The sequence below is a fragment of the Rhodococcus sp. NPDC059968 genome (assembly GCF_042738615.1).
In the GTDB taxonomy this organism is placed as follows: Bacteria; Actinomycetota; Actinomycetes; order Mycobacteriales; family Mycobacteriaceae; genus Rhodococcus_F.
The window spans coordinates 1-56,906 of the sequence record NZ_JBHWUE010000045.1; the positions used below are offsets into that span (position 1 = coordinate 1).

At 63.8% G+C, this 56,906-nt stretch carries 54 protein-coding genes and 3 pseudogenes (1 of these 57 running past the window's edge); 34 read left to right on the top strand and 23 right to left on the bottom strand.

What is annotated here, in order from left to right; all coding sequences use genetic code 11:
• Positions 1-194: pseudogene (locus ACFWAY_RS29970) on the bottom strand (NAD(P)(+) transhydrogenase (Re/Si-specific) subunit alpha); the annotation flags it as partial.
• Between the two features lie 254 nt (positions 195-448).
• Between ACFWAY_RS29970 and ACFWAY_RS29975 the strand changes: the two are divergent.
• From ACFWAY_RS29975 to ACFWAY_RS29990, 4 genes are all read left to right on the top strand, one after another.
• Positions 449-1,663, top strand: a complete 1,215-nt coding sequence (locus ACFWAY_RS29975; RefSeq protein ID WP_378513105.1) for a GAF domain-containing sensor histidine kinase — start codon at positions 449-451, stop codon at positions 1,661-1,663.
• Between the two features lie 87 nt (positions 1,664-1,750).
• The gene (locus tag ACFWAY_RS29980; RefSeq protein ID WP_378513106.1) at positions 1,751-2,062 is read left to right on the top strand and encodes an indolepyruvate ferredoxin oxidoreductase subunit alpha; all 312 of its coding nucleotides are present in this window, start codon (positions 1,751-1,753) and stop codon (positions 2,060-2,062) included.
• A 19-nt stretch (positions 2,063-2,081) separates the two neighbouring features.
• A complete protein-coding gene (locus ACFWAY_RS29985; protein ID WP_378513107.1) occupies positions 2,082-2,729 on the top strand; it encodes a response regulator transcription factor in 648 nt (215 codons plus the stop codon).
• A 108-nt stretch (positions 2,730-2,837) separates the two neighbouring features.
• Positions 2,838-3,308, top strand: a complete 471-nt coding sequence (locus ACFWAY_RS29990) for a hypothetical protein (RefSeq protein WP_378513108.1) — start codon at positions 2,838-2,840, stop codon at positions 3,306-3,308.
• 67 nt (positions 3,309-3,375) lie between these two features.
• On the opposite strand, the gene ACFWAY_RS29995 is transcribed toward ACFWAY_RS29990, so the two are convergent.
• Complete coding sequence (locus ACFWAY_RS29995; protein ID WP_378513109.1) at positions 3,376-5,046, bottom strand: 4Fe-4S binding protein; 1,671 nt, start codon at positions 5,044-5,046, stop codon at positions 3,376-3,378.
• 210 nt (positions 5,047-5,256) lie between these two features.
• Between ACFWAY_RS29995 and ACFWAY_RS30000 the strand changes: the two genes are divergently transcribed.
• Positions 5,257-5,559 (top strand): hypothetical protein, encoded by a 303-nt coding sequence (locus ACFWAY_RS30000; protein ID WP_378513110.1) that lies wholly within the window; start codon positions 5,257-5,259, stop codon positions 5,557-5,559.
• Between the two features lie 400 nt (positions 5,560-5,959).
• Here ACFWAY_RS30000 and ACFWAY_RS30005 read toward each other — a convergent pair whose 3' ends face one another.
• Positions 5,960-7,249: an IS110 family transposase gene (locus ACFWAY_RS30005; RefSeq protein WP_378513111.1), complete on the bottom strand. Its 1,290-nt coding sequence runs from the start codon at positions 7,247-7,249 to the stop codon at positions 5,960-5,962.
• 297 nt (positions 7,250-7,546) lie between these two features.
• Here ACFWAY_RS30005 and ACFWAY_RS30010 point away from each other — a divergent pair, with 297 nt between their 5' ends.
• The gene (locus ACFWAY_RS30010) at positions 7,547-8,347 is read left to right on the top strand and encodes a hypothetical protein (protein ID WP_378513181.1); all 801 of its coding nucleotides are present in this window, start codon (positions 7,547-7,549) and stop codon (positions 8,345-8,347) included.
• Positions 8,348-8,474: 127 nt separating this feature from the next.
• On the opposite strand, the gene ACFWAY_RS30015 is transcribed toward ACFWAY_RS30010, so the two are convergent.
• Positions 8,475-8,870 carry a hypothetical protein gene (locus tag ACFWAY_RS30015; protein ID WP_378513112.1) on the bottom strand — a complete coding sequence of 132 codons (396 nt, stop codon included), beginning with the start codon at positions 8,868-8,870 and terminating at the stop codon, positions 8,475-8,477.
• Positions 8,871-9,316: 446 nt separating this feature from the next.
• Between ACFWAY_RS30015 and ACFWAY_RS30020 the strand changes: the two genes are divergently transcribed.
• Positions 9,317-9,916, top strand: a complete 600-nt coding sequence (locus ACFWAY_RS30020) for a DNA-binding protein (RefSeq protein WP_378513113.1) — start codon at positions 9,317-9,319, stop codon at positions 9,914-9,916.
• Positions 9,917-9,925: 9 nt separating this feature from the next.
• Positions 9,926-10,561, top strand: a complete 636-nt coding sequence (locus ACFWAY_RS30025; protein ID WP_378513114.1) for an RES family NAD+ phosphorylase — start codon at positions 9,926-9,928, stop codon at positions 10,559-10,561.
• A gap of 74 nt (positions 10,562-10,635) precedes the next feature.
• On the opposite strand, the gene ACFWAY_RS30030 is transcribed toward ACFWAY_RS30025, so the two are convergent.
• Entirely contained in the window at positions 10,636-11,130 is a 495-nt protein-coding gene (locus ACFWAY_RS30030; protein ID WP_378513115.1) for an N-formylglutamate amidohydrolase, read from the bottom strand.
• Positions 11,131-11,258: 128 nt separating this feature from the next.
• Between ACFWAY_RS30030 and ACFWAY_RS30035 the strand changes: the two genes are divergently transcribed.
• Positions 11,259-11,423 carry a hypothetical protein gene (locus ACFWAY_RS30035; protein ID WP_378513116.1) on the top strand — a complete coding sequence of 55 codons (165 nt, stop codon included), beginning with the start codon at positions 11,259-11,261 and terminating at the stop codon, positions 11,421-11,423.
• A gap of 336 nt (positions 11,424-11,759) precedes the next feature.
• On the opposite strand, the gene ACFWAY_RS30040 is transcribed toward ACFWAY_RS30035, so the two are convergent.
• Entirely contained in the window at positions 11,760-12,293 is a 534-nt protein-coding gene (locus tag ACFWAY_RS30040; RefSeq protein ID WP_378513117.1) for a TetR/AcrR family transcriptional regulator, read from the bottom strand.
• 76 nt (positions 12,294-12,369) lie between these two features.
• On the opposite strand from ACFWAY_RS30040, the gene ACFWAY_RS30045 reads away from it, so the two are divergent.
• The 3 genes and pseudogenes from ACFWAY_RS30045 to ACFWAY_RS30055 all read left to right on the top strand — a co-directional run bounded on the left by ACFWAY_RS30045 (position 12,370) and on the right by ACFWAY_RS30055 (position 17,219).
• Positions 12,370-13,419, top strand: coding sequence for an aldo/keto reductase (locus ACFWAY_RS30045; RefSeq protein ID WP_378513118.1), 1,050 nt, complete (start codon positions 12,370-12,372; stop codon positions 13,417-13,419).
• A gap of 476 nt (positions 13,420-13,895) precedes the next feature.
• Positions 13,896-14,654, top strand: a pseudogene (locus ACFWAY_RS30050) (serine/threonine-protein kinase); the annotation flags it as partial.
• A gap of 483 nt (positions 14,655-15,137) precedes the next feature.
• The gene (locus tag ACFWAY_RS30055) at positions 15,138-17,219 is read left to right on the top strand and encodes an ATP-binding protein (protein WP_378513182.1); all 2,082 of its coding nucleotides are present in this window, start codon (positions 15,138-15,140) and stop codon (positions 17,217-17,219) included.
• A gap of 65 nt (positions 17,220-17,284) precedes the next feature.
• Here ACFWAY_RS30055 and ACFWAY_RS30060 read toward each other — a convergent pair whose 3' ends face one another.
• From ACFWAY_RS30060 to ACFWAY_RS30080, 5 genes are all read right to left on the bottom strand, one after another.
• Positions 17,285-17,518, bottom strand: coding sequence for a DUF3263 domain-containing protein (locus tag ACFWAY_RS30060; RefSeq protein WP_378513119.1), 234 nt, complete (start codon positions 17,516-17,518; stop codon positions 17,285-17,287).
• Positions 17,519-17,718: 200 nt separating this feature from the next.
• Entirely contained in the window at positions 17,719-18,477 is a 759-nt protein-coding gene (locus tag ACFWAY_RS30065; RefSeq protein ID WP_378513120.1) for a 3-hydroxyacyl-CoA dehydrogenase, read from the bottom strand.
• 2 nt (positions 18,478-18,479) lie between these two features.
• Entirely contained in the window at positions 18,480-19,583 is a 1,104-nt protein-coding gene (locus tag ACFWAY_RS30070; protein ID WP_378513121.1) for an acyl-CoA dehydrogenase family protein, read from the bottom strand.
• Positions 19,580-20,752 (bottom strand): acyl-CoA dehydrogenase family protein, encoded by a 1,173-nt coding sequence (locus ACFWAY_RS30075; protein WP_378513122.1) that lies wholly within the window; start codon positions 20,750-20,752, stop codon positions 19,580-19,582. Before ACFWAY_RS30075 ends, ACFWAY_RS30070 begins: the two co-directional genes overlap by 4 nt.
• Positions 20,749-21,483, bottom strand: coding sequence for an enoyl-CoA hydratase-related protein (locus ACFWAY_RS30080; RefSeq protein WP_378513123.1), 735 nt, complete (start codon positions 21,481-21,483; stop codon positions 20,749-20,751). Before ACFWAY_RS30080 ends, ACFWAY_RS30075 begins: the two co-directional genes overlap by 4 nt.
• A gap of 147 nt (positions 21,484-21,630) precedes the next feature.
• Between ACFWAY_RS30080 and ACFWAY_RS30085 the strand changes: the two genes are divergently transcribed.
• From ACFWAY_RS30085 to ACFWAY_RS30125, 9 genes are all read left to right on the top strand, one after another.
• Positions 21,631-22,533, top strand: a complete 903-nt coding sequence (locus tag ACFWAY_RS30085) for an SDR family NAD(P)-dependent oxidoreductase (RefSeq protein ID WP_378513124.1) — start codon at positions 21,631-21,633, stop codon at positions 22,531-22,533.
• Positions 22,534-22,547: 14 nt separating this feature from the next.
• Positions 22,548-23,423, top strand: a complete 876-nt coding sequence (locus ACFWAY_RS30090; RefSeq protein WP_378513125.1) for a MaoC/PaaZ C-terminal domain-containing protein — start codon at positions 22,548-22,550, stop codon at positions 23,421-23,423.
• Positions 23,420-24,229 (top strand): enoyl-CoA hydratase/isomerase family protein, encoded by an 810-nt coding sequence (locus ACFWAY_RS30095; RefSeq protein WP_378513126.1) that lies wholly within the window; start codon positions 23,420-23,422, stop codon positions 24,227-24,229. The genes ACFWAY_RS30090 and ACFWAY_RS30095 overlap by 4 nt, the downstream gene beginning before the upstream one ends.
• Before the next feature lie 2 nt (positions 24,230-24,231).
• Positions 24,232-25,020 (top strand): enoyl-CoA hydratase-related protein, encoded by a 789-nt coding sequence (locus ACFWAY_RS30100; protein WP_378513127.1) that lies wholly within the window; start codon positions 24,232-24,234, stop codon positions 25,018-25,020.
• Positions 25,020-26,243, top strand: coding sequence for a CaiB/BaiF CoA transferase family protein (locus ACFWAY_RS30105; RefSeq protein WP_378513128.1), 1,224 nt, complete (start codon positions 25,020-25,022; stop codon positions 26,241-26,243). Before ACFWAY_RS30100 ends, ACFWAY_RS30105 begins: the two co-directional genes overlap by 1 nt.
• Before the next feature lies 1 nt (position 26,244).
• On the top strand, positions 26,245-27,612 hold the full coding sequence (locus ACFWAY_RS30110; RefSeq protein ID WP_378513129.1) for an OB-fold domain-containing protein: 1,368 nt from the start codon (positions 26,245-26,247) through the stop codon (positions 27,610-27,612).
• Complete coding sequence (locus ACFWAY_RS30115; protein WP_378513130.1) at positions 27,609-28,799, top strand: acetyl-CoA acetyltransferase; 1,191 nt, start codon at positions 27,609-27,611, stop codon at positions 28,797-28,799. The genes ACFWAY_RS30110 and ACFWAY_RS30115 overlap by 4 nt, the downstream gene beginning before the upstream one ends.
• Positions 28,800-28,852: 53 nt before the next feature.
• Positions 28,853-29,821, top strand: coding sequence for a hypothetical protein (locus tag ACFWAY_RS30120; protein WP_172651819.1), 969 nt, complete (start codon positions 28,853-28,855; stop codon positions 29,819-29,821).
• Between the two features lie 331 nt (positions 29,822-30,152).
• Positions 30,153-30,878 carry a FadR/GntR family transcriptional regulator gene (locus ACFWAY_RS30125; protein ID WP_378513131.1) on the top strand — a complete coding sequence of 242 codons (726 nt, stop codon included), beginning with the start codon at positions 30,153-30,155 and terminating at the stop codon, positions 30,876-30,878.
• A gap of 134 nt (positions 30,879-31,012) precedes the next feature.
• Here the strand turns inward: ACFWAY_RS30125 and ACFWAY_RS30130 are convergent, their stop codons facing one another.
• The 6 genes and pseudogenes from ACFWAY_RS30130 to ACFWAY_RS30155 form a co-directional block, all read right to left on the bottom strand.
• The gene (locus ACFWAY_RS30130; protein WP_378513132.1) at positions 31,013-31,780 is read right to left on the bottom strand and encodes an MFS transporter; all 768 of its coding nucleotides are present in this window, start codon (positions 31,778-31,780) and stop codon (positions 31,013-31,015) included.
• Positions 31,720-32,109: pseudogene (locus ACFWAY_RS30135) on the bottom strand (MFS transporter); the annotation flags it as partial. The pseudogene ACFWAY_RS30135 and the gene ACFWAY_RS30130, both read right to left, overlap by 61 nt.
• Positions 32,110-32,252: 143 nt before the next feature.
• On the bottom strand, positions 32,253-33,590 hold the full coding sequence (locus ACFWAY_RS30140; protein ID WP_378513133.1) for a CapA family protein: 1,338 nt from the start codon (positions 33,588-33,590) through the stop codon (positions 32,253-32,255).
• Between the two features lie 58 nt (positions 33,591-33,648).
• Entirely contained in the window at positions 33,649-34,674 is a 1,026-nt protein-coding gene (locus ACFWAY_RS30145; protein WP_378513134.1) for an ABC transporter substrate-binding protein, read from the bottom strand.
• 95 nt (positions 34,675-34,769) lie between these two features.
• Positions 34,770-35,543 (bottom strand): ABC transporter permease, encoded by a 774-nt coding sequence (locus tag ACFWAY_RS30150; RefSeq protein WP_378513135.1) that lies wholly within the window; start codon positions 35,541-35,543, stop codon positions 34,770-34,772.
• A gap of 79 nt (positions 35,544-35,622) precedes the next feature.
• Positions 35,623-36,369, bottom strand: a complete 747-nt coding sequence (locus ACFWAY_RS30155) for an ABC transporter ATP-binding protein (protein ID WP_378513136.1) — start codon at positions 36,367-36,369, stop codon at positions 35,623-35,625.
• A gap of 504 nt (positions 36,370-36,873) precedes the next feature.
• Between ACFWAY_RS30155 and ACFWAY_RS30160 the strand changes: the two genes are divergently transcribed.
• From ACFWAY_RS30160 to ACFWAY_RS30170, 3 genes are all read left to right on the top strand, one after another.
• On the top strand, positions 36,874-38,415 hold the full coding sequence (locus tag ACFWAY_RS30160; protein WP_378513137.1) for an MFS transporter: 1,542 nt from the start codon (positions 36,874-36,876) through the stop codon (positions 38,413-38,415).
• A gap of 211 nt (positions 38,416-38,626) precedes the next feature.
• A complete protein-coding gene (locus ACFWAY_RS30165; RefSeq protein WP_378513138.1) occupies positions 38,627-38,905 on the top strand; it encodes a hypothetical protein in 279 nt (92 codons plus the stop codon).
• The gene (locus tag ACFWAY_RS30170; RefSeq protein ID WP_378513139.1) at positions 38,905-39,795 is read left to right on the top strand and encodes an alpha/beta fold hydrolase; all 891 of its coding nucleotides are present in this window, start codon (positions 38,905-38,907) and stop codon (positions 39,793-39,795) included. The genes ACFWAY_RS30165 and ACFWAY_RS30170 overlap by 1 nt, the downstream gene beginning before the upstream one ends.
• Positions 39,796-39,820: 25 nt before the next feature.
• Here ACFWAY_RS30170 and ACFWAY_RS30175 read toward each other — a convergent pair whose 3' ends face one another.
• Entirely contained in the window at positions 39,821-41,017 is a 1,197-nt protein-coding gene (locus ACFWAY_RS30175) for an acetyl-CoA C-acetyltransferase (RefSeq protein WP_378513140.1), read from the bottom strand.
• Between the two features lie 398 nt (positions 41,018-41,415).
• Between ACFWAY_RS30175 and ACFWAY_RS30180 the strand changes: the two genes are divergently transcribed.
• From ACFWAY_RS30180 to ACFWAY_RS30225, 10 genes are all read left to right on the top strand, one after another.
• Positions 41,416-42,639, top strand: a complete 1,224-nt coding sequence (locus tag ACFWAY_RS30180) for a cytochrome P450 (protein WP_378513141.1) — start codon at positions 41,416-41,418, stop codon at positions 42,637-42,639.
• The gene (locus ACFWAY_RS30185; protein WP_378513142.1) at positions 42,636-42,863 is read left to right on the top strand and encodes a ferredoxin; all 228 of its coding nucleotides are present in this window, start codon (positions 42,636-42,638) and stop codon (positions 42,861-42,863) included. Before ACFWAY_RS30180 ends, ACFWAY_RS30185 begins: the two co-directional genes overlap by 4 nt.
• Positions 42,864-42,943: 80 nt before the next feature.
• A complete protein-coding gene (locus ACFWAY_RS30190) occupies positions 42,944-43,702 on the top strand; it encodes an SDR family NAD(P)-dependent oxidoreductase (RefSeq protein WP_378513143.1) in 759 nt (252 codons plus the stop codon).
• A gap of 63 nt (positions 43,703-43,765) precedes the next feature.
• Positions 43,766-44,083 carry a ferredoxin gene (gene fdxA / locus ACFWAY_RS30195; RefSeq protein WP_378513144.1) on the top strand — a complete coding sequence of 106 codons (318 nt, stop codon included), beginning with the start codon at positions 43,766-43,768 and terminating at the stop codon, positions 44,081-44,083.
• A 29-nt stretch (positions 44,084-44,112) separates the two neighbouring features.
• Entirely contained in the window at positions 44,113-45,447 is a 1,335-nt protein-coding gene (locus ACFWAY_RS30200; RefSeq protein WP_378513145.1) for a hypothetical protein, read from the top strand.
• A gap of 105 nt (positions 45,448-45,552) precedes the next feature.
• Positions 45,553-46,140 (top strand): cysteine hydrolase family protein, encoded by a 588-nt coding sequence (locus ACFWAY_RS30205; RefSeq protein WP_378513146.1) that lies wholly within the window; start codon positions 45,553-45,555, stop codon positions 46,138-46,140.
• A gap of 51 nt (positions 46,141-46,191) precedes the next feature.
• Positions 46,192-47,502, top strand: coding sequence for a cytochrome P450 (locus ACFWAY_RS30210; RefSeq protein WP_378513147.1), 1,311 nt, complete (start codon positions 46,192-46,194; stop codon positions 47,500-47,502).
• Positions 47,503-47,646: 144 nt separating this feature from the next.
• Complete coding sequence (locus ACFWAY_RS30215; RefSeq protein ID WP_378513148.1) at positions 47,647-48,414, top strand: SDR family NAD(P)-dependent oxidoreductase; 768 nt, start codon at positions 47,647-47,649, stop codon at positions 48,412-48,414.
• A gap of 505 nt (positions 48,415-48,919) precedes the next feature.
• The gene (locus ACFWAY_RS30220) at positions 48,920-50,263 is read left to right on the top strand and encodes an MFS transporter (RefSeq protein WP_378513149.1); all 1,344 of its coding nucleotides are present in this window, start codon (positions 48,920-48,922) and stop codon (positions 50,261-50,263) included.
• Between the two features lie 584 nt (positions 50,264-50,847).
• Entirely contained in the window at positions 50,848-51,444 is a 597-nt protein-coding gene (locus tag ACFWAY_RS30225) for a hypothetical protein (protein WP_378513150.1), read from the top strand.
• A 299-nt stretch (positions 51,445-51,743) separates the two neighbouring features.
• Here the strand turns inward: ACFWAY_RS30225 and ACFWAY_RS30230 are convergent, their stop codons facing one another.
• The 5 genes from ACFWAY_RS30230 to ACFWAY_RS30250 form a co-directional block, all read right to left on the bottom strand.
• Positions 51,744-52,106: a hypothetical protein gene (locus ACFWAY_RS30230; RefSeq protein ID WP_378513151.1), complete on the bottom strand. Its 363-nt coding sequence runs from the start codon at positions 52,104-52,106 to the stop codon at positions 51,744-51,746.
• A 215-nt stretch (positions 52,107-52,321) separates the two neighbouring features.
• Positions 52,322-53,224, bottom strand: coding sequence for an HpcH/HpaI aldolase/citrate lyase family protein (locus ACFWAY_RS30235; protein ID WP_378513152.1), 903 nt, complete (start codon positions 53,222-53,224; stop codon positions 52,322-52,324).
• A gap of 776 nt (positions 53,225-54,000) precedes the next feature.
• Positions 54,001-54,825 carry an enoyl-CoA hydratase/isomerase family protein gene (locus ACFWAY_RS30240; RefSeq protein ID WP_378513153.1) on the bottom strand — a complete coding sequence of 275 codons (825 nt, stop codon included), beginning with the start codon at positions 54,823-54,825 and terminating at the stop codon, positions 54,001-54,003.
• A gap of 18 nt (positions 54,826-54,843) precedes the next feature.
• Positions 54,844-55,722 (bottom strand): SDR family oxidoreductase, encoded by an 879-nt coding sequence (locus ACFWAY_RS30245; protein ID WP_378513154.1) that lies wholly within the window; start codon positions 55,720-55,722, stop codon positions 54,844-54,846.
• Positions 55,723-55,736: 14 nt separating this feature from the next.
• A protein-coding gene (locus tag ACFWAY_RS30250; protein ID WP_378513155.1) for an AMP-binding protein crosses the window boundary here: on the bottom strand, positions 55,737-56,906 show its 3' portion. The gene runs 456 nt beyond the window's last position; 1,170 of the gene's 1,626 nt are visible here — the last part of the coding sequence; the start codon falls outside the window, past its right edge; the stop codon is at positions 55,737-55,739.

A 56,906-nucleotide genomic window follows, 5' to 3' on the forward strand; every position in this document is an offset into this window, starting at 1 on the left:
CCTGCCAATTTGTACAACTCGTCCGGAATCAGCGCGCCCAATCCGGCACCCGACTCGACCACCACGTCGACGCCCTTGGCGATCAACGACGCCACGACCTTCGGCACCAACGCCACCCGACGCTCACCGTCGTCCGACTCCCCAACGACGCCGACCGTCGGGGGCGGCTGTGCCGCGCTCTGCGATGAACCCACTGTGTTAATCCGTTTCCATCGATTCGTTTCTTGCGGCAAGAAACATGTGTTGACCAGGCCGTTCTGCCGATCAGTTCGTTCGTGTTTGCCTTGCTCGCCGGTATGATGATCCGGTAGACAGCAACCTACGGCCCGCCATGGGGTTGCTGACACCTGCAAATAGGGGTGGCGCAAACAAGGCGACTTCGCGTGGGTGTATGTCGTTGTCACAGTAGTGATCTCGACGCGCGGCACTCTTGTGGAGGTTCGACAAAATGTGTTACAGCATCAACGAGGTTCAAGGTCTTCACGCCCTGGGCGCCGCAGTCCGTGACATATCCGGACTATCGGATCCGCGCTTCCTGTTTGCGCGTGTCTGCAGCGCCGCGGCAGAACTGCTGGGTGTCGATGCGACAGCCATCGGACTCGTCGAAGACGGAACTTTCATCCGGATCGCCGATTGTTATGGACTTCCGAGCCGAATCCGCGAGACTATTGTCGAATCATCAAGCACTGAAATGGCGAGCCTTTTGCTGTCCGGTGAGCCGCATCTCATCACCGACGGATCGGTTCGGCCGGTGGTGTCCGAGTTTCAAACGCAGCGAACGTCCGAACGCCCTGACACTGAGCCCGCAAAGTTCTGCACCGGCGGTTTTCTGGACCCCGCACTGCACACCGTCATCTCCCAGCCCGTTCAGTACGGTGGGATGGTGATCGCCGTCCTCTACGCCGGCAATCGCACACCTGATCCGCTTGAGCCTCAGGTGTTTTCCATGCTTGAAGAGTTCACTGCCTTTGCGGCCCCGCTCATCATGACGGCCATTCGAGCAACAAAGCTCGAGCAACTGGCGCGGGACGAGGAACGCCAGCGGATCACCCAGCACCTGCACGATACGTCGCTGCAACTACTCTTCAGCATCTCGATGTCCGCGCGCGCGCTCGGTGAGTCCGGAGCACTGCCGCCCGATGTCTTGGAAACAGTGCAGGCGATCGCGGCGCACGCCATGCAGGCTTCGTTGTGCATGCGCGATACATTCAAGTCCACCCTTCCTCAGGACGGGGATTTGCTTGTTGCCCTGCGCCAGCTCATCGACGCATTCTCGGCTCGGTCGTCCATACCGACGCAGATCACCTATTTCGGCCAGCCACGCAGGGTACCGCCAGAGGTGGATAACGGACTCGTCTGCACACTCCGAGAAGCGCTCCACAATGTGGAGAAACACGCACACGCAAGCAACGTCTCTGTGGGACTGACTTTCACTCCGGAGCTTCTCATCCTTGTCATACAGGATGATGGGATCGGCATCGACGAAGGCATGGCTGTATCGCCGCAGCCCGGCCGTCATCACGGACTCGGTCTGTCCAGCCTTTCGCGGCGCGCAATGAGCCTCGGGGGCGAGTTCAACTGCTCGAGGAACGAAGACGGCGGGACGACCATCCGTGTAATCATTCCGACGTCAAGCTCCCCGGCGGAACTGAGTACCACCTAACCTTCATCTGCAGGTGCTGCAGGGCACAAGATCACGGCACGGTAGTTCGTACAGCTTCGGTCAACCGTTCACTTGGAGATCACGAACATGACGTACGTAATTACTGAAGGTTGTGTCGACATCATGGACCGCCAGTGCATGGACCAATGCCCGGTCGATGCGATCCATGCTGGCACGCGAATGGCTTACATCAATCCTGACGAGTGCATCGATTGCGGGGCATGTTTACCGGTCTGCCCACAAGCGGCAATCTTCCTCGACAACGTTGTTCCAGCAGACGCGGACGACTACATTGCCGTCAATGTCGAGTTCTTCGAACAAGACTGCGACTTCGATGATGAGGGTCCCCACCCCGACCACCCACACGTGGCTCAGCTCCCGCCTCGCGTCGATGCCTGACGATTGAGGATCCCCGGCCGTGACCACCGCAAGAACGAGCGTCCTGATCGTCGACGATCATTCGATCGTCCTCGCCGGCCTGCGAGCGCTCGTCGAATCGAGCACGGACTTCGAAGTCGTCGGAGACTGCACCTCGGCAGCGGACGCCCGTGCACTCGCTCCTCAGTTGGTGCCTGATCTCGCAGTCCTCGATCTACGACTCGGGGATGCCCTCGGCCCGGAGCTTTGCCGCGACGTCATTCAGTCAAGTCCTCGCACCAAGGTGCTCATCCTCACCGGATTCAGTGACATTCGAATACTGCGAGCCTGCATGCAGGAGGGAGCATCGGGCATCCTGCTCAAGGGCGCCGCCGATCTCGATCTCCTCGGCGCAATGCGGGACGTCATCGAAGGAACCATCGTCCTGGATCCCGTTATCCGACAAGAGCTCAACGCCGACGAGGAACTACTCCATGGCGGCGAGGGACGGCTCTACGCGACGCTGCGGCCACGCGAATACAAGGTTCTGCGGTTGATGGCCCAAGGGATGACAACGAAGGAGATCGGAGAGGAACTCGGACTGACTATCAACACGGTCCGAAGCTACGCTCAGGCCCTGATGCAGAAGCTCGATGCGCACAGCCGAGTACAACTAATCGTCAAAGCGAGACAGATGAATCTGATCTAGCACGCAGGCAGGCAGTTGTCCGAAGTTGGGACAGTTCGAATCGGTGCGCTCCAAACGACCATGAGAACTGTCCAAGCGAATCGAGAAGATTGGAGGAGAACGAGCGCCATGAACACGGTGGAACATTCGTTCTTCGGTTGGAACTCACGGCGAGTCGTTCTGGAACGACCCTGCCATGCCACGCCAGAACCGCAGGGGGCAGCGGACGCTCCTGACCTCGGCATCGGCTTGGATGTATCCCTGACGATCGGGGCAAGAAGAGCCCGCTTGATCACCCTCGTGGATCACGATGCCGACGATTACGTGGCGTTAGTCATCGGTGACGTGCCAGGCGGGCATGACGTGCCCGTTCGACCTGTCGAGGAAGAAATGCTGCTGATCGAAGGAAGTCGCAGCGACCTACCTGCAGAGATCCTCATCGCGGTTCCGGCGGCGACCATCGGGCGTGCAGTCAGTGGGCGACGCACCATGGACAGTCAACTGTGCATGGGCGGGCCGGTTCGGGACATCGTGTTATTGACCGGGGCTATTTCCGTGACCTTCGAATGGTGCGACGCCACAACTACTGGCGCCGCGTAGCACGCTTGATCCGGCACGAGATTTCGTGTCGTCGATCGGAAAAGCCGAACGGAATCGAAGGGGCCACCTACCGCGCGGCCGCCAGCATGCTCTCAATACTGGTGAGCTTGGTCCGCGGCCGACCACTCGCTGCCCCAGCAGATCGCTCCGCTTTGTCGATCCGCTGCCAACCCTGAAAGTCGACTGCATTCGGCTGGCGTTCCGCAATCAAATTGTCCAGCTGGTCGCGCTCACGGGGCATCGCAAGGCGTCCACTGATGAAGTCGTCGACCAGCAAGGCCACGGTCTCCGCGGAGCAGTACTTGTTGGTGCCGATCACTCCGGACGGGCCACGCTTGATCCAGCCCGCCACGTACACGCCCCTCAGGGGCATCCCAGTCTCCGGATCCAGGACACGCCCATTCTCGTTAGGAATGACCCCGCGCCGAGCATCAAAGGGAACATCGGCGACCGGGGTCCCGCGGTAACCGATCGACCGCAGAACGAGGCCCGTCTGCAGCATCTCCGTCTCGCCCGACGGCTTGGCGCGAATCGCGCCGGACTCGTCCGTGACCATCGTGTTCCTCGCGAGACGCATGGATTCGACACGGTCGTCACCGAACAGTTCTACCGGCGATACGAGGAATCGCAGCACGATCCGCTTACGTCCAGACTCGAGTGTCCGCGCCGCGAACCTCTCGACCTGCCTGACCTTCAGTCGCGTCGACGGCTCAGCCTCATCACCATCCACGAATGCCCGGCTGGCCGGGTCGAGCGTCGCCTCCCGGGCGTCGACCACGATGTCGACGTCGGCCATCTGACCGAGCGCGAGCAGCTCCGGGTTTGAGTAGGCGGCCTGTGCTGGTCCACGTCGGCCCAGGATCACGACCTCCCGGACCTTGCTCCGCCGCAGCGCGTCGAGAGCGTGCTCGGCCATGTCTGTCTTCGCGAGAATGGCCGGATCCGTCACCAGGATCCGGGCGACATCGAGGGCGACGTTGCCGTTCCCGACGATGACGGCGCGCTCACCGGAGAGATCGAACGTGCGGTCCGCATGGCCGGGATGGCCGTTGTACCAGGCGACGAACTCAGTGGCGGCGTGGCTGCCCCTCAGATCTTCGCCCGGCACGCCCAGCCTGCGGTCGCCCGCAGCGCCGACGGCATAGAGGACGGCGTGATGGTACTCGAGCAGCTCGGCGTGGCTGATATCCCTGCCTACCTCCACGTTGAAATGGCAGTGCACCGAACGCGCACCGATCGCGGCACGGAACAGCTCGGTGACGCGCTTCGTTCCAGGATGATCCGGGGCGACACCGGCACGAACCAGGCCATAAGGCGTGGGCAACCGATCGAAGAGGTCCACCTCGATGCCCGACACGGCCGTCAACTCCCTGGTCGCGTAGCAGGCGGCGGGACCCGACCCGACGATCGCGACGCGCAAGGTACCCAGTTCGGGGCTCAGTGGTGGAAGCTTGACCAACTCCGGCCATCCGCGTCCGATCGGATGTTTGGTGTAGAAGTCGGCATTGATGGCAAGGTACGGCTCGTCGGACTCGCTGATCACGATATCCGGGTAGATCGCGTCAACCGGGCATTCATCGACGCACGCCCCGCAATCTATGCACGTGTCCGGATCGATGTACAGCATCTCCGTAGTGGCGAACGGCTTCTCGTCCGGCGTGGGATGAATGCAATTCACCGGGCAGACAGTCACGCACGACGCATCGTTGCAGCAGGGCTGAGTAATCACATAAGTCACGGTTCACCCCTACCTACCCTGAACAGCGCATAAGTCATCCTAACGCGAGGTCAGACTATAACGCGTTCCAGTTCTACGGGAAAAGGGCTGCGGTCCGCGGGGATTACATCTGGCCGACTGGCTCTCGTCGATCACTCCGGATCCGGCCTTCGCCGGGTCGAGTCGCCACGCGGCGGGGTCGTCGCGGCCGGCGAAATGGTCGTGGAGGAAATGGCCGCGGTATCCGTGGATCCGGCCGAGGCGGCAGGCGTCGACGAATTGCCTTCGCCCAAGGGGGACCGTGGCTCGCTGAAATTCAGCTGGAACCGGCCCGGCGACCTCCGCCTCTACGGCGCCAGTGGACTTCCAGGCACTGGCGGGTACAAGGCAATTCCGCTCGGCCCCAGCCACCCGGCCGCGGCCCCCTACCTGCCCGTCGCCGACCTCGGAATGGGCTACGGACAGGAATCCGAGATCCATGGGTTGCCGGTGGTGTGTTCCTCCGCCGAGGGGCGATCGGTCGGCTTACCGTGATCGCATGGGGTCCGCGAACGCCGTGGTGAGCACCCTCGGCACGGTCATCGCGGGCTGACCGGACAGCACGGCCGGCGGCCCGCGCCCGCCCCGGGGTGCGGGTGCCTGTTCGTGCGGGGTCGGCGCCGGAGGGTCCGGGGCCAGGGCGCGGGCGCCGGAGGTCCTGGCCCGTGCCAATCAACGTCGCTTCCGATGTGCGGCAACGGGACTGGGGTTGATCGACCGCACATCACAGCGGTGGTATCACGGGAGGTTCGACGAGGTTCGGGTCGAGCATCGTTTGCTCCCGGACGGGGACCCGATCAGTCCTTGTCTGACCCGAAAATAGGATGATGAGTGGGCAGACCGAAGGCACCCGGGCGGAGCCGGGTTATGTTGTTCTGCCGCTTTAAGTTTGGGGTCAGGCGGCGGTGTCGGTGATGACGGCTTTGCCGTCGCGGATGGCGATGTGCTGGCCGGTGAGTGCCTGGAGCTGGGTGGCGAGGTCGCGGGCGCGGCGGTGTTTGTTGATCCGGGATTCGTAGTATCCGGGCCCGAGGTCGCAGAATTCGGCGTCTGGGTCCGAGAGCAGGTGGTAGACGACGGTGAGTACCGAGTTGCCGGTGGCGACGATCGCCTTCTGCTTGCCGCGGCGTCGCGCGAGGCGCCGATAGCGGGTGCCCAGGAAGGTGTCGGCGCGGGAGTTGGCGAACGCGATGCGGCCGAGAGTGCCAGCCAGCCATGGGTTGCCCTTGCCGCGGCCCTTGCTCATGGACTTGCCGGCGGACTGGTGGGTCTGCGGGCAGAACTTCGCCCACGACACCAGATGCGCGGCGGATGGGAATCGGGTCATGTCGACCCCGGTCTCGGCGATCAACTCGGCGGCGGCAACGGTGTTCACGCCGACGATGTCAGCGAGGCGGGTCGCCTGTCGGGAGAAAGGGCTGATCGCGTCCTCGATCAGCGCGTCGAGTGCGGTGATCTGGGCGCCGATCCGGTCGCTGTTGTCGAGCATCATCTTCAGAATCGTCGCGTGGTGGTCGGTGAAGAATCCGCGCAGCGCCTCTTCGAGCTGGTCGGTCTTCTTCCGTGCACCGCTCTTGGCCAGCCGGGCCAGGGTCCGCGGATCGCGTTCTCCGGCGATGAGGGCGTGCATCATCGCCCGTCCGGATACGCCGTGCAGGTCCGAGAGCACCGACGAGATCTTGATCTGGGCATCCTCGAGCAGTTTCTCGACCCGTTGCTGCTCGCGGGTGCGGTCCTGCACCAGGGCGCGGCGGTAGCGGGTGAGGTCGCGCAGCCGGCGGATCTCCGGCGGCTGCACCAGCGACGGCCGGCACATGCCACGCTCGACCACCTTCGCCAGCCAGACCGCGTCGGCCCGATCGGTCTTTGCCCTGCCGGGCACGTTCTTCACCTCGCGGGCGTTGACCAGCCAGCAGTCGAAGCCCTCGGCTTCGAGAAGGTAGTACACGCCCTTCCAGTAGGTGCTGGTGGATTCCATCACCACCCGCTGCACGTGCCAGTGCCGCAACCAGGCCGCCATCGCCAGCAGCTGTGCGGTGGTCGTGCCGTAATCGCGCAGCTCCTGCATTCGCCTACCGGGCCGCTGTGGGTGCGGCACCCGCACACACGCCTCGAGAACGGCTTTGCCGAGATCCAGCGCCGCGACCCGCTCCACTAACAGTTCGACATCGTCGACCTCATCCATGACGAAATTCCTTCCCACCGAACCGATTGCATGAACGCGGTCGCCCGCAGGAACCGAACAGGGAAAGGTAAGAGTCGGACCCTCGTGCTCGTGGCAACAATGCGCAGCCCCACTATCGGCTCCCCGGATCAAACTGTTATTCGGGCTCACCGGCGCCAAGAAAAGATCGACCTCGGCGAGCGACCGCACCCGATTTTCCCGCATGCGCGGGCGTCCCCGGAAGGGACCACACAACTGTTATGTGGGGTGGCTACCGTGGGGTTTGTGGCAACAGGTAGTGCGGGGCGTGCGCACAAGATGACGCCCAGCCCGGAGGTGGGGCTCGACTTCGCTCGGGAATGGGTCGAGTTCCTCGATCCCGACAACTCCGAGCACCTCATCGCCGCGGACATGACGTCTCTTCTCTCGCACTGGACCTGCGTGTTCGGCACCCCGGCCTGCCAGGGCATCATCGCGGGCCGACCCGACGACGGCTGCTGCTCGCACGGCGCGTTCTTCTCCGACGAGGAGGATGTCGAGAGGTTGCACGAGTCGGTGAAGCTGCTCAGACCTGAGGACTGGCAGTTCATGAAGCAGGGTCTCGGGAAGAGGGGGTACATCGAGGAGGACGAGCTCGAGGACGAGCCGGCGCTGCGTACCCGCCGCTACCAGGGCGCGTGCATCTTCCTCAACCGTCCCGGATTCGAGGGTGGCATCGGGTGTGCGCTGCATTCGATGGCGCTCGAGCGCGGCATCGAGCCGCTCGAGGTGAAGCCGGACGTGTGCTGGCAGCTGCCGATCCGGCGCACCCAGGAATGGGTGGAGCGACCCGACGGTGAGCAGGTCCTGAAGACGACGATCACCGAGTACGACCGCCGCGGGTGGGGTGAGGGCGGATCGGACCTGGACTGGTACTGCTCCGGCTCGCCGGACGCGCACGTCGGCGCCAAGGCGGTGTGGCAGTCGTATGCGCCGGAGCTCACCGAGTTGCTCGGTGAGGCCGCTTATCGCGAGCTGGCGCGGCTGTGCAAGCGACGCCAAGGCCTCGGCCTGATTGCCGTGCACCCGGCGACCGCGGTCGCCGAGGAGAATTCCCGGTTACGGAGCGGCGGTCCCTGAGGATGTCGATCCCGGTCACATCGTTATGCGCGTCTACGACAGGGTCGACGTACCGGCGGAAACTGTCGGCGTCGCATCACCGGTGTGCTCCGGCGGCGCGGGGACTCGGTGCCGGGGCCGGCGGTGGTCACATCCAGGGCATGTCGGGGTCGAGGGGATGGGAGATCACGCCGTCGTCGGGTTCGAGGGGGTAGTTCGCGGCGTGGTACGGGGCGCTGGAGGACCCGAAGAGGTCGACGCCTCCCGGTTGGGTGAGTGTGGTGCCCGGCTCGGTGAGGGTGGTGCCCGGCTCGTAGAGTTCGACCTGCTCGGGCACGTCCTCGTCGGGGGCATCGCAGGCGACCATGGGCCACGCGTTGGCGCATCCGATGCGGTCGCGCACCTGGACGGTGTACGGGACCTGCGGGGCGGCGCCGTCGGTGGGTGCTGCTGCGGCGGTGGCACTCTGGGCGAGCACGGCACCGAAGCCGAGGGCGACGCCGACGGCTGCTGCGGCTGCGGTGCGGGTGGTGATCGAGGACATTCTGTGGCTCCTGAAGTTCGGGGTTGGTGTTCTCGGACGACCACTAGTTTTCGCCGGAAGCGGGCGTTCGATAACACCCCGGAGGGGGTGATCGGTGACCCGCAAGGGGGGCGGGAAAGTACCCCTGGGTGGCGGCTCCGCGGATACCGCACGACCTCATTTTCCGCTAGACAGGCGGAGAGGCCGCTCAGGCCGTCGAGCTCGGTGATCACTGACAGCGGGTGCGACGCACGATCGCCGGCACCCCGCTGACCTGGGACGATGGCACGAGTCGGCGCTCCGTGTGTGCTGCCGCGCACCCGGGCTGTGCAGGTGCAGGTGCGTCTCCGATCCGGAGCCGCAGTGACGCGCTCGTTTCAGGGTGGGCCGAATGCGCGCGGTTGGTGCTGCTCGCCGGTGGGTTAACAGTGAGGTAGTCTGTTAGTAACTGTTAGGAGGTGTTGGTGGTGGGCACGATCGATGACCGTTACCTCGCCGGCGATGTCGATTTCGAGGCCGCGGTGGGGGAGGCCCTCGGTACCCCGGTCTCGCGGGAGGCGATGCTGCCGTTGCTGCATGCGCTGCGCCGCGGAGCGCACCCGAGCGCCCAGCTCAGCGACCACGATGCCGCCTTGTACGACGCGGCGGGGTTCACCGAGGACCCTCTCGCTCCGGCTGCTGCTGCCGCCGAGCGGGAGCAACGCATGCGTGAGCTCACCGCCACCGCCAGGACGGTCGAGGAGGCGGCCCGCCTGCTCGGGGTGTCGACCTCCCGGATCCGCCAGCGCGCCGGGGCGGGCAGTGTGTGGGCGATCAAGGTCGGCAACAAACTGCTGCTGCCGGCGGTGCAGTTCACCGGTGAGGCGATGGTGCCGAACCTCGACCGCCTCCTGACGATGCTGCCGGATGGTTTGCATCCCCTTGCGCTCGAGCGGGCCCTGACCGACCCGAGGGCCGATCTGATGCTGGACGGAGGCCCGGTGTCGGTCATCGGCTGGCTCACCAGTGGCGGCGACGTCGAGTCCGCACAGGAGATCATCACCCAAATCGAATGGGAGGCAGCGTAAGTGGCGCGGATGCTCCCGCACCCTCCGACCGTCGACGAACTTTCCCACCACGGCATCCGCGACAACGAATACGCCCCGATCCCCACCACCGGGATGCTCTGGCGGGTGCACCGCACCACCAGCAGCCACGCGCTCGCCTGGAACGAGCTCCGCACGTATGGGCCGGTGCTGCGGTTCGACCCGCACCCACACCCGAGCGGTGACCACCCGCGGCACGGGGTCTGGTACGGGGCCACCGATGTGCACGGCGCACTCGCGGAAGCATTCCAGGCCACCCGCACGATCGACCGGGTGGAGGAGGCGCCGTATCTGACCGGGCTGCATCCGGCCCGGGATCTGCGGCTGCTCGACGTCGGCGGGTTCGGGGCCGGCCGCTGGCCGACCCGGGTCGGTGGCACCTTCGCCCTCGATTCCGCCGGACACGGCATCACCCAGCGGTGGGCCCGCACCATTGCGGCCGCGCATCCCGGGCTCGATGGGCTGCTGTACCGGGGTCGGTTTTCCGGCGGCCGGTGTGCCGCGCTGTTCCCCCCGGCCGCCGACTCGTTCCCGGTCCGGCCGGCGACGTCGAACCCGCTCGCGCATCCCGGTCTGCAACGCCGTCTCGCCGCGGCCGCGGAGGCGCTCGGCTACAGCCTCGTCTGAGGTGGGCTGCACGGATTGCTCGACCTCGACACCGTGATCGCGCCGTACGCGAGCGGCCCGGCCTGCCGGCTGGGTCAGGCCGTCGTGGGAATGGTGATCTCGGCTCTGCCGTCGATGGCCGATAGTAGGTAATGCGGGCAGGTGAGCACCTGCCGAGGCAGGGGAATCGCCCGGCGGTCGGTGTCGAGGTAGAGGCCGTATGCGAGCTGCCCGCTTCGATGGCTGCCGGTGCCTGGGTCGACGGCGCCGAGGAAATACCCGTGCACGGAGTCGACGGTCGAGAAGATCGCCCGCGCCCACTCGGCGGGCTCCGCCGGCCGCAGATACCGCGGCACGCCCGTCTGGACGGGGTGCACGATGACCGTGACGGCGAACCCGGCTGCCGCGGGGAACCACTCCTCGGCCGCAACGTCGAACGGTGCGATGGAGGTGTGGATCTGCAGCTCGATGTCCGTTCCGGTGCGCGCCGCCGCTGTGATGATGTGGGGATCCGTCGAGACTTCACCAGCGGCCAAGTTTGGCAGCGCCTTGTCGGCGTCGGCGCGGATGCTGCCGGGATCAGCGGACATGGGGCAAGCGTACGGGCCGCCGATACGCGGCCGGCGGGGTGACGGCGATAGTCCGACCGACGACCGATCCGGCAATGGGGTTTTGACATGCAGTGATGACAGGTCCCCTAACGTGAAGGGCTGGGCCGGTGAATGTGGGTGCCAGCGTCAAGGTGCATGCCGGCGCCGCCGCGGAGTTCGTCATCGTGAGCATCGACGGCGAGGACGCGATGATTGAGTCGGTGTGCGACGACGTCCCCGGTCGGTTCCCCTTCCATGCTCGCCTTGAGCGGTTGGTTGCGATCGAGTCCTGACCCGGAAAGAAAGCCGTCTGAACAGCGGGGATGACACGTCCCCCTTCCAATGGATGAGCGCGCCGCCCCCGGCGGATGGGCGGACGCGGCTAATCCGGCTACCGCGAGCGGTGCGGTGAACGGAAATCGGTGTGGGCGGCCGGGGTGTCCCGCTGACAGAACGAGGTGTCGACGGTGACGACTCGGCAGTGCTCGACCAGGGCTTGTGGGAGGTCCGCCGCCTTCGCGGGTCATCTCGCAGATCTTGAACAGGTTGTACGGCGGGGCGGTGGCCGGGGCGACGAGCAATGTTGTTCCGCAGCCTGCCGGGCTTCGGTGCTGCGTCTCGGGACTTGCCTAGCGCTGCTGTTCGGTGCTGAGACCGTCGAGTATGAGTCCGAGCATGGGTTGGGACCGGTCGGATGCGGCGCGCCATAAGGCGCCAGTGAGCTGGAGGAAGTCGCCGGGGTCGGCATCCGCGCGGATGGTGCCGTCGCGTTTGCCGGCATCGAGGAGCTGTGTGATGGCGGCGATGACAGGGCCGTAGGTCTGTTCGGTGATCGTTTGATGCGCGCTGGGACTGAGGGCATCGCCGAGGCCGTGCTTCTTTCGCATGGCGGCAACCAAGTCGGTGGTCCAGCACCGGAGTGCCTCCAGTGGCGGAAGTGTGGCCAGTAGTCCCGCCACGGTGTCGATGATCTGTTCGACCTCCCGCTGGTAGACGGATAGCACGAGCGCCTCGCGGGTGGGGAAGTTGCGATACAGGGTGCCGGCGCCCACGCCAGAACGTTGAGCGACTTGGTTCATCGAGGTCTCGCCGTCCTCGGCGAAGGCTTGGCGGGCAGCCTCCAGGATGCGAGCCCGATTTTCGCGGGCGTCTGAACGAACCATGGTCCCCATCCTTGCTATCCGGAGAGCTCTCCACTACCTTATGTGGAGAGCTCTCCACTTACCCTATAGGAGCACCATGCAGTACATCAAACTCGGCACTACCGGCCTGGAAGTATCCCCTATCGCAATCGGCGCGATGACCTACGGCGAACCAGACCGCGGCCACCCGGTCTGGTCGCTCGGCGAGGAGGACGCTCGGCCGCTCATCAAGCACGCACTGGAAGCCGGCATCAACTTCTTCGACACCGCCAACATGTACTCGAACGGATCCAGCGAGGAGATCCTGGGTAGCGCACTTCGCGACTTCACGAACCGCGACGACGTAGTGATCGCCACGAAGTTGCGCCACCCGATGCGCTCGGGTCCGAACGGCCGAGGCCTGTCGCGCAAGGCGATCATGACCGAGGTCAACCACTCGCTCGAACGGCTCGGAACCGACTACATCGACCTCTACCAGGTGCACCGCAACGACCACTCGACCCCGCTCGAGGAGACTCTGGAAGCCCTCAGCGACCTCGTGAAGGCAGGCAAGGTGCGCTACCTCGGTGCCTCGTCGATGTTCGCCTGGGAGTTCGCGAAGGCTCTGCATCTGCAGAAGCAGCATGGCTGGGCGCGATTCGTCTCGATGCAGGACCACTACAACCTGCTCGCCCGCGAGGAGGAGCGGGAGATGATCCCTCTGTGCCTGGACGAGGGCGTGGGCACCATTATCTGGAGCCCTCTCGCCCGCGGCCGCCTCGCCCGCGGCTGGGACGACGCGAAGGCGACCACCCGCTCGGAGACGGACGGCGCGTACGCCGACATGCTCTACTCTCCTGCGCAGGAGGCATCGAACCACGCGATCATCGACGCGGTCGGACAGGTCGCCGCCGACCACGGTGTGAGCCGCGCGGCAATCGCCCTGGCGTGGCTGCACCGTCAGCCTGTCGTGACGGCTCCGTTGGTCGGGGCCGGCTCGATCAAGCAGATCGACGACGCCATCGCATCGCTGGACGTCGAGCTCGCCGACGACGAGGTGCGCGCCCTCACGGCGCCATACACGCCGCGGTACGACTGGCAGGGCGTGTCCGACGAGGCCACGATGGAAACGATCCGGGCGCGCGTCCCGGGAATGGTGCTCCGGTAACCTCGATCGTCCGCTCCGGCGTGGAAGCCCGCGCCGGAGCGCCGCCTTCAACTCGGCCCGTTGGTCTCATCGGTCACTGAGTTCATCACAGCCGCGGCGCGGCCGGACTCCGGGTACCCGCCCCTAGACACCCGGCTGCCTCGGTCTGGACGGACCGAGGTAGGTGGCCTTCGGGCTATCCATGACCGCGCCCAGCGGAGAGTGGCCGACCCCGCAAGGGCGTCCGCCCCGCTCGTGATCGTCGTCCTCGCCACCATTTCCGGCATCGGAGTCTCACCCGTGGGCTCTTCCAGCGATCGTTTGATGGTCACAGATCGGCTGCACCGGGACCACAGCCCGCGGTGGAGCGATGGCTTCGATCCCTCCTTCGTGCTGCGAGGCCGGACTACTCTGAAACTGAGCGGTCAGAACTTGAGCATCAGGTGGCTTAGAGGACCGATTGGTATCGATTGCGGAACCGTGTGAGGTCGAGGTGGATGGTTGACTTCGATCCCCTCACAACACAGCAGGACGTCGCCCGCGCGATCGCCAGCGAGCTTGTTGCGACGGGGTTCGAAGACGTCCGGGAGATCGGCCGTGGCGGGTTCGGTGTTGTATTCCGCTGTCGGCAGCCCTCACTAGACCGTACTGTCGCGGTCAAGGTACTGACCGCCGACGTCGACTCGGAGAACTTGGCACGCTTCTTCCGCGAGCAACACGCCATGGGCCGTGTGTCAGGTCATCCGCAGATTGTGACTGTCCACGACGTCGGCAGGACGGCCAGTGGTCGCCCATTCATCGTCATGCAATACCACTCACGCGGATCCCTCGAAGCTGAGATCCGTAGGAACGGTCCGCTTCCTTGGGCTGAAGCGCTTCGATTGGGCGTCAAGTTGGCGGGTGCGTTGGAGACTGTGCATCAGATGGGTGTGCTTCACCGGGATGTGAAGCCTGGGAACATCCTGATCACTGATTATGGGGAACCGCAACTGACCGACTTCGGCATCGCCCGCGTCGGTGGGGCGTTTGAGACACTCAAGGGAACAGTCACCGGATCGCCCGCGTTCACCGCGCCGGAGGTGCTTCAGGGGGAGGCTCCATCGATCTCCTCCGATATCTACGGTCTCGGCGCCACATTGTTCTGCGCCGTCACCGGGCACGCGGCCTTCGAGCGCCTCAGCGGTGAGCAGGTGATGGCACAATTCCTGCGGATCACGACGGAACCGGCCCCTGAACTGACCGGTCGGAACCTCCCCGCGGACCTCCGCCTGACGATTGAACGGGCGATGACGCGAACCGTTGCCGATCGCCCGGCATCTGCGGAAGAGTTGGGAAACCTCCTTCGCGACGTCGAGCGCCACAACGACCGGAACGTCGACGATATGGCACTGCCGGCGGGGGAGCGGGAATATCGCGCGGACGTGGTGGCGGGTACGGATCGTGGCGCTGCGCCGACGGGACACGAACAACTGCCTGCAGAGGAGGCACCGTCACCGACTTTTCTTCCGCGTCGCCGCAAGGACGGAAACCTCCCACTCGAGTTGACCAGCTTCGTCGGCCGCCGTACCGAGTTGGCCGAGGCCAAACGCCTGCTGTCCGAATCGCGTTTGGTGACCTTCACTGGTATCGGCGGCGTCGGCAAGACGCGGTTGGCGTTGAAGGTCGGTGCGGATGCACGTCGCGCTCTCACCGACGGTGTGTGGCTGGTCGAATTGGGACGGCTCCGAGATCCAGCACTCTTGGCGGACACCTTCGCTGACACGTTCGGCCTTCGGGAACGTTCCGCGCGCCCACCATCGATATTGCTGGCAGAGTATGTTTCTGACCGGAATCTTTTGCTGATCGTCGACAACTGTGAGCACATAGTGGCGTCGGTTGCCGGACTGGTCGAACCGCTGCTGCGAGCGTGTCCGAATCTGAAGGTTCTCGCCACCAGTCGTGAACCTTTGGACATCGCTGGCGAGACGGTGATGCGGGTACCTCCGCTCACGGTCCCGGACGCCGCGGCGCCTCCTCCGTCTGGGCGCCGAGTGACGATTTCCGATGCAGTGGCACTGTTCGTCGAACGGGGGCACGCGGCGGTATCCGACTTCGACCTGACTGATGCCAACAGGACAGCGATCACCCAGATCTGCCAACAGGTGGATGGATTGCCGCTGTCGATCGAACTGGCGGCGGTGCGGTTGCGGGCGATGTCAGCGACACAGATCCGCGACAGATTGACCGATAGGTACGCGTTACTGACGAGAGGCTACCGGGGCGCACCGAGTCGGCAGCAATCGTTGCGTCTGTCCGTCGACTGGAGCTATTGGTTGTGCACGCCGGATGAGCAGCGGTTGTGGGGGCACGTTTCCGTATTTGCAGGCCTCTTCGACCTCGACGGTGTGGAAGGGGTGAGCGGGGGGTACTTCGGCGCAGTCCCGCTCCTGGATGTTCTCGAGTCACTGGTTAACAAGTCGATTTTGATTCGCGAAGAATCCGTTGCCGGGGTGCGGTTTCGCATGCTGGAGACTCTTCGTGCTTATGGCCGCGACAAATTGCAGGAGAGCGGGGAGTACTCCACCGTGGCGCGCCGGCACCGGGACTGGTACCTCCGGTTGGTGAAGCGTGCAGAGTCGGAGTGGATTTCGCCGCAGCAGACCGACTGGATCACTCGGTTGCAGCAGGAACAGCCGAATATCCGCGATGCGATGGAGTTCTGCACCTCTGAGACCGGTGAGGCTGTTGTCGGCCTGCGAATGGGCGTCGCCCTGTACCCGTTCTGGTTTACGCGGGGCCTGTTCAGCGAAGGCCGGCGTTGGCTGGACCGACTCCTCGCTTCTGACGGGGAATCTCCGACGGTGGAACGGGTTCAAGCGTTGTACCTGAGTGGGGAGATGGCCGGCTTGCAGGGGGATATCGCCGCGGCAGTGCCCCTGGCGGCGAAGGCGCGAGAACTGGCCGAGCGTGTGGGCGATGCCGAGGTCAGCGCGGCCGTGTCCTACGTGGAGGGGAACTTGGCGTTGTACAGCGGTGACCCTGCGAAAGCGGTCACGTGTTTCGAGCATGCTCTCAGTGGTCTCCGCCCCGAGGCGAATCTCGTTCGCCGGATCGAAGCCCTGGTGGCCCGGGGGCTTGCCGGCTGGTTGGTCGGTGATGCTCCGCTGGCGATTGCATCGCACCAGGAAGTGTTGGCTATCACGCGAGACCATGGTGAGTCCGTGTACCGCGCGTACTCGCTGTGGGTTCTCGGGCTGGTGTCGTGGCGGCAGGGACGGTCACGTGCGGGATACGAGCTTCTGGAGGAGGGAGTACGAATCGCCCATCGGGTCGACGATCCTGTCAGCGGCGCGCTCTGCGTCGAAGCGCTCAGTTGGATTGCGGCAGAGGAAGGACACGAGGACAGAGCGGCGGTGCTGATGGGCGCTGCCAGAGCGCTCCGTAAGGTCGTGGGCGGTCCGACGGTGCACATTCCCGGCATGGTCGACTATCACGCGCAGTGCGAGCGCCGAACCCGCAAGGGGCTCGGCGACGCCGCATATGCAGCGGCCTTTCGGAATGGACAGGCCCTCAACTTCGACGAAGCCACTGCGTTAGCTCTCAACGAGAGTCCTCTCGTGCACTCCGCCCGTCGGTCCGGGGCAGGGAAGGATTTGACCCAACGCGAAAGTCAGGTCGCAGAATTGGTGAGCGAGGGTTTGACCAACCGAGAAATTGCGGCGAGGCTGGTCATTTCACCCCGCACCGCCCAGGGACATGTGGAGAACATTCTGGTCAAGCTCGGGTTCACGTCACGAGCGCAGATCGCCGCATGGTTCGTCGAACAAAACCGCCAGCCGTAGCGCACGATATGGATGCCGCGGACCGCCACCGGTTCCGATGACCCACAGTGGACATTCGCACAGGCCTACCGGATCGGCACAACCCCGTATCGAGTCAGCTTGACGGCGCAAAAGTCGCGAAGTGTCAGTCGTGCGGCGAGATCGAGTTCCTCAATGAATCGTTTCTCCAGTGTCTGGTGTAGCCGCTGGTAGAACAACACCGGAGAGATCCCGAATTCGGGGAGGATGTACTCGTCTCCACCTCCGTAGTGGGACCACATTTGCGCGAACTTGATCATTGAGTAGTCGATGTCGGTCATCTCTCCTCCAACGTGCAGTGCAGGATTCCCTTCGCTGCGGTGCGCGTGTGGGCGGTCACGGGCAGCGCAGTGAGCGGGCGAGTGTGGGTCAGCTTCGACGGGCTGACACACCACAGCTGGGGTGGGTCAGCCCGTCGCCAGCTTGCTTGCTACAGGCAGGGTTCGGCGGCTGATGTGTCGTTGCAGCGCACCGTCGATCGTTACTTGGGTGGCATGCGGATGGCTCCGTCGAGGCGGATCGTTTCCCCGTTCAGCATGGGGTTCTCGACGATGTGCTCGACCAACTGAGCGAATTCTTCCGGCTTCCCGAGGCGACTGGGGTGAGGAACCTGCGCTCCCAGCGCCTTCTGGGCCGCGGGCGGAAGCCCGAGCAGCATAGGGGTTTCGAAGATTCCTGGCGCGACGGAGCAGACGCGGATCGCATGTTCTGCGAGGTCACGTGCGGCGGTGAGGGTCAGTCCGTGAACGCCGGCCTTCGACGAGCTGTAGGCGGCTTGACCGATCTGACCGTCAAAGGCGGCGATCGATGCGGTCATCACAATCACGCCGCGTTCGCCGTCCACCAATTCGTGGGTGCGCATGGAGTCGGCAGCGAGCCGCAGGACGTTGAATGTTCCGATCAGATTGACCTCGACGACCTTCCGGAACTGGTCGAGGTCGTGCGGACCGTTGCGGCCGATGATCCGCTTGGGAGGTGCGATCCCCGCACAGTTGACGACGGTGCGCAAAGGTACGTCGGTGAACTGTGACAGTGCGGCCTGCACGTCTGCCTCGCTGGTTACATCTGCGGGCGCGAACGTGCACCGCTCGCCGAGCTCCGCTGCGATGGATTCGCCCGCGGACCCGGGAAGGTCAGCGATCACGACGTGGGCACCCGCCTTGTGGAGTCGTTGGGCAGTGGCGAGGCCGAGCCCCGAGGCGCCGCCGGTGACGAGCACTCCTTGATTGTCGAGCTTCATAGTTATCCCTTCGAGAGGTTGGAGGTGGCCGCGGCTGCAAGACCACCCAGGGCGGCGCCGGAGGAGGGGACAGTCAGCGCTGCCCACACATCGCCGGCGTATGTGGTGCGTACGAGGTCGGCGATCTGGGCCGACCAGTGAGCTTCGGTTCCGAACTCGTCCCGCCACGACCAGAGCCTGGTCGAATGGAAATGCAGGGGGTGCTCGGCGGTCAGTCCCATCGCCCCGTGTAGTTGATGAGCGGCACGGGCTACGCGGGTCGCTGCCGTCGAGGTCTGTACTTTCGCGGCGGCAATGGCCAGGACAGCCGGGGCCGCCGGAGGATGCCCCGGTGCGGGAAGCTGCTGTACTGCCGCGATGACGGCTGACTCGGCCGCCGCGGCTTCCTCGGCGATGGTTGCGATCGTGTGCTGCACGATCTGGTGCACGGCAAGGGGTTTGCGGAATTGATGCCTGACCAGTACGTACTCGTGGGAGAGGCGGAGGCACGAGCGAAGGGCGCCCAGTAGTTGGCAGCTGCGCCCCAGCGCTCCCAAGAGCATCACTTCGTCGATGACGTCGTCATCCATCACGTTGTGGACGCCGATCTCGGTGTCGACATGGAGATCGTCGCGGGGTTCGTTACCCAGGCTCAGTCGCGGGGTCGCGACCAGATCCTTCCGGTTGATCCGGACGAACGCGACCTTCCCTGGCGTGGTGGGGACAAGGGCCCACAGCTCGTCGCAGACGCTGCCCCACGGCACCTTCTCGAAGGCTGCGGTGAGGTGCCAGCCCCGGGTGGTCTTCGTCAGCGTGCTGGTCCCACGCGCCGCGACTGCGGTGGTGACCAGTCCAGGGGGGAGCGTGTTCCCGGTCTTCGCGGCCAGGTGGCTGGCAATGAACAGGCACTCCGTCAGAGGGGCGGCGATTCCGGCCTGAGCCGCTCGGATGGTGACGGCGGCGGCATCCGACCAGTCGCCGCCGGCGCCGCCGAGACTGTCTTCGATACCGACACGGGTGAGGTCGGATTCGACGAGCCTGGACCAGGCGGTCCCGTCGATATCCTCACCGGCACAAGTGTCTTCCTTACCGAAGAGCTGCGACAGCAAGGAATCCAAGTCACTCATGAGACTTCCAATGCTCGCGCGATGATTCCGCGCATGATCTCGTTGGTGCCACCCCGGAGGGTGAAGCCAGGGGCGTGGGTTTGGGCCTGGGTGAACCATCGGGAAACATCGGACGCCCGCTGCGGGTCGGCGATGCTGTCCATCCAGCGTCGGGTGATGTCGATCGTGTCGTTCTCGAGAGTCGTCCCGAGATCCTTGACGATCGCCGCCGCCACCCCCGGTGCGTCGTCACCGTCGAGGTGGTGATTGATCCGCGTCGACATCGCGCGAAGCACGGACAACCGGGCGATGACGGACCCGAGGTCTTCGTCCCGCGCCTGATTCGGCTCGCCGTTGTCGGACGCGAGGGCGGCGAACATCGGAAACGTCGACAGGAAACGCTCCGGGCCGCTGCGCTCGAAGCCGAGTTCGCCCATGACCTGCTGCCAGCCGCCGTCGACACGACCGAGCACGTTGTCATCGGGGACGAAGACGTCGTCGAAGATCACCTCACAGAAGTGTTCGCGCCCGTCCAACGTCCGGATGGGCCGCACCGTGATCCCCGGTTGCCGCATATCGATGATGACCTGGGTCAGCGCCTCGGCAGCTCGTTCCTCGACTCGTCCGGTTCGGACCAGCGCCAGCATGTAATGCGCCTTGTCGGCGTGGCTGGTCCAGATCTTCGATCCGTTCACCAGCCAACCACCGGCCGTCTGTGACGCGCGGCTGCGCACCGATCCGAGATCGGATCCGGATTCCGGTTCGCTCATGCCGATGCAGAAGAAGAGTTCACCGCGGGCCATCGCCGGGAGAAAAAACTCCCGTTGTGCCTCGGAGCCATGGCGCAGCAGCGAGGGGCCGATCTGGCGGTCGGAGAACCAGTGCGCCGCCACCGGTGCGCCGGCGGCCAGTAGTTCCTCGATCACGGCGAACCGCGCGGGTGCCGATGTCGCTCGCCCGCCGTACTGCTCTGGCCAGGTCATTCCGATCCAGCCTTGTCGGCCCAGTTCGGCGGAGAAGGCAGCCGAGTGGCCGGAGAGCCAGCTGTCGCATTCGGAGATCATCAGACCCGAGTGCGTGGCCTGCTCGAGGAAGGTGCGGACGCGGTGACGTTCGGCGGTGATCTCGTCCGGTTCGGGCGGGACGGATTCGGTGAAGAGTTCGAGCACCGACTCGACGAGCGTACTCATCGGCCGACCTTGAACTGTTCACGGAACTCGGGCCGGCGCACGCTCGTCAGCTGTTCTCGAAGCTCGTGTTCCATCGCCTGGGCGTGGTCGCGGAACTGTGCCGATGACCGCAATGTCGACTTCACCTGAACTGCGAGCGCACGGGGGGCGCGTGTGATGGTTCGGCAGAAGTCGAAGCTGGCGGGCAACAGGTCGCTGTCTGGCACACAGGACCAGGCCAACCCGAGCTCTTTGGCGCGGGCACCGTCGACGGGTGCTCCGAAGAGGGTCACTGCGGCGGCCGCCTGCGGACCGACCAATTCATTCAGCATCCAGGTGTGACCGCCACCGGGATGGATGGGGATCTGAATGAACCGGGCATCGAAGACCGCCGACTCCGCGGCGATCCGTACGTCGCAGGCGAGGGCGAGGTTGAAACCCGCCCCGACCGCGGGGCCGTTGACGGCCGCCACCGTGGGCAGCCGGAAGTTGCGGACGAGGAGAAACGCCTCGTAGATGCGCCGGAGGACCTGTTCATCGGCGTGGATCAGGGCACCGCGGTCGGCGCCCGCGCAGAACGCCGAACCCGCTCCGGTTACCACGACTGCTCTCACTGACGGGATGCCCTCCAGGTGGGCGAGAGCGTCGGCGAGTTCGTCGGCTAGATCGACAGTGATCGCATTACGTCGTGCGGGATCGTTCAACGTAACCACGCCTATGCCTTCGACACAGTCGGTGTCGATGACTCCCATGCGAGCTCCTTCCGGGGACGATTGCGAATTATTGGAATCTGGCGCAAGATTAACCTAATGTGTCAAGTGGGCGGCGTCACGTCGTCGTTGCCACGTCGTTGCGGTCACATCGCGCAGCGGTGTAAGTCGAGAAGAGGAGATGATCGAATGACCAGCAGGGTCGCGGTGGTTACCGGAGCGGGCCGTGGAATCGGGCGTGCAGTAGCACTCTCGTTGGCGGGTGCCGGGTGGTCCGTTGTCGTCAACGACCTGGGTGCCGGGCCGCAGGGTGACGGAGCGGACGACGGACCCGCCGAGACTGTCGCGAAGGAAATCCGCGACGCCGGCGGGCAGGCACTGGCGAGCACAGCGGACATCAGCAACTGGGATTCGTCCCGGGAGATGATCCGCTCGGCCGTCGACGAATTCGGTCAGCTCGACGGCGTCGTGAACTGCGCCGGCATCCTGCGCGACGGCATCTTCCACAAGATGCCCGAGTCCGACTGGGATTCGGTACTCAAGGTTCACCTGAAGGGCAGTTTCTCGGTGAGCAGGGCAGCCGCCGAAGTCTTCCGCGAACAGTCGTTCGGCGCGTTCGTCCACATGACCTCGACGGCCGGTCTCATCGGCAACCTCGCCCAGGCGAACTACTCCGCCGCCAAGCTCGGCATCGTCGGCCTGTCGCGGTCGATCGCACTGGACATGGCCCGGTACAACGTCCGGTCGAACACGATCGCCCCCTTCGCATGGAGCCGGCTGATCGGAACCCTGCCGGACGAGACCCCGGCAGAGAAGGCCCGGCTCGCACGGATGAAAGCAATGAAGCCCGAACAGGTTGCGCCCCTGGTCAACTACCTGCTCGGTGAGGAGGCCGAGAACATCAGTGGCCAGATCTTCGTGGTGCGCGGCAACGAGATCATGCTGATGAGCCAGCCGCGACCGCTCAAGACGATGACCCGCACGGACGGCTGGAACGCCGAGACACTGGCCTCGCACTTCGGACCCGCCATCGCCACCAGCCTCGTCCCGCTCGAGACCTCGCCGCAGATCTTCTCCTACGACCCCGCCTGAAAGGCGAACACGCGATGACAATCGACGCCGCAAAACTGCTCGACTATCCGTTCCCGACGTCCGAGCACTCCTACACCGCGCGCGACGCCATGCTCTACGCGCTCGGGGTCGGCCTGGGCTCGGATCCGACCGACGAGGCGGAACTCCCGTACGTCTACGAACGCAATCTCACGGTTCTGCCCACCATGGCAGCGGTCATCGGCCACCCCGGCCCGTGGTTCCGGGATCCCGCCACCGGCATCGACTGGGTGCACGTCGTCCACGGTGAACAGTCACTCGAGATTCACGCCCCGCTGCACCCCGACAACCCGCTGCGGTGCGAGACACAGGTGGTCGACGTCGAAGACAAGGGCCCGAACCGCGGAGCCCTCGTCCGCTGGCGACGCCGCCTCTTCGACGCGCAGACCGGTGCACTGGTCGCCACCTCCGACAGCACGCTGTTCTGCCGCAAGGACGGCGGCTTCGGCGGCCCGACCCGGACCAAACAACCGGCCACGCCGTGGCCGGAGGGCTCCCCGACGGCGTCCGTCGAGAGCGAGATTTCACCGCGAGCGGCGTTGATCTACCGCCTCAGCGGCGACTACAACCCCGTGCACGCCGACCCGAAGATCGCGGTCGAGGCCGGTTTCGAGCGCCCGATTCTGCACGGCCTGTGCACCTTCGCGCACGCGACGTGGTCGGTGATCCGAGAGCTGGCCGACGGCGACGTCGGCGCCCTCGAGTCCGTTCAGGTGCGCTTCAAGACGCCCGTCTTCCCGGGCCAGCGGCTGCGGACGGATATGTGGCAGGACGGTGACACGGTCCGGTTCCGGTCGTTCACCGACGACGGTGCGGCGATGGTCCTCGACGGTGGCCAGATCGAGTTGCGATCGGAACGGAGAGCGAAATGACGGACGTGACGCAGCTTGGCTCCTCCGACATCCTCTATGAGGTCGACGAGTTGGGCATCGCGACGATCACCTTGTCCCGCCCGGACACGCTCAATGCGCTGACCACCGAGATGTTGACCGCGACCTTGCCTGCGCTATGCCGCGAGGTGACCAACGACGACCGCGTCAAGGTAGTCGTGATCACCGGCGCCGGCCGCGGATTCTGCTCGGGCGCAGACGTCAAGGAACGCATTCCCAAGGTCGTCGACGCCGCCGATGCGACAACATTGGAGCGCGCGGTCGGGGCCTTCGTACAGCCGGTCTGGTCGATCCCCAAACCCGTCATTGCCGCGGTCAACGGCGTCGCCGGCGGCGGCGGAATGTCCATCGCCTGCGCCGCGGACTTCCGCTTCCTCGCACAATCGGCGACGTTCGTGGCGGCGTTCGTGCGGCGGGGCATGATGCCCGACAGCGGCCTGACGTACCTGCTGCCCCGGTTGATTCCCCGCTCGCGTGCCGCCCGGATCCTGATGACCGGGGCGACCGTGACACCGAACGAGGCGCTGCAACTGGGTCTCGCCGACGAGGTCGTGCCCGACGCCGAACTGAACAACGCGGTGCACGAATTCGCCGCGCAGCTGGCGGCCGGGCCCGCGGTGGCGCTCTCGTTCACCAAACGCGCAATCCAGCGTTCGGATCAGCTCACCCTGGAGGGGCAGCTCGAATTCGAGAGCTGGGGGCAACACATCTGTTTCAAGACAGCCGACTTCGCCGAAGGTCTCGCGGCCTTCGCGGAGCGCAGGACACCAGTTTTCAAGGGACGATGAACGTGACATTCACCGATATCATTTACACCGCGCGCGACGGCGTGGCCACCATCACCATCAACCGGCCGGAGTCGCTCAACGCGCTGCGCACGACCACGGTCCAGGAACTGATCGAAGCGTTCCGGCGCGCCGACGAGGACCCGACGATCGGCGTCGCGGTGCTGACCGGGGCGGGCGACCGCGCCTTCTGCGTCGGCGCGGACCAGAAGGAACTGGTCTCGCGTCTGGACGCCCGGGGATGGCGGGCGGTCGCGCAGCAACTGCGCGATCTGTTCGCCACCATGCGCGGGATCGGCATTCCCATCATCGCCGCCGTGAACGGCTGGTGCATCGGCGGCGGCCACGAACTGCACTGCTTCGCCGACATCACCATCGCCGACGAGGGCGCCCGATTCGGCCAGGTCGGGGCCAAGGTCGGTGGCGCTCCGATCTACCTCACCCGCCTGCTGCCGAAGATCGTCGGCGAGAAGAAGGCCCGCGAGATCATGATGCTGTGCGAGCAGTACACCGCTCAAGAAGCCCTCCAGATGGGCCTGATCAACCGGATCGCCCCGAGCGGCACCCTCGACGATGCCGTCGAGAAGATGTGCCAGGACCTACTCGGTAAGAGCCCGACCGTCCTGCGCGTCCTCAAGACCGCGATCGGGGCCGAGAACGTGCTCGGCGACGACGTCATCCCGATGATCGTCGAAAGCCTCGCCTCCTTCTTTGGCTCTGACGAACAGCGTGAGGCCACAACAGCATTCGCGGAGAAGCGCGAACCGAACTACAACAAGTTTCGGAGGGCATGATGTCCTATCCATCCGGTACCTACCCGGTCGCGGGGCCGCTGAACGGAATCAAGATCATCGCGTTCGAGCACGCCTGGGCGGCTCCGTACGGGACCATGATGCTCGCCGACATGGGGGCGGACGTGGTCAAGGTCGAGCCCCCGGGAACCGGCGATCACGTCCGCGCGTGGACGCGCAACGACCTCGACGGACTGAGCCCCCACTTTCTGGCGGTGAACCGCAACAAGCGGTCCATCGTCCTCGACCTCAAATCTCCCGAGGGCCTCGCCACGGCCAAGCGATTGATCGCCGAAGCCGATGCCGTGGTCGAGAACTTCTCGCCCGGCGTGATGCGCAAACTCGGGCTCGATTACGACACCCTGACCGAATCGCACCCCGATCTCGTGTACTGCTCGGTCAGCGGATTCGGCGAGACCGGACCCTACAGTGACCGCCGCGCCTACGACCTGCTGATTCAGGCCGAAGGGGGGTTGCTGTCGGTGACCGGGACCGATGAGGAGTCGCCGGCCAAAGTCGGGACCGCCGTGGTCGACGTGCTCGCCGCCATGGTCGCAGCATTCTCCGTCGCCTCCGCGCTCCGCGGGAAGGAAGCCCTGGGGCAGGGTCGCTACATCGATGTCTCCATGCTCGACGTGGCCGCGTCGACCATGGCGTTCAACATCTTCAGCTACGGACTCTCCGGGGTGATGCCCAAGCCGATCGGAACAGCGCACCCATTGCTGGCGCCCTACGAGGTCTATTCCACCGCCACAACTCCGGTCGCGATCGCCATCCTGACCGAGGCGCACTGGGCTACCTTCTGCTCCGTACTCGGACGCGAAGATCTCTGCACCCAAACAGAGTTCGCGACAGCACCGATGCGGGTCAGCAATCGAGAACTACTCAACGAGCAACTCCGCCCGATTTTCGACAAGTGGGACGGCCCCGAGCTGGTCGATACACTCGCCGGCGCCGGCCTCGCCTGCGCCAGTGTCAACGACGTCGCCGCGATCCTCGAGCACCCTCAGCTGCACGACCGGGACTTTTTCTCCGAGTGGAATGTTCGAGGTCATGACCTCATCGCGCCCGGTGCGCCCTGGCGGATGACCGGAAACGCGAAGCAACCCCAGGATCGGCTCCCCGCCGACAGGCCGGGACAGCATGCCGCAGACATCCTGCGGGACTGGATTGGAGCTGACAGCGCCGAGATCGATGACCTGTCGGCCAGGGGAGCTCTGGGGTGAGATGGTGAAGACCGAAATCGGGATCCGCGCGGCCGCAAGCTACTTTCCCCGCTACCGGCTGACCGGGGCCGAAATAGCCAGAAGCCACAACCGCGAAGGCGGGCGCGGCCAACGCAGCCTCGCGGGGCCGGACGAAGATTCCCTCACCCTCGCGATCGAGGCGGCCCGCCGACTGCCGACCGAGGCACTGCGACAGGCCACGGCATTGGTCTTCTGCTCCACGACGGCGCCCTACCTGGTGAAGAACAACGCCAGTGCGGCGCACGCCGCACTGGGCCTCGATCCCCATGTGCCCGCCTACGACGCCGGAGGCTCGCTTCGGTCGGTTCTCGGTGTCTTGCTGTCCGCCGAACCGGGAACACTCATCCTGGCCGGCGACATCAACACCTCGCGGCCGGGTTCACCCATCGAACTGCTGCACGGCGACGCCGGCGCCGCGTTGTTGGTCGGTGACGCCGACTCTGCCGCGGCAGTCATCACCGGCGCCGTGAGCATGACCGAGGAGATCCAAGACCATTGGCGAGACCCCACAAAGCCCTGGATCAGTCAGTCGGAAGACCGGTTCCCGGTCTCGCGGTACCTGTCGCTGCTCTCGGCTGCTCTCAAAGACTCCCCGGTCGATACCTGTGATCAGGTCGTGGTCAGCGCACCCTCGGCACGGTTGACGAAGGCGGCGGGCAAGGAACTCGCCGCCCTGGGTACCGTCCACACCCTCGACGGGGTCGGGTACGCCGGCGCCGCAGATCTGCTGGTGAAGCTGTCCGATGCACTCGCCGCCGCCAGCAGCGGTCACACGCTGACCGCGGTCAGCCTGGCCGACGGCTGCGATGTCCTCACGGTGCGCGTCACCGACAACGTGCACGGCGCCTTCCACCCCGGCCCCATCGACTCCGGTGTGGTCCCCAGCTATCTGGATGCCCTCACCTGGCGTGGAATCCTCGACCGGGAGCCTCCACGACGACCGGAACCGCGGACCGTCAGCGCTCCCGCCGCGATGCGCGGCGTGAAGTGGAAGTACGCGCTGCAGGGATCCACCTGCCTGGCATGCGGCAACGTGTCGACACCACCTCAACAAGTGTGTGTCCGGTGCGGCTCGACCGAGCACGGCGACCCGGTCGTGATGACGGACAAGAACGCCACCATTCGCACGTTCAGTGTGGACCGGCTGGCGTACACCCTGAACCCGCCGATGGTCGCGGCCGTCGTCGGCTTCGACGGGGGAGGGCGGCTGGAAGTGGAGATCACCGACACCGATCCCGACTCACTGTTCGTCGGTGCGCCGGCGCGGATGACGTTTCGCCGCCGCCATTCCAGTGGTGGCGTGCACAACTACGTGTGGAAAGCAACAGCGGAGGGCGGTGCACAGTGAATAGCCATGGCATCAGCGACAAGGTCGCCATCGTGGGAATGGGCTGCACACGATTCGGTGAACTGTGGGATCGCAGCACCTCGGATCTCCTCGTCGAAGCGGCCACCGACTGCCTGAAAAGCGCCAACGCGTCCCTCGGCGACGTGGACGCATTCTGGCTCGGCACGATGGATTCGGGATACAGCGGACTGACCTTGTCCACCGCCCTGAAATCCCGGGGAAAACCGGTGACCCGCGTGGAGAACATGTGCGCCTCCGGGTCGGAGTCTTTGCGCGGTGCCGTCTACGCGGTGGCCTCCGGCGCCTACGACGTCGTGATGGCCACCGGAGTCGAGAAACTGAAGGACTCCGGATTCTCCGGACTGGTCCGCAACGACCCGCCGGACGACGGAACATCGGTGGAAACCACGGCGCCGGCAGCCTTCTCGTACCTGGCTCCCGCGTACGAGCAGGCATACGATGTCGACCCGACGATGATGCGCAAGACCCTCAGCCACATCGCTGTGAAGAACCACGCGAACGGCGCGCTGAATCCCCGGGCGCAGTTCCGCACTCCCGTGACGGCCGAGGCGGTCTCGCGGTCGCCGTTGGTGGCCGGATCGCTCGGGGTGCTCGACTGCTCCGGAGTTGCCGACGGTGCCGCGGCGGCGCTCGTCGTGCGGGCCGAGGACGCGTACAAGTACACCGACACTCCGATGTTCGTCAAAGCGCTGTCGGTGGTGGCAGGAAACGGATACTCCATCCTCGACGACGACGCGTCGTTCGCCTCGGTGCCGGAAGTCATCACCTGTGCGGCCGATGCGTACCGGCAGGCCGGCATCACCGACCCCCGGCGAGAAATCTCGCTCGCCGAAGTCCACGACTGCTTCACCCCGACCGAGCTCGTGCTCATGGAAGATCTCGGATTCTCCGAACGAGGACACGGCTGGCTCGACGTCCTCGACGGTGTCTTCGACGCGGACGGCGCCCTGCCGGTCAACATCGACGGAGGACTCAAGTCGTTCGGACACCCGATCGGAGCGACGGGCCTGCGAATGATGTTCGAGTGCTGGCTGCAATTCCGCGGCGAGGCGGGACCGCGGCAACTGAAGGATCCCAAGATCGGACTCACCCACAACCTTGGCGGACGGCCAGGCCGATGCGTCTCCTTCGTCGGCATTGTCGGCAAGGAACCGTCGGACCACTGACGACGACGGTTACACCGACCGTCTTCACGTTGTAATCACCGAAAGGAAAAAAATTGTCCATTCTCGAACCAGCCGAATTGACCCAGGACTTGGAGGGCACCTACTACAGCCCGAAGATGCAGTGGTGGTGCGCGCACGCCGACCTCGTCGACGAGGCCGGCAACGATACGGCCCTGTACTTCTGGCCGGCACTCGGATCGCTCGACGAAGCCTGGATCTGCTCGCTGCACACCAAGGATGAGGTCATCGACCTCACGCAGCTGTACCAGCCGCTCGGCACCTTCAAGACCTCGCGGTCGGGTGTCGACGTCCAGTTCGGCAACCAGTACATTCGCGGCACCTTCCCCGAGTACGACATCTACGTCGAAGGCACGCACAACGGCGAGGAGGTGTCGCTCGAGGTCCACATGAGCGCGGAGACGCCGGCGTTCGAGGCCCTGCCGAACCTGCGCGGTATCACCTGGCACTACGTTCCCCGTTTCACGGTGCAGGGAACGCTCACCCGCGGCGGGACATCGACCAGTGTGAAGGGGGCCGGCTACCTCGAACGGCGCCGCGGACGCTTCTGGACTCCGGGTATCAACCGCGGTCTGTGGGAGAGCATCCCCGGAGCCGGAGAATCGCCGTTCAGCATTCCGCTGTTCTACAAGGTCTGGAAGAACGACGGAAGCATCCAGCTCCAGACACTGACGTTCACAGTCGACGGCAAGTCGATGGTGGACTTCGGTGACGTAGAGGTCGACATCCAGGAGACCGCCAAGCTCCCCGGGTTCGAGGAGATCGACCACCCGATGCGATACCGGCTCACCGCGGAGGGCGATGGCGGCAGCGCCTCCATCGATGTTGTGCGCAACCCGAACCGACTGGCTCTGCGGGACTACTTCGATGACCCGGACCCCCGGGCCAAGTGGGCCGGTCTCTACGGGGCCGGACACGCCACCGGCGTCGTCACCTACCAGGGCCAGGAACACCGCGTCGACGCGCCCACCTACGGTAGTGCTCTCTACTTCTACGAGAAGTAATCAGAGGTGACCCGGCCGGGGCCGAACTCGCGCGGACCCGGCCGGGTCCACTGCACTCCCCGCACACTCGAAATCCAACAGCTGACGGGCGGCGCAGACACTCCGCGCGGAACCCGACTTGCTGGTAGGGGAATGATAAGATTTTGTCGAATGATGCACCTAACTCCTGTGGCTGAGAGGGTGACACCCATACTGAGCGGTCACAGGCATTGACGAAAGGTCCGGTGTGGCCGATATGCCTGCGCTGAGTACGAACGGGGAACGTAGCACCGCAACTCCCGTGCGGTCTTTTGCCGTCGCAAGTGACCGCAAGTTGCCCAAGGCTGCGGCCATGTTGGCGCAGGAAATCCGCGCCAAGATTCTCGGCTACGGCCTCGAACCGGGTACGGCGCTACCGAGCGAACCCGAGCTGATCGAGCAGAGCGGTCTCGGACGAGCCTCGGTCAGAGAAGCGATCAGGCTTCTCGAAGCGCAAGGCCTCGTTGTCATCAAGCGCGGCTCTCACGGCGGCATCTTCGTCGCGCAGCCCGATCTGTCGAGTCTGAGCCACGGAATCGCACCGGTGCTCACATTGTCGAAGGCGCCGCTGCGTGATCTGACGACCTATCGGAAGATGGTCGAGCCGCCAGCGGCAGGTCTCGCCGCCTCCATCGCGAGCAAGGAGGACAAGTGCAGCCTGCTCAAGCTCGCCGAGCACGGATCGATGCCGGGATACAACAATGAGGTCGCCTTCCACGAGCGTGTCGCCGAGCTGGCCGACAACCTGCTGTTGCGCGTGTTGGTCATGGTGCCGCATGACCTTCTCCGAGAGCATCTTCGCAGCGAATCGATAGATGATTCGGTCGTCGAGGAAGCGAATAATGCGCACATGGCTATCGCCAAGGCGATCGTGGCTGGCGATTCCGCCCGCGCTACGCGGGCGATGATGAAACACCTCGAGGCCTTCGAAGAGCGGATGGGTCGCGCCGGTCGACTCGAACGGCCGATCGTGCCTCAAGAACAATGGCTGCGGGACGTTCCCGAGGGTTTCGGGTCCGTCATGACTGGTGGGCACTGACGACCACAGCAGTCCGGCATGGGTGCGACGCGACCGTCGGTCGCACCCATGCCCGTCCTGCATTCGCACGAGCACGCGCAGTGCGAGAGCGGCAAGACTAGGACGACGTGTGTTCTGATGCGACAGTGGTGCGGTCATCGCGCATGTGCGGTGAGCCCGAGCGCAGCATGCGTCGGCCGATCATCAACACGCAGGCCGCTGTCACCATCGCGCCCGCTACCAGGATCCACCCTGTTGCGAAGCCGGAGTGCATTTGCGATGAACCCGAAACAGAGTGGGCCGAGGCATCCGCCCGCGTAGACACCGACCTGTACGGCCCCCGTCGCGGTGGCCGGCGACGAGGGATTGAGCCGGACGATCGCGAACTGCAGTAGCCCCGGCCAGGACCAGCCCAGGCCCATGCCCAGTACGACACCTACGAGGAGGGGAACCGTACCCGGTAGGGCAAGGAGCGCAACCCCGATCGCTCCGAGGGTGAGACTTCCGGCAACATAAGCGAAGTGACCGGTGGGGCGACGGTCGGCAAGCCACCCGTGCAGCATCCGCATGAACAGTGCGATCACGCTGCCGAGGGTCAGGACCAGCCCGGCGGTCGCGGGGGCGATGCCACGGGACACCGAGGACGCGACGAGGAAGATGGTCATGGCGTTCGCCGCCGCGGCGGCAAGGCTCGCCGCCGCGCCGATGACAGCGAGAGCCAGCGGGGTGGCCGATCGTGCTGCTGGAAGGGGTGGACGCGCCGGCCGGCTGCCACGAGGGGTGGCGGCCAGCGCGCACAGCGCGATCGCCGCACCGATGACAAAGGACCAGCGCCATCCCAATGGCAGGATCCCAGGCGGTCCGCGGGCATCGACCTCGCCAGCGACGAGTTCGACGACAGCTGGCCCACGACATTGCACCACGCGCTGGCGAGGAGAAGGACGAGCAGCGATCGGTACGACTGCGCAAGACCGGCGATCAGCAACATGAACACTGCCGCCCCGACTACTGCCACAGTGCTCGACACGCCACTACCGATGCGGTCGATGATTCGGCCGGCGGGCAGTGCGACAGTCGCGCTCACCGCGAAGTAGAGCGCGACGGCCAGCCCGAGGCCGGCCGGATCCAGGTGCAGGTCTGCGGCAATCTGCACCGCCAGGGCGCCGGTGAGGAAAACCGGCAGCGCCGTCGAGGTGGTCACCGCGATGGCTCCGGCAGCGACCCGGAAAGTTGTCGGACCTGACGTGACCACTGCAGGGCACTCCTCTCAGACATCACCGTGCATGCGGCGGGGGCCGCATGCACGGTGCGGGGTTGCCTCGATGGGGCAGGCTTAACGGGGGCTTTGGTGCTCTCGCAGAACCGAATTGGACCCGTCGGACTTTTCGTTGGTGATCACGTGGAGGTGATCCGGCCGACGTAGAAGTCGCCGGTGCGTTCGATCTTCACCCGTGATCCGAAGGGTTCCGACAACTCGTCGAGACGTTCGAGGATCCGGACGGCGTCGTCGGGGGCGGCGAATTCCGGGCACCCGCGGCGGCTGCGCGGTTCGGTTCGACCGAGAGTGATCGGATGCAGCTCCGTGCCGGTCAGGACACCGTCGTCGTACGAGAAGCGGGCGACCACCGACTCCCAGAACTTCGGCTGGTCGGCGTACCCGGTCACCGCGTCGTAGAGGTCGGCGGTGGTCGACGTAGGCGGCATGCCCTGCTGTTCGTAGACCTCCGGCGGGAACGCGGAGATCACCTCAAGGTTGAACACGAAGTTGCCCAGCGAGTAGCAGATCGGACGCCCCTTGTAGAGCTCGACCCCACGGAGCATGTGCGGGCCGTGACCAACAACGCCGTGCGCGCCGGCATCGATGAGCCCGTGCGCGAGAGGCCGGAGGAACTCGGCCGGAACCTCGTTGTTCCAGCGGCCCTGGATGCCCTCGTGGCAGTGCAGCCCGACGATCACCAGATCCGCCTGACGCCGCGCCTCGTCCACCACGGACTGCAACGCTTCGACATCCCGCGTCAACGCATCTTCCTGCACCCGCGGGTTCGCATCCGGGACGAAATGCACCCCCTCGACGGCGATCCCACCGGGCGGCGGCGGGTCGTAGACGTTGCGGTCGGGGTACGGGAAATGGATGCCCGGTGCGGTGGTGCCGCTCGAGGTGACGTCGACGCCGGCGTCGGCAAGAATCTCGCGGAGGTCCTCGAAACGGTCCTGCCAAATGTAGTGCGTCTTCTGCAACCGGACCGGGGCGATACCGGGACGGCCGGCGTCGGCGATGCCGGGGTCGGCGGCGAGGGACAGTCGAGCGTTGCTCGAGCCCGCGGAGATGAAGGCGACACGGCCTCCGGGGGCGTCGAAGTATCGCGGCTGGCGGGCTTCTCGCAATGTGCGCCCGGCGCCCGCGTAGGCAAGTCCGCGTTTTTCGAGTTCCTCCAGTGATGCCACCAGGCCGTCGGTGCCGTAGTCGCTGGCGTGGTTGTTGGCCATGCCGTAGAGGTTGATGCCCAGCCACTCGAACTCGGACAAGAGTTCGGGCTCGACGCCCAGGTGCGTGCCGTGGAACGTGGTCGACGGCTTGCGGCCGGGGCCGGGGAAGACCATCTCCACGTTCGTGATGGTCACGTCGGTGCTGCGCAACAGGTCGACGAGGGCGGTGAAGTTGGCATTCGGGTTCGCCGAGATGCGGTGGGTGACGATGGCGTCGCCGGTGGCGACGACATTTACGGTGGACACTAAGGCTCCTTCTGGGTACCGCTAATTCTTGTCCGGTCACTGGACCGGTGTGATGGTGTTACTCCGAAGTCTTCGAATTCCAGATGTCGGAGAACTGCGTGGCGACGACCTCCTCGTAGGGAACATCGTCGGTGATCAGGCCGGTGTTTTGGTAGATCTTCATTGCCGCGTCGTAGGTCTGCGGTGAGATCTCCGAGGTGAAGTGATCGCGCGAGGCGTTGTAGATGTTCGCGACGAGGTCCGGTGCCAGGTCGGGGTAGAGCTCCTCGAGTACCGGCAGTGCGGTTGCGGGGTCGTCGCGCAGAGTGTTGTTCGCTCGTGTCACCGCACGCACCAGCGCCCGGGCGGTCTCGGGGTTGTCGTTGATCCACTCGGTGGTCGCCTGCAGGGTCGAGGTCGGCAGCTTGGAGTAGGTGGATTCGGCCGTGGTGGTGCGCAGGTCGAAGACGATCCGTCCCGTGCCCGAGGTGGTGATCTGGGTCAGGTCCGGCTCATAGGTGATGAGGGCGTCGACCGACCCTGTTCGCAGGGCCGCACTGGCTTCGGCGCCGGTACCCACGGCGATGATGGTGACGTCGGTATCGGGGTTGAGCCCGTACTCGGCGAAGATTCCGCGGGCGATACTGTCCCCGGTGGACCCGGACGCGGCAACACCGAACCTCTTGCCCTTCATTGCATCGACGAAGGCCTGCGGGTCGTTCTCCGGGATCTGCGGAAAGGTGTTGCCGCCGACGAACGCGTAGATCGTCGCCATCTCGAGGCCCGTCAGACTCTGGATGGATTGACCCTTCCCGGTCAGTTCGATCGGGGTGTCGAAGCCCGTGGTCACGGCGACGACGCTGCGGCCGAGCAGTGCCGTGACCGAGGCATCACCGCTGTCGGTGGGCACGATGGTGACGTCGAGGCCTTCGTCGTCGAAGTAGCCGAGCTTCTCGGCGACGAAGGCGGGACTGAAGCACATCAAATTGACCCCGGCGATCTTGATCGCATTGCCGTCGGCGTTGCGGGAGGTGGCGCCGCCGCAGGCGCTGACGAACAAGAGCGTCGAGAGGGCAATGAGTACAGGCAAAACACGCGTTCGCATGGCGTGTTCCTTTCGGGTTGGGGAGGACGGCCTGCGAGCACTTCAGGCGTGTGGCCGGATGCCGTCAGACGGGTCGTCATTGGAGGCGTGGCTGACTATTTGGCGGTGGCACTGCCCCACGAGGAAAGGGACTTTTCGAGCAGGCGCACCGCTTGATCGAGGATCACGCCCAGGGCCGCGACGATGATCAGATAGGTGAAGACCCCGGTGGTGTCGAACAGACCTGACGCCCGCGAGATGCGTAGGCCCAGTCCGTGTTCTGAGATGATGAGTTCGCCGACGACCGCGCCGATGAGGGCGAATCCCAATCCCACGCGTGTACCCGAGAGCAACCACGGCACCGACGCCGGCAGGCTGACCTTCCGGAAGATGAACCAATCGCTCGCTCCCATCATCTTCACCTGGCTGATGAGCCGTTGATCGACGTTGGTCAGGCCCGCATAGGTATTGAGCAGCATGATGAAGTAGCACAGCGAGAAGACCAAGGCGATCTTCGATGCCGGTCCGATCCCGAACCAGATGATGAACAACGGGGCGATCGCGATGCGGGGGGTGCTGTAGAGGGCAAGAATGTACGGGTCGACCACTTTCTGCAGCAGTGGGAACTTGTACATGATGCAGGCGCTGGCGACACCGGTGACCGCGCTCAGCGCGAATCCGACGAGGACGTTCTGCATCGTGAATGCCACATCGACATAGAGTTCTTTGTCGACGAGGACTTCGCGCAGTCGTTCGATCACTGCGGTGGGTTCGCTGACGAAGAATGGGTCGATCCAGCCGATCTCTACCGCCGCCTGCCACATGGCGAGCGCCGCGATCAGGAGCAGAACCTGCAGGGTGAGAAGTTTCAGGGTCGGACCCAACCGCATCTTTCTCCTGCTGGCGGTCCGCGAACCGGGGCTTTTCTCTGCTTCCCGTTCGCGGGGTTTGTCGGTCGTTATCGCGGTGTCAGGCATGGTCGTCGCCTCCGGACATCAGTTTGTGCAGGATTTCGTCATAGAGTTCGCGGTAGTCATTGCGCTTCATGATCTGTGCGAGATCGCCGCGCGGACGTTCGATGTCGACCGAGTAGTCTTCGACGATGCGTCCGGGGCGAGCGCTGAACATCAGGATTCGGTCGCTCAACAGGATTGCTTCGCTCGGATCGTGGGTGACGAAGAGAACTGTCTTCGGGTTCATCTGCCACACACGTAGAAGTTCCTGCTGCATAACGATTTTGGTCAACGCATCCAACGCCCCGAACGGTTCGTCCATCAGGATGATCTCGGGAGTTTGCGCGAGGAGGCGGGCGAACTGCACTCGTTTGCGCATGCCGCCGGACAGTTCGCGAGGTTTGCGGTTCTCGAAGCCTTCCAGGCCGACCAACGCGAGAAGGCGACCGGCTTCGGCTCGGTCAACCCGATTGGATACCTGCATTGGTAGGAGAACATTGTCGAGGGCGCTCGCCCAGGGCAGCAGGGTGTCCTCTTGGAACATGTAACCGGCCCGACCATTGATCGATTGCAGTTCCCTGCCTCCGATCCGGAGGGTGCCGGAGGAGATCGTCGCCAGGCCGGCGACGGCGTTGAGGAATGTGGATTTGCCGCATCCGCTGGGGCCGAGGAGCGAGACGAACTGTCCCGGCTCGATCTGTACGGAGACATCGTCGAGGACTCGCAGCGACGATCCGTCGCGGGTTGGGAAGTCCAGGCTCACGTTCTCGGCCGTGACGCTGAGACTGTTCAACCCGCGGGTCGCGTTCGAATCCGTAGGAGTTGCCGACGGTGGCATGACTGCGGCTGGGCTAGAGCTCGCGTGTGGCGAACGGGTTGGTAACAAGGTAACTCCTCACCTTCAGGCGCATTCGGCGCATGATTAGACAAATAGAAGCACGTGGCGCACGTCACGTCAACGACGCCGCCGGGTGCGCACTCTCCCGGTGTGGTCGTCCGGGAGCGTGGGCCGGCCGGTCGTGGCCAGCCGAGGTGAGCTGCCAGGGACGGCGCATCTTGACGTGACTCAGGTCACGTGATTCTATTGGGTAATCATGCGACGAATAGTCCGGATGCACCCGATGCGCCGACGATCTCTCCTTCCGCCTCCCATACCTGGAGGCCGGAGATGCGTCGCTTCCACGTCCCGCGTACACCACCTGCTCTGCAGAATGCAGACCCATCCCTCACCGCAGCGCTCAACCGATCCACGTCTTGGAGAACGCCGATGAAATCCCCTGCTCCATCCGCCCAGCGCGCCCAGGCGGGCGTCATACTCGCCGTTGTCATCGGCGCCGTGGCCGCCTACAAGGGGCTCGAATCGATGACCTCGCCTGCGCTGCCGATCCTGCAGGCCGAACTCGGCGCTTCGCGAGCCAGCATCGCCTGGGTGCTGACCGGCGTCCTGCTGACCGGTCCCATCGTGACGCCCATTGTCGCCAGACTCGGAGAGATCTGGGACAAGCGGCGGGTACTGCTGGGAGTCCTGGTCATCGTCACGATAGGTGCTCTCGTGTCAGCCCTATCGGCGTCCATGCCGATGCTGATCGCCGGACAGATGCTCCAGGGATTCGGTCTCAGCACGGTGCCACTAGCAGTCGGAATCATGCGCGAGACGCAATCAGTCGAGCGGACAAAGGCCGGAAACGGAATCATGGTGGGCGCCATCTTCGGTAGCACCGCACTCGCCATGCTCGTCTCCGGTCCGATCGCCGACAACCTCCACTACAGCTGGTTGTTCTGGTTCCCGTTCTTCCTTCTGATTCTCATCATTGCCGCTGTCTGGTGGCTCGTCCCCGCCTCGCCGGCCAACATGAGCCACGGGCGTATCGACCTCCTCGGAAGCGCGCTGCTCGGGGCCGGCCTCTCGGTACTGCTCCTCGCGTTCACCTACGCACCCGATTGGGGCTGGACCTCGATTGGGTTCCTGGCGCTGCTCGGGGCCGCGCTCGGACTCCTGTTCGTCTTCGGCCTAGCCGAACTGCGGATCAGTGATCCGCTGGTCGACGTCCGCCTCCTGGCCCACCACTCTGTCTTCACAGCAGCAGGGCTGATGGTGATGGCAGGTTTCTGCATCAACGCCATGCTCGTCGCCGTACCGATGCAGATCCAGCAGCCGATCAGCACGGGATATGGACTCGGAGCATCCGCGACCCTCACCGGCTTCATGCTGGTTCCGGCCATGCTCATCGGAACCACCGCGCCGCTCGCCACGTGGATCGAACGCAAGCTCGGCCAGCGCACCGCGACGATTGTCGGGCCGGTCTCCATCGCAGCGGCGGCGTTCTCCCTCATGGCTTCCGCCGGCAACTTCACCACGGTTCTCATTGGGTTACTCCTGGTCGGATTCGGGTGCGGAATCTCGATCACCCAAGCAATGAACCTTGTTGTCTCTGGCGTACCCCCCGAACGGGTTGCGGCCTTCAGCGGCCTCAACTTCGTGGTCAAGGCAGTCGGTGCAACTTCCGGAGCTCAGATCGCGGCAAGCATTCTCTCCACGGATGCAGCTGCCGCCTCGGACTCACCCTCATGGGCGGCTTTCAATGCGGTATGGCTGATGTGCGCGGGAATGTGCATAGCGACGCTCATTCTGGGACTGACCATCAAGAACAGGCGCAGCAGTATCGACTCCTCGGCCACCGGCGCCGCGGGCACAGCCACACCGCGTGCTGATCAAGGACCCGACGTCGTCTCGGCGGCAGTCTCGAGCAGATACGCCGACGACGTCGACAATCACCGACGGGCTCCCACCGTCGCTGACAGGAGCTGACCCCGGGCCTCCTATCCAGTCCGAACCCGTCAACGTCCTAAAGCACACCGGCTGCCGTCCGGATCGGGCACAAGGAGCATCCGACACCGCGAAGGACCCGAACAGCTTCGACGCTTCCGGAAGGAGCGCCTTGCGGCTCGGGTCCTTCGCAGTGCGGGCTGCAGGGATCACGCCCGAAGCTGTTCTCAGCCCTGATTTGATGTGAAATCCGATGAACTCTCGCGAGTATCGCCAATGGCGCCAGAGGCGTCGCGCTGCTTGGCTCGAAGCCAACCGCAAACGCAAGCATCCTGACACCGAGGCAGAGCGCCTCATCGAGTTCGCCAACATGTGGGCACCATATGGGGGCGCAACGGAGGAGGAAATCCTCGTGAACTTCGGAATGACCAAGCGCCGGTTCATCGAGAAATTGTGGCAGGTAATCCCTGAATCGAACTGTGCCGACGAGGAGATGCACAGTTTAACGATCGCATACCCGAACCTCTCATGATGGACGAGTTCGCTTGGTTGCCGGAGATTGCGCAGTCCATCTCACCGACGCTTCAAGTGCCTGTCGTGCGTCGCGTCAACCGCACAGTGGACACCCGGACTGTCAGTGGCCTGAAATGGGGCACAAGCGCACCGGAAGTTGTCTTCCTCCACGGAAATGGGCAGAACGCGCACACCTGGGATGCGACCGTCCTCGCACTGGGCCGTCCTGCTCTCGCAGTGGATCTGCCCGGGCATGGGCATTCGGACTGGCATGATGTCCCTGACTACACGCCATCGTCACACGCCGCCGCTGTCGCAGGCTACCTACGTATCAGTGCGCCGAACCCGTGCGTTCTCGTTGGCATGTCACTTGGTGGTTTGACCGCAATCTGCCTCGCGGTTGCACAGTCCACATGGGTGCGCCACCTCGTCGTCGTCGATGTGACCCCGCAATCCGGTCTCCGTGTAGCCGCACAGCACTCACACGACAGCCGAAGGGTGGGGCCGCCCGCAGGGGCTGATCACTTCGTGACTTTCGAAGATATGGTCGACGCTGCCGCTGCAGTGCAACCCACACGTAGTCGCGATGCCTTACGGCGGGGAGTCCGGCACAACGCAATACAGGGAAAGGACGGGCTGTGGCGCTGGCGCGCCGATCATCGCCACCGCGCCAATGCGGACAGCCACCCAATCGACTACAGCGAACAGTGGTCGAGGGTCAGTGAACTCACGGTCCCCGTGACACTCGTCCGCGCAGCCAGATCCGGGGTCGTCCCACTCGACGACGCTACCGAGTTCGTGAGACGAGCGAGAACCACTGAAGTCGTCACCATCGACACCGAATTGCACTCTGTGCAGAGTGCGCGACCGGAGGAATTGGCTGAACTCGTCCGGTCGCGTCTCGGCTGACGTTCGATATCAAGCTCCGAACTGGCTACGAACGCGGTACATGTAGAAGCAGGGCATCGCCCTGCCCGCCGCCACCGCAGAGTGCGGCCACGCCTGTTCCGCCGCCACGCCGCCGGAGCTCACGTGCAAGGTGCAGGGTGATGCGGGCGCCGGACATACCGAGCGGATGCCCGATTGCGATCGCTCCACCGTTGACGTTGACCCGTTCCGGGTCGAGTCCGAGGGCGCGGGTCGAGGCGATGCCGATCGCGGCGAACGCCTCGTTGATCTCGACCAGGTCAAGCATGGACGGCGTGATGCCTTCCTTCGAGCAGGCGGCCGCGATCGCGTTGGCGGGCTGGTCCTGCAGAGTCGAGTCGGGCCCGGCAACGACACCGTGTGCCCCTATTTCAGCCAGCCAGGGCAACCCGAGTGCTTCGGCGCGGGATCGACTCATGAGGACGACTGCGGCTGCACCATCCGATAGTTGCGATGCCGAGCCAGCCGTGACGGTACCGGTCTTGCTGAACGCCGGCCGGAGGGACGCCAACGACTCGGCCGTGGTGTCGGGCCGAATGCCCTCGTCCCGGCTGACGACGAGCGGTTCGCCCGACCTCTGTGGCACGGTGACGGGAACAACCTCGTCGTCGAACACCCCGTTCTTCCATGCCGCTGCTGCACGTTGGTGTGAATCGGCGGCGAAGTTGTCCTGCTCCTCGCGGGTGACGGGCCTCGGGTCGGTGGCGTTCCGGGTTTCGGTGAGCACGCCCATCGCTTGGTCGGTGAAGATGTCGTAGAGACCGTCATGGGCGAGATGGTCGGTCATGAGGACCTCGCCGTACTTGAATCCCTCTCGGGACCTGGGCAATAGGTGGGGTGCTTGGCTCATCGACTCCTGGCCGCCGGCGACGATCACGTCGAATTCCCCGGCACGAATGAGCTGGTCAGCGAGCGCTATGGCATCGATTCCAGACAGGCAGACCTTGTTGACCGTGAGCGCGGGAACTGTCATGGGAATGCCGGCCGAGACCGCAGCCTGCCGCGCAGGGATCTGACCCACGCCCGCGGTGAGAACCTGGCCCATGATCACGTATTGGACCGCGTCGCCGGCGATGCCGGCCTTGTCGAGCGCAGCCTTGATCGCGATTCCTCCCAGGTCTGATCCTGAAAAGTTCTTCAACGATCCCATCAGGCGGCCCACCGGGGTGCGCGCGCCGGCAACGATGACGGAGCTATCTCTCATCCGACCATTCCTCACATGTCGTTCCAAAATGTCGCGTGCCGAATCAATCGGCACGCACCGCGTTCGTTAGTGGTTTGCCGCGGCGAAGAGGCAAATGTAACAGATGAATAATGCGCCTAATTGCAACTTGGAGTCGGTGACCGCCGGAGCGGGGAGCCATATGGCGCATCGATCGACGACGCGGAGTCCACCGAGGTAGGTGGAGCGGTTGCGAGGGCAACCGAATGGTCGGGGCGTCAGCAACTTACGGAGATTGCGCCAACTGTGCATCGTGCCGCGACCGAGGTCGGCGGGGCTGAGGTCGTTCGTGTGAGCTATTGCACTATGGGCGCATTAGGTGCATGATGAACTTCATTCTACGAAAGTGGTTCAGATCACACCGATGGAGGAATGTGCCAGTGACCACAGAGCAGCGGTCCGCGATGCGCGACCATTTCAGCGACTTCGACCTCGACTCGCCCGAGTTCAACGACGACTATGACGATGTCCTGACGGAACTTCTCGAGAAATGCCCGGTCGCCCACAGCAAGGTAGGTCGCGGCTACTACGTCGTGAACCGGCAGGAAGACGTTCGACGGGTCGCTCAGGATTGGCGGACGTTCACCAGTGTCGACGGGATGTTTCCGAATCGTCCGGACGGCATGCCCCCTGTGCTTCCTGAGGAGATCGATCCGCCGTACCACACCAATTGGCGGGGCGCTCTGAACAAGCACTTCACGGTCCGCAAGGTGGGGGAGTGGGAGGACTCGGTGCGCAAGCAAGTCGATGCCCTTATCGACAACTTCATCGAGACTGGTGAGTGCGATTTTGTGAAGGAGTTCGCGGCGCTTCTGCCCGGCCGCGTGTTCTTCGTGACCCTGCTGCAGGCACCTCTCGAGGTTCTCGACCGACTGGTGGACGTCGTCGACGACGCGATCATGGGATCCCCGGAGGAGCAAGGCCCCGCCTGGGCGGCCCTGCACACGTACATTGAGGGGTACCTCAAGGAGCGCCAGCAGCAACCACCCCGGGGTGACTTCATCGACTCGATCCTCGAGGGGGTGGACACGGAAACAGGCGGACCATGCTCCTGGGATGACAAGGTCAACGTTGCCACGCTTTTCCTCTCGGGGGCAGTCGGAACCACAGCATCCGCGATTGGCAGCATGGTGCTGCACCTGGCAACCCACCCCGAGGATAGGGACTGGCTCGCAGCGAATCCCGACGAACACGAACGCGCCGTCGAGGAACTGCTTCGACTGAACTCTCCAGTTACGGGAACGTCTCGCACTGCGACGAAACCGATCGAGGTGGCCGGCACCCAGTTTCAGCCCGGCGACCGTGTCGTGGTGAACTTCGCTGCCGCGTGCCGCGATCCTCAAGTCTATGACGCGCCGCTCGAGTTCAGGCCCGATCGTGATCAGACCAGAAGTGCTGTATTCGGGTTGGGTCCGCACCGCTGTGTTGGTTCGCATGCTGCGCGACTCGAACTCAAGACCTCCCTCGAGCAGGTTCTTCGACGCCTGCCCGATATCGCGCTCAAGGACGATGCCACCGTCACCTATTCCACTGGTCTCCTGCGCATCATCAACGAACTGCCGGTCACATTCACACCCGGTGCGAAGGTCGGCGATCCCCGATGAGGTACTCGATTGATGGGGACCTGTGCACGGGGCATGGCCGTTGTTACTCACTCGCTCCGGGAGTCTTCGAGGCGGACGACGATGGCTTCAACGCTGATCGTGGCTCCGGGGGCGAGGTGGAACCGGGGCGGGAGGACGCCGCTGTGTTGGGCGCCGAGAGCTGCCCAGAGCAGGCAATCAGGTTTGTTCCAGTAAGGACGCGGCCCGTCAGTGCCGATGGCTGAGGCGACGCGTCGGCTTCGGAGACGTGACCACGTTTGTTTGCGCTTCTGAAATGGCCAGAACATGTGGAGAAGGGACTGCAATGCTCACGCTTGACGGAAAGATCGCCGTAGTGACGGGAGCTCTCGGTGGAATGGGTCGCGCTGTATGCGAGCGATTCGGCGCCGAAGGCGCGACCGTTGTCGGAATGGACTGGACTGACGAGGGCTCGGAACTGTTCGCCAAGGAGATGGCGCAGGCTGGCTCGAAGTTCGAGTTCCGAAAAGTGGACGTGTCATCAGCGGTGGAGGTCGACGAAGCCGCCGAGGTCGTCGCCGCGCAGTACGGAAGCATCGACGTCCTCTACAACAATGCCGGACTCATGCAGCTGAAACCCATCCTCGAAACCAGCAACGATGAGTGGGACCGAATACTGGATGTGAATCTCAAGAGCGTCTTCCTCATGACGAGAGCTTTCGCACCCCTGATGGCCGACCGGTCAGGGTCGATCATCAACCTGTCCTCCACGGGGGCGCTCAGGGCTTGGGACAGCCTCTCTGCCTATGGCGCGGCCAAAGCGGGTGTCATCCAGTTCAGCAAGGTTGCAGCCGTCGAGTTTGCACCGAACATCCGAGTTAACGTCGTCTGCCCAGGAATGATCGACACCCCGATGGCGAGGGGTTTCGCGGCAGGGCTGCCGAATCCCGAGACGGCGTGGGAGGCCATGAGCCAGCAGACCGTCTTGCAACGGTTCGGTCAGTCGTCCGAGGTCGCAGATCTTGCGCTGTGGCTTGCGAGCGACCAATCCAGCTTCGTAACCGGTGAAGAGATTGCCATCGATGGTGGATCAATCCTGCGATAGCACCGGGGACGAGGCGGAGCGACGAATCCGTCGTGGCCCACTTCGGCAGAGAGGAGAAGAACTATGCCGTACGTCGTGACAGCCGGCTGCGTCGATATCATGGACAAGTCGTGCGTTCTCGAATGCCCCGTCGATTGTATCTACGAGGGCGACAGGATGATGTACATCCAGCCCGACGAGTGCATCGACTGCGGCGCCTGCGAACTGGTCTGCCCGCAGGACGCCGTCCTCTATGCAGAGGACGGCCCTGAAACATCACTATTCCTCGCAGCTACGGACGAGGTGTTCAGCGCAGTGGGCTCTCCGCGCAGCGCGAAGAAGCACGGCCCACTCGGGTTCGACCCACCCTCCATTCGTAAGCTCGAGCCGAAGGATAAGTAGTGTCTGAACCGCACCATCGGCATCTTCGCGTGGCCGTCGTCGGCTCCGGGCCGTCCGGGGCATACTGCGTAGAGGCGCTACTCGAGTCCCTGCCGGGCACGTCGATATCTGTCGACGTTATCGAACGATTGCCTGTGCCATACGGTCTCGTGCGGTACGGTGTGGCACCTGATCATGAAAGAATCAAGTCGATCATCGATTCCTTCGGTGAGATCCTGTCCCACGAAAGCGTCCGATTTCTGGGCAATGTCGCATATGGCCGCGATATCACGATGCTCGACCTGCGGCGGTACTACGATGTCGCCATCTTCGCCTCTGGCGCCAACAGCACGCGGCGTCTTGGCATCCCGGGCGAGAACCTCCCCGGAGTCTTCGCGGCGGCGGACTTTGTCTCTTGGTACAACGGGCACCCGAACGCGACATTTGAACGCTTTGCGCTCACGGCCAAACAGGCGGTCGTAATCGGTAACGGCAATGTTGCTCTCGACGTTGCTCGGATGCTGGTCAATCCACGTGAGACCTTGCTGCAAACCGATGTGCCGCAACATGTTCTGGAACTCCTCGTGGAGAGCCCCATCGAGGACGTGCGCATCGTGGGCCGCCGGGGACCACTGCAAGCGAAGTTCACGACAAAGGAAATCGTCGAACTCGGGAAGCTCGATGATGTCGACGTCATCGTTGACCCCTGCGTCCTACGGGTGACCGAATCCGAGTTGAAACAAGCCGCACCACCGACCGTCCGCATGGTCGCGGCATTGAGGACGCTCGGAAGCCTGCCGAGGGGGTGTGCGCGCCGGATCCATTTCACGTTCTTCCGGCGCCCGGTCGCAGTCTTCGGCCACCTGGGAGCTGAATCTGTCGTACTGGAGGCAACCGAAGGCGATAGCGACCACGGAAAGACTGACCGTGCGCGTCGGGACGTGATCGACGCCGGTCTGGTGCTCACCTCCGTCGGCTACCGCGCTGAACCCCTTCCGGGACTCCCATTCGACCCGTCCACCGCCACGGTGCCGCACACGAACGGATGGGTGTTCGACGGCGACGATACTCGCCCGGCGGTCTATGTCGCTGGATGGCTCAAGCGTGGGCCAACAGGAGTGATAGGAACGAATCGCCGTGATTCGCTCGAGACCGTGACGGCACTTCTAAGCAATGCCAGAGACTTCCCACGTGCTCTCGAACGCGATCCAGGCGCCATCGTCTCGATGCTGCGTGAACGCGGCGTCGAGGTAGTCCCGTGGGATGGATGGAACGCGATCGATGGTGCCGAGGTAGCACGCGGGGCGAGGCTGGGCAGAGCGAGAGTAAAGATCCACCGACTCGACGAGCTGCTCCAGGCGAGTTCTCGGCGTCCGACCGAGTAGCAGAGGTCATCATTCTCATTGATGAGCCCATGACTATTGGCAAACCGATTGTTACGAAAGATAACTCATCCGGCGGCTCAGTCCGCCGCCCAAACTGGAGGACTTGTGAACAAGGCAGTCGACGCTGAACGAAACGAGGCTCGAGCCGCATTGCTGCTGATGGACCTCATGCCAATCGTCGTCCCCGCATTCGGCGGGGATGACGAGCTGTTGACCCGACTGGCAGGCGCTGCCGAAGTTGCACGACGATCCGACATCGACGTCATCCACGTGCGCGTCCTGTTCCGCGACGGATATCCCGAAGTCGCCTCGACCAACAAGATCTTCGGAGTTGTCACCGCCAACTTCGACTTCACCGAGAACAACCCGGCAACGGAAGTCCACCAGGCACTCCGGCCCCGCGAATCGGACATTCTGGTTACCAAACGGCGCATCAGCGCATTCGCCGGCAGCGACCTCGAGATGATCCTCCGTTCGCGACGAATCCAAACTCTCGTGTTAGCCGGCGTGGCAACTTCCGGCGTGGTCCTGTCGACGCTGCGGGCAGCCGCCGACCTGGACTATCGCATCAAGGTTCTGTCCGACGGGTGCGCTGACGGTGATACAGCAGTGCACCGAATGTTGCTGGAGAACGTCTTTCCCGCGCATGCGGATGTTCTCGCCGTCGATGAGTGGGTGGCGGGCCTCGGCTGAACGAAACAAGGGTCGGTACTGGCAGGCACACCGAAAGATGGAGGAAAGAACATGACCGAGACAGCCCACAACGTCGACTTCTTCGACCGGCGCACAAACGATTGCCCATTTCCGGCCTATCGCCAGCTGCGCGACGATTCGCCGGTATGGCAAGACCCCACCACCGGGATGTTCGTGCTCACTCGCTACGACGACATACGCGCCGTCGAGATGGACACCAAACGTTTTCGCAACACGATCTCGACGCAGACAGTCGGAGAGATCGGACTTTCGGTGGACGGCGGAGATTCGAAGCAGCGTTTCGAGTCCCAGCAGAAGAACGACGCCCTGGCAAAGGCCTACGAGAACGACGGGTGGGAGCCAGGGCCCGCTCTCAACGCACGCGACGAACCAGAGCATTCTCAGGTCCGGCGGTCGCTCTTCGAGGCCGCGTTCCGGCCAACGAATCAGGCGCACTTCGATCGGATCGTGGGTGAGACCGTTGACGAGTTGATCGACGGGTTCATCGACGACGGTCGGTGTGAGTGGGTGAGCCAGTTCGCGGCGCCGATGACGCTGACCGCGATCATGAAACACGTCGGACTGCCAGCAACCGACCTACCACTCGTGAAGGATATGACCCTCGCATGGATCGCGCGTGCAGGACTCATGGCTACACCGGAGATCGAGCAGCGCGCCGCCAGGCTAGAACTCGACTTCCAGAAGTACGCACAGTCTCACTTCGAGCGGGTACGCCGCGAGCCGGACGACACCCTCCTCAGCACGATCGTCAACACCCCGGTCCCCGAATGGGATCGTGTTCTGACGGACGAGGAGCTTCACGGGTTCATCACGACGGACATGATGGTTGGCGGCGGTGAAACGACCACGGGTGCATTAGCCGGTGGTGCGCGACTCCTGGCGGAGAATCCGCCGATGTTCGACAAGCTCGCATCTGACCCCGACGCCTACCTCGATACGTTCATCGAAGAGGTGGTACGGCTGGAGGCCCCCGTACAAGGAATGTTCCGGCAGGCTGCCGAAGACGTCGAGTTGCATGGGGTCACCATTCCGGCCGGCTCGGTGGTCAATCTTCGCTTTGGGTCCGCGAACCGAGATGACCGGCACTACGAGGACCCGGACGAGCTCGACTTTGATCGAAAGAACCCGCGACGGCACCTCGCGTTCGGCACCGGTCTTCACGTGTGTCTCGGCAACACTCTGGCCCGCCGGGAGATGTTTCACACGTTCAAGGCGATGGTGGAGCGCTTCGAATCGATACGACTCGTGGATTCGCCAGATGCACTGACCTATCGACCCAACTATGTCGTGCGTTGCCTGGATCAACTTCATCTCGAGTTCACCCCACGAGCCCGTCGATGACGACTGCCGCTGTCAGCAGTCCAGGTTCGGTGTGAAGGCTATTGACAGTTGGCGACTTCACGGGCCGCCTCAGATGCATTGTGAACGACAACAGGAACCTCCGCCGACCCCGGTTGGATCGGCAGGTCTTCGAAAGGAGTAGTTGTGGGAGTATTGGACGGAAAAGTTGCACTCGTGACCGGCGCGATAGGCGATATGGGTCGCGCTGCATGCCGGCGGTTCGCCGCAGAAGGGGCCGCTGTTATCGCAACTGACGTGACCGATGTCGGCGCCTCGGAGTTCGTGGAGGAGTTGACCGCTGCCGGACACGACGTCGAATTCTACAAAGCGGACATTACCGACAGCTCCGCGGTGAACGCTATGGCCGAGCACGTGCGCTCGACTCGAGGGCATGTCGACACCATTTACAACAACGCAGGAGTGATGGCGGTCAGTCCACTTGCCGACATCACGGACGAGCAGTGGCACAGGACACTTGATGTCAATCTGACGGGAGTTTTTCTCGTCACTCGCGCCTTCGTCCCCCTGATGCGGGGTCGCCGAGGAGCCTCCATCACCAACGTATCCTCGATGGGTGGATTCCGGGTGTACCCAACTCAAATTCCGTACGGGGCATCGAAGGCCGGCTGCCTACAACTGACCCAATCGTGCGCAGCCGAGCTCGCGCCAGATATCCGGGTCAATGCAATCGCACCCGGCTGCATCGACACACAGATGGCGCGCGGATACGCCGACGCTTCGCCAGATCCGGCGGCCGTCATCGCCGCACTCGAAGCGGGCATTCCTCTCGGACGGATGGGCACTCCCGACGAGATCGTCAACGTCGGTGTCTGGTTGGCGAGCGACCAAGCCAGCTACGTGACGGGTGCAATTCTCGTCGTTGATGGCGGCAGCACACTCGAGGGCAAGTAAAGACCGGTGGTTTGGTGACGGGTCAGATCGCCTACGACCCCGCATGGGCGAACATGAATGGCTCGACAGATGAATCGAAAGACTCTGGGGTGCAAAGCAGAGTTCCGTGGGATGGTCGAGGCGTTACCGTCTGAGGTTCGAGAAGCAACAAGCATCAGGCCACGCAACCGTTCGTGCGGGGATTCCCGGATTCCTGCTTGTCTGCCAACTGGCAGTCAGACTCTCGACGGTTACGGACGACGACGCCAACGAACCGCTGGCTGCGTGGGATCTGGGCCCGAATTTGAGCACCGCCGCAGGCCACGTCAGCGTCCCGAGTTTGCCCGTGTCCTGGACCGCGTAGCGCGGTTGACGTGACGCGCGACACGTGATCCAATCGGACAATCATACGCCAGATTCACCTTTAAAAGACCGCACTGACGGCATATCCGTCCGGTGCCCAAATGCCCTGATCCGATTGACGGCGTTTGCACCAGCACCCGTATGAACGAAGCGAAGCGAGACAATGAAATCCACCTCACAGGGCGACAAATCCCAGCTATACCAGGGTCGTAAGGTCGTAGCGGCAACCTTGCTCGGAAACACAATCGAGTACTACGAGTTCTTCATCTACGGCCTTTCGGCGTCTCTGGTGTTCAACCAGCTGTTCTTCCCCACATTCGACCCGCTGGTAGGGACCCTGTTGTCCCTGTCGACCTTTGCAATTGCGTTTGTCGCCCGGCCAGTCGGAGGTTGGATCTTCGGCCACTTCGGCGATCGCCTAGGGCGCCGCCCGATTCTGATGATCACCCTGTCCGGGATGGGAGTCGCCACGTTCGCGATCGGATTGCTGCCCACCTACGACAAGATCGGCATTGCTGCGCCCATCTGCCTCGTTCTGCTGCGCCTACTGCAGGGCCTGTCGCTCGGCGGCGAGGCAAGTGGCGGGTTCATCATGACGCTCGAACACGCGCCGCGGTCGCATCGGACGCTTTTCGCGGGAATCGTGGGATCGGGCAACATTTGGGGCCTGATCTTAGGCAACGGGGTGTTCCTTGCGATCAGTCAATTGCCAGAGGGTCAACTCCTGTCCTGGGGGTGGCGAGTGCCCTTCCTGCTCAGTCTCGCACTTCTGGTCATCGCCTTCTATATTCGGTTCAAACTCGAAGAGAGTCCCGTCTTCACTGCTGCGAAGACTGCGGGTGACACAACGAGTCGGCCCTCGGCCGAGTTGATCCGCCGGCACGCCCGCACACTCATCCTGACTGCGCTGTCGACGCTGCCCGTGGGAATTACGTTCTACGTTGTAACAACATTCTCGGCTGCCTACGGAAAAACGATTGATGTCAGCTCCACGAAAGTATTCACCACCACGATGATCGTCGCGGCACTGCTCACGGTCGTCATTCCGTTCTTCGGTTGGCTCGGCGACCGGATCGATCGGAAGCTCATCTTCTGCGCTGGGATCGCCGTCATGATCGTTTCGCCGTTCATCTGGTTCCCGCTCTTCAACACTGGCAACCTCGGTCTCATAGTCCTCGGATTCCTCGTCCCACTCGTCGGGTTCTCGGCGACCTATGGCGTACAGGGCGCCTTCTATCCGTTGCTCTACCCGACGGCGGTCAGATACTCCGGTCTCGCCATCAGCACGAACGTGGGTGCGGTGATTGGAGCGTCGATCGCGCCGATGATTGCTACCTACCTGTTGGACAGTTTCCAGAGCTGGATAGCCATCGCCTGCTACATGGCTGCCGCCGGGATCGTCGCCCTGTTGGCCACCCTCCTCCTGCAGGAGTGTGCGATCGACGATCATTCTGTCGAACAGTCGGCCCGAGAAGACTCCAAAGAGCCGCAGAAACTCCCCCAGTGATGCACGGGCACTGTCGATGGAGCGGCCGCAGTCCCTCTAACCCGAAGAGTCGGTGCTGTTCTCTCGATCCATCGGGCGACCGCAGGCGGCGCATTCGTCATGTCATGGACGAGATCTTCGCCGAACTACGCATTTCAATCTCCCCCACAATCGCTCCATTCGAATAGGAATAGGAATTGAGTAGCTCCATGGCAGATCGAAAACTTCTGCACTTCCATTTCAATATGGAAGTGACACCGACCATCCCGACTGGCAGCGTGCGAAAAATCGGCGCTGTCTTGGTCATTGACCCGGAATTCTCGGGTCCTCGCACCGTGTGCTTCGGATTTCCAGGCGGTGGATAGAACAAGTTTTACTACCTGCTCGACCACCCTGACCTGCCCCGACCTAGCGAGGCCGAGTACCACGCACGCCGCGGTACCGTCTTCATCAGCTGCGATCCCTTCGGCGATGGCGATGGAACACGCCTAGCTCAAGAAGAACGAGACCTGGAAACAACAGCCCGTGCGGTCGATTCGGCTGTCGTCTGGACCTTGGAGCGACTGCGCGCCGGAGCTCTCGGTGGCTCCTGGGGAGGTATTGAGGTGGACAAGGCCGTCGGCATTGGGCATTCACTCGGGGCAATGCAACTTATCGTGCAACAAGCCCTGTACTCGACGTTCGATGCGATAGCGGTCCTGGGATTCAGCGCAGTCCACTCGATGATCCCGACGCCTAACGGATACATCGAGCCCGGGGTTCAGGAATCAGACCGAGCCAAGACGAATCTCGAAGACGCTTGGACTGGACCGATCGTCGAGAACAATTCGCACTTGCGATTTGCATATCACTGCGACGACGTCCCACAACGTCTCGTCGACGAAGACATGAATGTCGGGTTTCCCGCGAGGCGTGCGCGTGACCTGCCTCCTTGGATAACGCAGACGTTCCCACCGTTCGTAACGAAGTGCCTGACCGACGGAATCGTCGGGAAAGAGGCTGCACTGGTGGACGTTCCAGTCTTCGTTGGCGCGGGACAGATTGACATCGTCCCCGATCTGCGGGACGAGTCCAACGCCTACAAAGCCAGCCCTCAGGTGACACTCTACGAGCTCGGGGGTAGCGCGCATATGCACAACTTCTCGCCGAAACGCCAAGCACTCTGGTCCGAATTGCAGGAATGGTTCGACTTCCTACGCTGATTCGGTCGCTCCGTATTCCTGGACCGTAGAGGTGCCGTCATCACAGTCATGATTGCTTGGCCGGCTGCTTTTCAAGGGTGCGGACGGGGGCGTTCAGCCGATCCAGGCAGCTATGGCCAATTTCTAGCAACTAACTGCAAAAGGATGCGTTGGTCCAAGTACTTCAGCATGTCGATAGTTACAACCAATATGGCGGTTTCAGGAGGATCCCATGCCTATCGATTCATCGCTCCCACCGATTGTGCTTGTCCACGGAGGCCAGCACGGCGGGTGGTGCTGGCGCTTTGTCGCTGACAGCCTCATTGAAGACCAAACCCCTGGGAGCCAACCACTCCGCCAGCTGCGCCTTGACCTGCTCGGCCTGTGCATGTGAGTGGCAGGGCCAGCAGATCATCGGCGTAACGGATGACCACCGGGCAGCCCGACATTGTCTTCCCGGCATGAGTACCGGTGACGTGGTATCGGACTCCGGCGGCGGACTCCATACCGTGCAGAGCGACATCTAGTAGCAACGGGCTGATCACCCCACCCTGAGGAGGGTACAGCGAGGCGAACCCGTCCGTGCTGAAGTTGTGGATCACGTCCCGGACCCGGTCGGCCCTGGTGAAGGTGACCTCGGCGATCTTGCCCACCGGCATGCTCTGCGCGGACAGCGAGATCATCTGCGCTCGCCACCGACCCGCTCCCGCGACGCACGATCCGCAACAGCCGCCGTACTTCGTCGCATCAATGTCTCAGACCCGCACATGTTCTGCCACCACCACAACGTGACCCACAGGCCTCCCGCAGTCCCGGCAAACTGCCGGCGTGTCGGGGCGCAACAGGGCAACTTTCACGGGCGCGGCACGAGCTGCCAAAGTCGGTAGCTGCGCTGATGTCATCGTCTAACGTCAGGGTTGTTTGTGCGGTATCGAGCTAGACGGGCACGTGCGGTCGTTACCATCGCTTCGTCGACCATGTGACCTTGGTACGAAGCAGTTCCGGAGCCGGCCGCTGCTGCCGTATCCATCGCCTGCAGCAGTCCTTCGGCCCAGTTCAGTTCCGCATCGCTCGGTGTGAACACGTCGTTGATGATCGGGATGTGGCTGGGGTGAATTGCTAGCATGCCCTCGTAACCTAGGCCACGGCTCTGTTCGGCGAATCGGCGTAGGCCGACGAGGTCGTTGACGTCAGTCCATAGCCCGGTCATGGGGTTGTGGACGCCGGCAGCTCGGACGTCGACGAGCACAGCGCTGCGTACGAACAGCGTTTCAGTACCTTCCGCGGTCCAGCGGTAGCCGAGGGATCGTTCGACATCGCCGCCCTTGACCCCGAGTCCACCGGCGTATGCCACCCGTGGCGAGGTGGCGATCTCGTGGGCCTGCCGGATACCGAGTGCGGTCTCGAATACCGGAACGATGCGTACACTCCCTCTGGCCATGCAGGCATCGGACTCTAGCCAGTCGAGTAATCGCTCGACTAGCGCTATCTCGGCGGGCGTTTCGACCTTTGGGACGAGGATGCCGGTCAGCTTCGGCCCGACGATCGCCTGTAGATCGTCGAGGGCGCGCCTGTCAGCGAGGGCATTGATGCGGACGAAGGCAGGTTCGGTTTCTCTGTGTTGAAGATACTGGGCAACCGCTTCGCGGGCGGCGGGCTTCTCCGCTTCCGGCACCGCATCTTCGAGGTCGAAGACGATCGCGTCTGCTCCGGCAGCGAGCGCTTTCGGAGCCCACGCGGTGCGGTTGCCGGGGACGAACAACATCGAGCGGATGGGTATTTTTGGGTGGGTTATGGTCATTAATTCTGCAACCTTTCTGGACCGATTGAGTTTTGCGAGTGCGGTGGCAGTTGGCGTGCGCGTGAACGCGGCCCGTGCCGCTCCGACTACCAGGAGATCACTCGCTGAGCGAGTCGTGTGCCTCACTTTCGCAGGACCCGATTTCCTCGTGCTGTGGGCTTTTACTGTAGTTCGGAGCGCACGGTGATGCCGAAGGCTTGGTCCGTGAATGTGGCCCCAAACCTGACGGGGACCGGGCGCGAAGGCTCTGGATCGTCCGGTGATTCGACCGAGCTGGCGCTCATCTTCCAGTCAGCGCGTTCCACGGGAAGGGCTGTCCACGGTGTGTCGATCCACGGAACGCGTGCAGCGAATCGGTATTTCGCAGATTCGTGATTGGCGTGCGAGCGCGAGCAGTTGGAAGTTGCGACGGCCCGGCTGTTTCCCCACGAGCTCAGGCAGTCGGCGAAGCAGTTCTACAGGGACATCCCGGATCCGGATCCCGGATCCGGATCCGTGGGGCGGCCGACGGCTGGTCCATTCACTGAGTTGGCCACTAATTCGCCGGCAGGCTGATTGCGGAGGGAGGGGTGACTGTTGCGGGGATAGACAAGAGTCAGATCGCGCACGAGGAGACACTCGCAGTTGGTGTCTGTGACTGCTTGCCAGAGTCTGTCGATGAACTGACGCTTGGAGATTCCCAACGTCTCGAAGGTTAGCTCGGAGGGCACTCCTCCATAGGGTATCCAGATTCGTGCAAGCTCGATGATCTCCTGAGTTGGTGTGCTAGTCGCAGATCATGCACTCTCTGATTCGAGTGCGACGACATGAGTTCCGGCTCGGCCGGGATCGGACTTGTCGAAGAATTGGGCCGAGCGTTCGCTGATCGCAGGATTGCCACCGCATAGTGCGTAACCGAGAAGGGCTTCAAGTTTGAGTTGGTCGTCGAGCGGACGCCCGATCACCTCAAAGATCGTCTCCTTCGCCGATTCCATGGCCTTCTGGTCGTTACGGAGAATCCGGACTACGAGGTCGTCGGTGGCCGACTCGAGGTCGTCATGAGGGACCACACGTGAGACGAGATTGGCGTGCAGGGCGCGCTGCGCGTCGATCGGCTCTCCGGTTAGTTCCATCTCGAGTGCGATTCCTACACCGACGGTGTTGACCAGGCGCACGATTCCGCCGTCGGCGGGGTGCATACCCCGGCGCAGCTCAAACGAGCCGAACTGTGCTTTCTCTGAGGCGATTCGGATGTCACAGGCGAGGGCGAGCTCGAGGCCGCCGCCGAGGACCCAGCCGTTGAGTGCAGCGACGATCGGCTTGTAGATGCGGTGCTGGCCGCGGGTAATGCCACCGGCGAAGCCGTCGGGCAGCTTGTTGCGGGCCAGCATCGGACCGCCGTCGCTCCACGTCGGCACGTGTGTCTTGAGATCGGCTCCCGCGCAGAAGGCATCACCGGTTCCGGTGAGGACGGCAACCCGGAGGTCGGGGTCGGCGGCGAAGTCGGCCCAGATGTCGCGGAGCAGTTCGTGGGTTTCGAGGTCGATGGCATTCTTGACCTCAGGGCGGTTCAGACGTATATGGGCGACGGGACCGCGCTTGTCGTAAATGACCTTGGACATGATTTCTCCTTTTGGGAATTAGGACGAGACGGTGGTGAGGATCTCGGGGGCGGTGGAGCGATGGAAGCCATCGAAGGGCTCGTTGTGGACGGCCGGCTGCAGTTGCCACCAGCCGCGGCGGGCGTTGGGCGCTCCGCCGTCGATGCGCAGGCAGGAGCCGGTGACGAATCGGGCTGCTGGGGATAGGAGATAGACGATCGCGGCGGAGACTTCTGCCTCGGTGCCGAAACGCTGCAATGGGATACCGGGGGTGACCTCGCGTTGTATGAACTCGCGGTCCTTCTCGTCGTAGGTGTCAAGGCCGCTCGAGGCGATGGATCCGGGGGCGATGGTGTTGACCCGCACTCCGGCGGCAGCCCACTCGGTGGCCGCGCTCTCGCTGAGGGTCAACATGCCACCGCGTGCGGCGGCGGAATGGGAGAAGTGGGGCCAACCATGCCAGATGTCGGCGATCATGTTGACGATCGAGCCGCCGTGCTGGGCCATGGAGCGGTTGAACACTTCCCGCATGACGATGAAGCCGCCGGTCAGGTTGTTGCGCACAACTGCTTCGAAGCCCTTGGTGGAGATGTCCTTGAGTTGTGAGCGGTACTGTCCGCCGGCATTGTTGACCAGGCCATCGATGCGGCCGCGGTCCGCGATGATTGTGTCGATTACCGCGGCGATGCCGTCCTCGTCGCGGATGTCGGTGACATGAGTCGACACCGATCCTCCGTCGTCGGTGATTTCGGCTCGCACGTGGTCGAGCTTGTCATGATTGCGGCCGATAATGGCCACGTGTGCGCCGAGCGAAGCGAGCTCGTGCGCCGTGCAGCGGCCGATGCCGCTGCCGCCTCCCGTGACGACGATCGTGTGGTCGTCGAAGAGACCGGTAGCGTAGACGGACTGGTAAGGCATGGTGACGGTCCTTGTCACTCGGCGGTGCTGTACCTGTTGCGGAGTGTGAACTTCTGAATCTTTCCGGTCGCGGTGCGAGGAAATTCCTCAACGTATTCGATGCGTTCGGGAATCTTCCAGATCGCGACCTTGTGTTCTTCAGCGAGGTGCTGACGGAGGTCGTCGAGGGTCAGACGGGTCTCGCCGCGTGGGACAATCACAGCGCAGGCGCGTTCTCCGACTGCGGCCTCCGGCAATCCGATCACGGCCACATCGGCAATCCCCGGATGCAGCAGCAGGGCCTCTTCGACTTCGCGGGCGCTGATATTGAACCCCGCACGGATGATGATGTCCTTGATCCGACCCGTCACACGCAGGTAACCGTGCTCGTCGAGCCTGCCGAGATCACCGGTACGCCACCAGCCCTCTGAGTCCTGAGACTCGGCACTAAGTTCTGGGCGACCCCAGTACTCGAGCATGCGACCGGGCCCGCGGTAGCGGATCTCACCGTCGATACCGACACTGACCTCCTGCTCATCGAAGTCGACGATTCGAAGTTCGACACCGGGTACCGGCGCACCGTCCGACGAGGAGACCTGTTCGACCGAGTCGTCAGGCCGGCACACCGTGGCCATCATGATTTCGCTGGACCCGTAGGCGCTGACAACACGGCAAGCGGACAGCCGGTCGTGGGCCTCCTGCACCAGTGCCGCGGGAATGGCCGCACCGGCGGTGAGCCAAAACCGCAATCGCGACACATCGTGAAGCGATGGATCATAAGCGTCGAGCAGCATGCGGATGAACGGTGCCGGACTGGCGGTGCCGGTGCACCCGTAGGTGTCTATGCGCTCGAGGGCCCCGGCGGGGGTGAAGACATCGAGAAGGTGGGCCTGCGCACCCGCGACGGTGGGGGCCATGAGGCCGAGGGTGAGACCGAGCGTGTGCGCGACCGGTGACGGCACGAACACGACGTCCGACCGGTTCATGTCCAAGACCGGGACCGCCTGCTTGGGTAGGAAGGCTGCCGTATTCCAGGTATGCAGACACCCTTTGGGCCGCGATTCGGTGCCCGAACTGTAGAGGATGAGGTGGGGATCGTCGGCGGCCGGTGCCGGTGGGAGGACCGTCGCATCGTGCTGCTCGGTGAGTAGTTCGGCAAGATCGACTTGGTCGTCGTTCTGGCTCGCGCGAACCGTTATGTGGAA

What these genes read in the sequence shown, in the direction of transcription:
- ACFWAY_RS30235 (WP_378513152.1), bottom strand. Translation starts at nt 53,224, where the DNA reads ATGACCATAACCCACCCAAAAATACCCATCCGCTCGATGTTGTTCGTC.
- ACFWAY_RS30010 (WP_378513181.1), top strand. Translation starts at nt 7,547, where the DNA reads ATGACGCCCAGCCCGGAGGTGGGGCTCGACTTCGCTCGGGAATGGGTC.
- ACFWAY_RS30230 (WP_378513151.1), bottom strand. Translation starts at nt 52,106, where the DNA reads ATGATCTCGCTGTCCGCGCAGAGCATGCCGGTGGGCAAGATCGCCGAG.
- ACFWAY_RS30005 (WP_378513111.1), bottom strand. Translation starts at nt 7,249, where the DNA reads ATGGATGAGGTCGACGATGTCGAACTGTTAGTGGAGCGGGTCGCGGCG.
- ACFWAY_RS30075 (WP_378513122.1), bottom strand. Translation starts at nt 20,752, where the DNA reads ATGAGTACGCTCGTCGAGTCGGTGCTCGAACTCTTCACCGAATCCGTC.
- ACFWAY_RS29980 (WP_378513106.1), top strand. Translation starts at nt 1,751, where the DNA reads ATGACGTACGTAATTACTGAAGGTTGTGTCGACATCATGGACCGCCAG.
- ACFWAY_RS30160 (WP_378513137.1), top strand. Translation starts at nt 36,874, where the DNA reads ATGAAATCCCCTGCTCCATCCGCCCAGCGCGCCCAGGCGGGCGTCATA.
- ACFWAY_RS30025 (WP_378513114.1), top strand. Translation starts at nt 9,926, where the DNA reads ATGCTCCCGCACCCTCCGACCGTCGACGAACTTTCCCACCACGGCATC.
- ACFWAY_RS30175 (WP_378513140.1), bottom strand. Translation starts at nt 41,017, where the DNA reads ATGAGAGATAGCTCCGTCATCGTTGCCGGCGCGCGCACCCCGGTGGGC.
- ACFWAY_RS30015 (WP_378513112.1), bottom strand. Translation starts at nt 8,870, where the DNA reads ATGTCCTCGATCACCACCCGCACCGCAGCCGCAGCAGCCGTCGGCGTC.
- ACFWAY_RS30065 (WP_378513120.1), bottom strand. Translation starts at nt 18,477, where the DNA reads ATGAAGCTCGACAATCAAGGAGTGCTCGTCACCGGCGGCGCCTCGGGG.
- ACFWAY_RS30185 (WP_378513142.1), top strand. Translation starts at nt 42,636, where the DNA reads ATGAGGTACTCGATTGATGGGGACCTGTGCACGGGGCATGGCCGTTGT.
- ACFWAY_RS30145 (WP_378513134.1), bottom strand. Translation starts at nt 34,674, where the DNA reads ATGCGAACGCGTGTTTTGCCTGTACTCATTGCCCTCTCGACGCTCTTG.
- ACFWAY_RS30110 (WP_378513129.1), top strand. Translation starts at nt 26,245, where the DNA reads ATGGTGAAGACCGAAATCGGGATCCGCGCGGCCGCAAGCTACTTTCCC.
- ACFWAY_RS30080 (WP_378513123.1), bottom strand. Translation starts at nt 21,483, where the DNA reads ATGGGAGTCATCGACACCGACTGTGTCGAAGGCATAGGCGTGGTTACG.
- ACFWAY_RS30170 (WP_378513139.1), top strand. Translation starts at nt 38,905, where the DNA reads ATGGACGAGTTCGCTTGGTTGCCGGAGATTGCGCAGTCCATCTCACCG.
- ACFWAY_RS30045 (WP_378513118.1), top strand. Translation starts at nt 12,370, where the DNA reads ATGCAGTACATCAAACTCGGCACTACCGGCCTGGAAGTATCCCCTATC.
- ACFWAY_RS30060 (WP_378513119.1), bottom strand. Translation starts at nt 17,518, where the DNA reads ATGACCGACATCGACTACTCAATGATCAAGTTCGCGCAAATGTGGTCC.
- ACFWAY_RS30190 (WP_378513143.1), top strand. Translation starts at nt 42,944, where the DNA reads ATGCTCACGCTTGACGGAAAGATCGCCGTAGTGACGGGAGCTCTCGGT.
- ACFWAY_RS29975 (WP_378513105.1), top strand. Translation starts at nt 449, where the DNA reads ATGTGTTACAGCATCAACGAGGTTCAAGGTCTTCACGCCCTGGGCGCC.
- ACFWAY_RS30070 (WP_378513121.1), bottom strand. Translation starts at nt 19,583, where the DNA reads ATGAGTGACTTGGATTCCTTGCTGTCGCAGCTCTTCGGTAAGGAAGAC.
- ACFWAY_RS30220 (WP_378513149.1), top strand. Translation starts at nt 48,920, where the DNA reads ATGAAATCCACCTCACAGGGCGACAAATCCCAGCTATACCAGGGTCGT.
- ACFWAY_RS30165 (WP_378513138.1), top strand. Translation starts at nt 38,627, where the DNA reads ATGAACTCTCGCGAGTATCGCCAATGGCGCCAGAGGCGTCGCGCTGCT.
- ACFWAY_RS30030 (WP_378513115.1), bottom strand. Translation starts at nt 11,130, where the DNA reads ATGTCCGCTGATCCCGGCAGCATCCGCGCCGACGCCGACAAGGCGCTG.
- ACFWAY_RS30125 (WP_378513131.1), top strand. Translation starts at nt 30,153, where the DNA reads ATGTTGGCGCAGGAAATCCGCGCCAAGATTCTCGGCTACGGCCTCGAA.
- ACFWAY_RS30000 (WP_378513110.1), top strand. Translation starts at nt 5,257, where the DNA reads ATGGCCGCGGTATCCGTGGATCCGGCCGAGGCGGCAGGCGTCGACGAA.
- ACFWAY_RS30240 (WP_378513153.1), bottom strand. Translation starts at nt 54,825, where the DNA reads ATGTCCAAGGTCATTTACGACAAGCGCGGTCCCGTCGCCCATATACGT.
- ACFWAY_RS30150 (WP_378513135.1), bottom strand. Translation starts at nt 35,543, where the DNA reads ATGCGGTTGGGTCCGACCCTGAAACTTCTCACCCTGCAGGTTCTGCTC.
- ACFWAY_RS30210 (WP_378513147.1), top strand. Translation starts at nt 46,192, where the DNA reads ATGACCGAGACAGCCCACAACGTCGACTTCTTCGACCGGCGCACAAAC.
- ACFWAY_RS30040 (WP_378513117.1), bottom strand. Translation starts at nt 12,293, where the DNA reads ATGGTTCGTTCAGACGCCCGCGAAAATCGGGCTCGCATCCTGGAGGCT.
- ACFWAY_RS30085 (WP_378513124.1), top strand. Translation starts at nt 21,631, where the DNA reads ATGACCAGCAGGGTCGCGGTGGTTACCGGAGCGGGCCGTGGAATCGGG.
- ACFWAY_RS29990 (WP_378513108.1), top strand. Translation starts at nt 2,838, where the DNA reads ATGAACACGGTGGAACATTCGTTCTTCGGTTGGAACTCACGGCGAGTC.
- fdxA (WP_378513144.1), top strand. Translation starts at nt 43,766, where the DNA reads ATGCCGTACGTCGTGACAGCCGGCTGCGTCGATATCATGGACAAGTCG.
- ACFWAY_RS30105 (WP_378513128.1), top strand. Translation starts at nt 25,020, where the DNA reads ATGTCCTATCCATCCGGTACCTACCCGGTCGCGGGGCCGCTGAACGGA.
- ACFWAY_RS30095 (WP_378513126.1), top strand. Translation starts at nt 23,420, where the DNA reads ATGACGGACGTGACGCAGCTTGGCTCCTCCGACATCCTCTATGAGGTC.
- ACFWAY_RS30245 (WP_378513154.1), bottom strand. Translation starts at nt 55,722, where the DNA reads ATGCCTTACCAGTCCGTCTACGCTACCGGTCTCTTCGACGACCACACG.
- ACFWAY_RS30090 (WP_378513125.1), top strand. Translation starts at nt 22,548, where the DNA reads ATGACAATCGACGCCGCAAAACTGCTCGACTATCCGTTCCCGACGTCC.